52 protein-coding genes and 3 tRNA genes (2 of these 55 cut by a window edge) are annotated in these 55,520 nt (G+C 73.7%); 29 read left to right on the forward strand and 26 right to left on the reverse strand.

What is annotated here, in order from left to right:
- Positions 1 to 189, forward strand: partial view of an alpha/beta hydrolase gene (locus ABT048_RS26140; RefSeq protein ID WP_350523930.1) — the 3' end only. The gene continues 408 nt to the left of window position 1, outside the view; the window shows 189 of its 597 coding nt (coding positions 409–597); its start codon lies beyond the left edge, outside the window; the stop codon is at positions 187 to 189.
- A 70-nt stretch (positions 190 to 259) separates the two neighbouring features.
- Here ABT048_RS26140 and ABT048_RS26145 read toward each other — a convergent pair whose 3' ends face one another.
- Both ABT048_RS26145 and ABT048_RS26150 read right to left on the reverse strand, forming a co-directional pair.
- Positions 260 to 577 (reverse strand): PIN domain-containing protein, encoded by a 318-nt coding sequence (locus ABT048_RS26145; protein WP_350523931.1) that lies wholly within the window; start codon positions 575 to 577, stop codon positions 260 to 262.
- A 77-nt stretch (positions 578 to 654) separates the two neighbouring features.
- On the reverse strand, positions 655 to 2,145 hold the full coding sequence (locus ABT048_RS26150) for an MFS transporter (protein ID WP_502894081.1): 1,491 nt from the start codon (positions 2,143 to 2,145) through the stop codon (positions 655 to 657).
- A gap of 102 nt (positions 2,146 to 2,247) precedes the next feature.
- Here ABT048_RS26150 and ABT048_RS26155 point away from each other — a divergent pair, with 102 nt between their 5' ends.
- Positions 2,248 to 3,174, forward strand: coding sequence for a helix-turn-helix transcriptional regulator (locus ABT048_RS26155; RefSeq protein WP_350523932.1), 927 nt, complete (start codon positions 2,248 to 2,250; stop codon positions 3,172 to 3,174).
- A gap of 53 nt (positions 3,175 to 3,227) precedes the next feature.
- On the opposite strand, the gene ABT048_RS26160 is transcribed toward ABT048_RS26155, so the two are convergent.
- Positions 3,228 to 3,623, reverse strand: coding sequence for a hypothetical protein (locus ABT048_RS26160; protein WP_350523933.1), 396 nt, complete (start codon positions 3,621 to 3,623; stop codon positions 3,228 to 3,230).
- Positions 3,620 to 4,150 (reverse strand): hypothetical protein, encoded by a 531-nt coding sequence (locus tag ABT048_RS26165; protein ID WP_350523934.1) that lies wholly within the window; start codon positions 4,148 to 4,150, stop codon positions 3,620 to 3,622. Before ABT048_RS26165 ends, ABT048_RS26160 begins: the two co-directional genes overlap by 4 nt.
- 134 nt (positions 4,151 to 4,284) lie before the next feature.
- Here ABT048_RS26165 and ABT048_RS26170 point away from each other — a divergent pair, with 134 nt between their 5' ends.
- From ABT048_RS26170 to ABT048_RS26205, 8 genes are all read left to right on the forward strand, one after another.
- Positions 4,285 to 5,499: a sensor histidine kinase gene (locus tag ABT048_RS26170; RefSeq protein WP_350523935.1), complete on the forward strand. Its 1,215-nt coding sequence runs from the start codon at positions 4,285 to 4,287 to the stop codon at positions 5,497 to 5,499.
- A complete protein-coding gene (locus ABT048_RS26175) occupies positions 5,487 to 6,131 on the forward strand; it encodes a response regulator (protein WP_350523936.1) in 645 nt (214 codons plus the stop codon). Before ABT048_RS26170 ends, ABT048_RS26175 begins: the two co-directional genes overlap by 13 nt.
- A complete protein-coding gene (locus ABT048_RS26180; protein ID WP_350523937.1) occupies positions 6,128 to 6,904 on the forward strand; it encodes a DUF4097 family beta strand repeat-containing protein in 777 nt (258 codons plus the stop codon). The genes ABT048_RS26175 and ABT048_RS26180 overlap by 4 nt, the downstream gene beginning before the upstream one ends.
- A 103-nt stretch (positions 6,905 to 7,007) precedes the next feature.
- A complete protein-coding gene (gene dusB, locus ABT048_RS26185; protein ID WP_350523938.1) occupies positions 7,008 to 8,177 on the forward strand; it encodes a tRNA dihydrouridine synthase DusB in 1,170 nt (389 codons plus the stop codon).
- Between the two features lie 564 nt (positions 8,178 to 8,741).
- Positions 8,742 to 11,450, forward strand: coding sequence for a pyruvate, phosphate dikinase (gene ppdK / locus ABT048_RS26190; protein WP_350523939.1), 2,709 nt, complete (start codon positions 8,742 to 8,744; stop codon positions 11,448 to 11,450).
- Positions 11,451 to 11,672: 222 nt separating this feature from the next.
- Positions 11,673 to 12,185, forward strand: coding sequence for a ribonuclease (locus ABT048_RS26195; protein ID WP_350523940.1), 513 nt, complete (start codon positions 11,673 to 11,675; stop codon positions 12,183 to 12,185).
- A gap of 79 nt (positions 12,186 to 12,264) precedes the next feature.
- The gene (locus ABT048_RS26200) at positions 12,265 to 12,738 is read left to right on the forward strand and encodes a hypothetical protein (protein WP_350523941.1); all 474 of its coding nucleotides are present in this window, start codon (positions 12,265 to 12,267) and stop codon (positions 12,736 to 12,738) included.
- Positions 12,738 to 13,085: a transcriptional regulator gene (locus tag ABT048_RS26205; RefSeq protein ID WP_350523942.1), complete on the forward strand. Its 348-nt coding sequence runs from the start codon at positions 12,738 to 12,740 to the stop codon at positions 13,083 to 13,085. Before ABT048_RS26200 ends, ABT048_RS26205 begins: the two co-directional genes overlap by 1 nt.
- On the opposite strand, the gene ABT048_RS26210 is transcribed toward ABT048_RS26205, so the two are convergent.
- On the reverse strand, positions 13,063 to 14,058 hold the full coding sequence (locus tag ABT048_RS26210) for a putative endonuclease domain-containing protein (protein WP_350523943.1): 996 nt from the start codon (positions 14,056 to 14,058) through the stop codon (positions 13,063 to 13,065). The genes ABT048_RS26205 and ABT048_RS26210 overlap by 23 nt on opposite strands.
- A 109-nt stretch (positions 14,059 to 14,167) precedes the next feature.
- Between ABT048_RS26210 and ABT048_RS26215 the strand changes: the two genes are divergently transcribed.
- Positions 14,168 to 15,433 (forward strand): ADP-ribosylglycohydrolase family protein, encoded by a 1,266-nt coding sequence (locus ABT048_RS26215; RefSeq protein ID WP_350523944.1) that lies wholly within the window; start codon positions 14,168 to 14,170, stop codon positions 15,431 to 15,433.
- Here ABT048_RS26215 and ABT048_RS26220 read toward each other — a convergent pair.
- Positions 15,423 to 16,157: a GNAT family N-acetyltransferase gene (locus ABT048_RS26220; RefSeq protein WP_350523945.1), complete on the reverse strand. Its 735-nt coding sequence runs from the start codon at positions 16,155 to 16,157 to the stop codon at positions 15,423 to 15,425. The two genes, ABT048_RS26215 and ABT048_RS26220, sit on opposite strands and share 11 nt — an antisense overlap.
- A gap of 645 nt (positions 16,158 to 16,802) precedes the next feature.
- Here ABT048_RS26220 and ABT048_RS26225 point away from each other — a divergent pair.
- From ABT048_RS26225 to ABT048_RS26245, 5 genes are all read left to right on the forward strand, one after another.
- A complete protein-coding gene (locus tag ABT048_RS26225) occupies positions 16,803 to 17,747 on the forward strand; it encodes a PAC2 family protein (protein WP_350523946.1) in 945 nt (314 codons plus the stop codon).
- A gap of 225 nt (positions 17,748 to 17,972) precedes the next feature.
- Positions 17,973 to 18,971, forward strand: a complete 999-nt coding sequence (locus tag ABT048_RS26230) for an SGNH/GDSL hydrolase family protein (protein WP_350523947.1) — start codon at positions 17,973 to 17,975, stop codon at positions 18,969 to 18,971.
- Between the two features lie 125 nt (positions 18,972 to 19,096).
- Positions 19,097 to 20,404, forward strand: a complete 1,308-nt coding sequence (locus ABT048_RS26235; protein ID WP_350523948.1) for a deoxyguanosinetriphosphate triphosphohydrolase — start codon at positions 19,097 to 19,099, stop codon at positions 20,402 to 20,404.
- Positions 20,405 to 20,471: 67 nt separating this feature from the next.
- Positions 20,472 to 22,376, forward strand: coding sequence for a DNA primase (gene dnaG / locus ABT048_RS26240; protein WP_350523949.1), 1,905 nt, complete (start codon positions 20,472 to 20,474; stop codon positions 22,374 to 22,376).
- A 120-nt stretch (positions 22,377 to 22,496) separates the two neighbouring features.
- On the forward strand, positions 22,497 to 23,699 hold the full coding sequence (locus ABT048_RS26245; RefSeq protein WP_502894082.1) for an RNA polymerase sigma factor: 1,203 nt from the start codon (positions 22,497 to 22,499) through the stop codon (positions 23,697 to 23,699).
- Here the strand turns inward: ABT048_RS26245 and ABT048_RS26250 are convergent.
- From ABT048_RS26250 to ABT048_RS26260, 3 genes are all read right to left on the reverse strand, one after another.
- Positions 23,696 to 24,850: a helix-turn-helix domain-containing protein gene (locus tag ABT048_RS26250; protein ID WP_350523951.1), complete on the reverse strand. Its 1,155-nt coding sequence runs from the start codon at positions 24,848 to 24,850 to the stop codon at positions 23,696 to 23,698. The genes ABT048_RS26245 and ABT048_RS26250 overlap by 4 nt on opposite strands.
- Before the next feature lie 494 nt (positions 24,851 to 25,344).
- Positions 25,345 to 26,778 (reverse strand): FGGY family carbohydrate kinase, encoded by a 1,434-nt coding sequence (locus tag ABT048_RS26255; RefSeq protein WP_350523952.1) that lies wholly within the window; start codon positions 26,776 to 26,778, stop codon positions 25,345 to 25,347.
- A 107-nt stretch (positions 26,779 to 26,885) separates the two neighbouring features.
- Entirely contained in the window at positions 26,886 to 27,179 is a 294-nt protein-coding gene (locus tag ABT048_RS26260) for a hypothetical protein (protein ID WP_350523953.1), read from the reverse strand.
- Positions 27,180 to 27,422: 243 nt separating this feature from the next.
- On the opposite strand from ABT048_RS26260, the gene ABT048_RS26265 reads away from it, so the two are divergent.
- Together ABT048_RS26265 and ABT048_RS26270 are read left to right on the forward strand one after the other, a co-directional pair.
- A tRNA-Asn gene (locus ABT048_RS26265) sits at positions 27,423 to 27,495 on the forward strand.
- A 61-nt stretch (positions 27,496 to 27,556) separates the two neighbouring features.
- A tRNA-Asn gene (locus ABT048_RS26270) sits at positions 27,557 to 27,629 on the forward strand.
- Positions 27,630 to 27,754: 125 nt separating this feature from the next.
- Here ABT048_RS26270 and ABT048_RS26275 read toward each other — a convergent pair.
- Together ABT048_RS26275 and ABT048_RS26280 are read right to left on the reverse strand one after the other, a co-directional pair.
- Positions 27,755 to 28,501 carry a trypsin-like serine peptidase gene (locus tag ABT048_RS26275; protein ID WP_350523954.1) on the reverse strand — a complete coding sequence of 249 codons (747 nt, stop codon included), beginning with the start codon at positions 28,499 to 28,501 and terminating at the stop codon, positions 27,755 to 27,757.
- Positions 28,502 to 28,619: 118 nt separating this feature from the next.
- Entirely contained in the window at positions 28,620 to 29,474 is an 855-nt protein-coding gene (locus ABT048_RS26280; protein WP_350523955.1) for a trypsin-like serine peptidase, read from the reverse strand.
- 191 nt (positions 29,475 to 29,665) lie between these two features.
- Between ABT048_RS26280 and ABT048_RS26285 the strand changes: the two genes are divergently transcribed.
- From ABT048_RS26285 to ABT048_RS26305, 5 genes are all read left to right on the forward strand, one after another.
- Positions 29,666 to 29,739 (forward strand) — tRNA-Ile (locus ABT048_RS26285).
- A gap of 353 nt (positions 29,740 to 30,092) precedes the next feature.
- Positions 30,093 to 31,040: an SPFH domain-containing protein gene (locus ABT048_RS26290; protein ID WP_350523956.1), complete on the forward strand. Its 948-nt coding sequence runs from the start codon at positions 30,093 to 30,095 to the stop codon at positions 31,038 to 31,040.
- A gap of 9 nt (positions 31,041 to 31,049) precedes the next feature.
- Positions 31,050 to 31,292, forward strand: coding sequence for a type II toxin-antitoxin system antitoxin (locus tag ABT048_RS26295; protein ID WP_350523957.1), 243 nt, complete (start codon positions 31,050 to 31,052; stop codon positions 31,290 to 31,292).
- Positions 31,293 to 31,330: 38 nt separating this feature from the next.
- Positions 31,331 to 31,978 (forward strand): GOLPH3/VPS74 family protein, encoded by a 648-nt coding sequence (locus ABT048_RS26300; RefSeq protein ID WP_350523958.1) that lies wholly within the window; start codon positions 31,331 to 31,333, stop codon positions 31,976 to 31,978.
- Between the two features lie 86 nt (positions 31,979 to 32,064).
- Positions 32,065 to 32,979, forward strand: a complete 915-nt coding sequence (locus ABT048_RS26305; RefSeq protein ID WP_350523959.1) for a 1-aminocyclopropane-1-carboxylate deaminase/D-cysteine desulfhydrase — start codon at positions 32,065 to 32,067, stop codon at positions 32,977 to 32,979.
- Between the two features lie 46 nt (positions 32,980 to 33,025).
- Here ABT048_RS26305 and ABT048_RS26310 read toward each other — a convergent pair whose 3' ends face one another.
- Complete coding sequence (locus ABT048_RS26310; protein ID WP_350523960.1) at positions 33,026 to 34,546, reverse strand: LCP family protein; 1,521 nt, start codon at positions 34,544 to 34,546, stop codon at positions 33,026 to 33,028.
- A 120-nt stretch (positions 34,547 to 34,666) separates the two neighbouring features.
- A complete protein-coding gene (locus ABT048_RS26315; RefSeq protein ID WP_350523961.1) occupies positions 34,667 to 35,131 on the reverse strand; it encodes a MarR family winged helix-turn-helix transcriptional regulator in 465 nt (154 codons plus the stop codon).
- Positions 35,132 to 35,234: 103 nt separating this feature from the next.
- Here ABT048_RS26315 and ABT048_RS26320 point away from each other — a divergent pair, with 103 nt between their 5' ends.
- Together ABT048_RS26320 and ABT048_RS26325 are read left to right on the forward strand one after the other, a co-directional pair.
- A complete protein-coding gene (locus ABT048_RS26320; protein ID WP_350523962.1) occupies positions 35,235 to 36,260 on the forward strand; it encodes an NADP-dependent oxidoreductase in 1,026 nt (341 codons plus the stop codon).
- A gap of 365 nt (positions 36,261 to 36,625) precedes the next feature.
- Entirely contained in the window at positions 36,626 to 37,120 is a 495-nt protein-coding gene (locus tag ABT048_RS26325; protein ID WP_350523963.1) for a DUF3145 domain-containing protein, read from the forward strand.
- A gap of 63 nt (positions 37,121 to 37,183) precedes the next feature.
- Here the strand turns inward: ABT048_RS26325 and fabF are convergent, their stop codons facing one another.
- The 5 genes from fabF to ABT048_RS26350 form a co-directional block, all read right to left on the reverse strand.
- Positions 37,184 to 38,449, reverse strand: a complete 1,266-nt coding sequence (gene fabF / locus ABT048_RS26330; protein ID WP_350523964.1) for a beta-ketoacyl-ACP synthase II — start codon at positions 38,447 to 38,449, stop codon at positions 37,184 to 37,186.
- Positions 38,450 to 38,632: 183 nt separating this feature from the next.
- A complete protein-coding gene (locus ABT048_RS26335; RefSeq protein ID WP_189918130.1) occupies positions 38,633 to 38,875 on the reverse strand; it encodes an acyl carrier protein in 243 nt (80 codons plus the stop codon).
- 79 nt (positions 38,876 to 38,954) lie between these two features.
- Positions 38,955 to 39,986 carry a beta-ketoacyl-ACP synthase III gene (locus tag ABT048_RS26340; RefSeq protein ID WP_350523965.1) on the reverse strand — a complete coding sequence of 344 codons (1,032 nt, stop codon included), beginning with the start codon at positions 39,984 to 39,986 and terminating at the stop codon, positions 38,955 to 38,957.
- A complete protein-coding gene (locus ABT048_RS26345; protein ID WP_350523966.1) occupies positions 39,983 to 40,933 on the reverse strand; it encodes an ACP S-malonyltransferase in 951 nt (316 codons plus the stop codon). Before ABT048_RS26345 ends, ABT048_RS26340 begins: the two co-directional genes overlap by 4 nt.
- Before the next feature lie 91 nt (positions 40,934 to 41,024).
- Positions 41,025 to 42,221 (reverse strand): PucR family transcriptional regulator, encoded by a 1,197-nt coding sequence (locus ABT048_RS26350; RefSeq protein WP_350523991.1) that lies wholly within the window; start codon positions 42,219 to 42,221, stop codon positions 41,025 to 41,027.
- A gap of 207 nt (positions 42,222 to 42,428) precedes the next feature.
- Here ABT048_RS26350 and ABT048_RS26355 point away from each other — a divergent pair, with 207 nt between their 5' ends.
- Positions 42,429 to 43,205, forward strand: coding sequence for a pirin family protein (locus tag ABT048_RS26355; RefSeq protein WP_350523967.1), 777 nt, complete (start codon positions 42,429 to 42,431; stop codon positions 43,203 to 43,205).
- 88 nt (positions 43,206 to 43,293) lie between these two features.
- Here the strand turns inward: ABT048_RS26355 and ABT048_RS26360 are convergent, their stop codons facing one another.
- Complete coding sequence (locus tag ABT048_RS26360) at positions 43,294 to 44,124, reverse strand: serine hydrolase domain-containing protein (protein WP_350523968.1); 831 nt, start codon at positions 44,122 to 44,124, stop codon at positions 43,294 to 43,296.
- Positions 44,125 to 44,282: 158 nt separating this feature from the next.
- On the opposite strand from ABT048_RS26360, the gene ABT048_RS26365 reads away from it, so the two are divergent.
- Positions 44,283 to 44,789, forward strand: a complete 507-nt coding sequence (locus ABT048_RS26365) for a MerR family transcriptional regulator (RefSeq protein ID WP_350523969.1) — start codon at positions 44,283 to 44,285, stop codon at positions 44,787 to 44,789.
- Positions 44,786 to 45,799 carry an aldo/keto reductase gene (locus tag ABT048_RS26370; RefSeq protein ID WP_350523970.1) on the forward strand — a complete coding sequence of 338 codons (1,014 nt, stop codon included), beginning with the start codon at positions 44,786 to 44,788 and terminating at the stop codon, positions 45,797 to 45,799. Before ABT048_RS26365 ends, ABT048_RS26370 begins: the two co-directional genes overlap by 4 nt.
- Positions 45,800 to 45,913: 114 nt before the next feature.
- On the opposite strand, the gene ABT048_RS26375 is transcribed toward ABT048_RS26370, so the two are convergent.
- On the reverse strand, positions 45,914 to 46,492 hold the full coding sequence (locus ABT048_RS26375) for a TIGR03086 family metal-binding protein (RefSeq protein WP_350523971.1): 579 nt from the start codon (positions 46,490 to 46,492) through the stop codon (positions 45,914 to 45,916).
- Between the two features lie 101 nt (positions 46,493 to 46,593).
- Between ABT048_RS26375 and ABT048_RS26380 the strand changes: the two genes are divergently transcribed.
- Positions 46,594 to 47,583 carry a helix-turn-helix transcriptional regulator gene (locus ABT048_RS26380; protein WP_350523972.1) on the forward strand — a complete coding sequence of 330 codons (990 nt, stop codon included), beginning with the start codon at positions 46,594 to 46,596 and terminating at the stop codon, positions 47,581 to 47,583.
- A gap of 78 nt (positions 47,584 to 47,661) precedes the next feature.
- Here the strand turns inward: ABT048_RS26380 and ABT048_RS26385 are convergent, their stop codons facing one another.
- The 6 genes from ABT048_RS26385 to ABT048_RS26410 form a co-directional block, all read right to left on the reverse strand.
- Complete coding sequence (locus ABT048_RS26385; protein ID WP_350523973.1) at positions 47,662 to 48,876, reverse strand: alpha/beta hydrolase; 1,215 nt, start codon at positions 48,874 to 48,876, stop codon at positions 47,662 to 47,664.
- Positions 48,877 to 49,076: 200 nt separating this feature from the next.
- A complete protein-coding gene (locus ABT048_RS26390) occupies positions 49,077 to 49,412 on the reverse strand; it encodes an MmcQ/YjbR family DNA-binding protein (protein ID WP_350523974.1) in 336 nt (111 codons plus the stop codon).
- 82 nt (positions 49,413 to 49,494) lie between these two features.
- Positions 49,495 to 51,906 carry a Dyp-type peroxidase gene (locus ABT048_RS26395; protein ID WP_350523975.1) on the reverse strand — a complete coding sequence of 804 codons (2,412 nt, stop codon included), beginning with the start codon at positions 51,904 to 51,906 and terminating at the stop codon, positions 49,495 to 49,497.
- Between the two features lie 28 nt (positions 51,907 to 51,934).
- Complete coding sequence (locus ABT048_RS26400; RefSeq protein WP_350523976.1) at positions 51,935 to 53,875, reverse strand: galactose oxidase early set domain-containing protein; 1,941 nt, start codon at positions 53,873 to 53,875, stop codon at positions 51,935 to 51,937.
- 192 nt (positions 53,876 to 54,067) lie between these two features.
- Positions 54,068 to 55,297 (reverse strand): acyltransferase family protein, encoded by a 1,230-nt coding sequence (locus ABT048_RS26405; RefSeq protein ID WP_350523977.1) that lies wholly within the window; start codon positions 55,295 to 55,297, stop codon positions 54,068 to 54,070.
- A 26-nt stretch (positions 55,298 to 55,323) separates the two neighbouring features.
- Positions 55,324 to 55,520, reverse strand: the 3' portion of a protein-coding gene (locus ABT048_RS26410) for an alpha/beta hydrolase (RefSeq protein WP_350523978.1). The gene runs 925 nt beyond the window's last position; only the last 197 of its 1,122 coding nucleotides appear in the window; its start codon lies beyond the right edge, outside the window; its stop codon occupies positions 55,324 to 55,326.

Here is a 55,520-nt window from a genome sequence, read left to right on the forward strand (position 1 = left end):
GTCGGCGGCGGCGCCGACCGGGTGTGGGACCGCCGGATCGCCGAATCGAGCGGACACGAGGTCCTGGAGGTGCCCGGCGCGGGCCACGGCCTCGAACTGCCGGACGACGCCGTGGGCTCGATCGACATCCTGCGGCACGTCACCGCCCGCCTGGACCGCTTCGTCGCCGCCCTGGGAGCGGGCGGGTAGCCCCGACGTCGTTGCCCGTTCGGGGTGTCGTCGGGCACCGGTCTACCCCCCCCGGGGCCCGCCGGGCCGACTACCGGGACCCGCCGACGGTCCGACCGGGGGCGATCACCGGCAGGTCCCTCCCTTCGGCGGCCTCGGCCAAGCGCTTGTCGTACGTGACGAAGGCGGTGAGCGCGTGCTCCAGGTGCTCGGCGGTGGCGAGGTGAACGGCGTCGAGCGTGCGGAGGTGCGGGGCGGCGAACCGGGACGCGGCCCGAAGGACGGGATCGGGGAGCCGGATGCGGAGCAGCCGGTCGAGCAGATCCGCCGAAGCGTCCAGCAGCTCAGGAGGTGCGCCGATCCGGATCAGCGCGCGGCACCTCCACCTGGGCCAGTGCGCTGGTGGCATGGAACGCCGACGGCCCCGCGATCGATGTGCGATCGCGGGGCCGTCCGCCGCCGCCCGGGGCCCGGAGGCCCGGCGGGTCAGCCGATGGAGCGGGGGAGCCGGGTGGTCAGGTAGAGGATGGTGAAGGAGCCGAGGAGCTGGATGCCCAGGCACAGGGCGAGCGTGCGGCCCATGCCGAGGCTGGGGGAGAGCGACAGGTACAGGGTGCCGAGGGTGGCGACGCCGAGGGCGAGGCTGGACTGCTGGCTGGTGGCGAGGACGCCGCTGCCGACGCCGGCCCGGGCGGCGGGCACCTTCGAGAGGACGACCCGGAACAGCGGGGTGCCGATCAGGCCCTGACCGATGCCGGCGAGGGCGACGCCGGGTGCCATCCGCAGCGGGGAGAAGTGCGCCCAGTCGGCGAGGACGGTCACGGCGAGGGTGGCGAGGCCGAGGGCCTGGATGACGGCGCCGGCGCTGAGCACCCGGCTGCCCCAGCGGCCGATCAGGCGCGGGCCGGCGAGCGAGGCGCTGAAGTAGCCGACGGCCATCGGGACGAGCGCCCAGCCCGCTGCGACCGGGCCGAGCTTCAGGCCCTGCTGGAGGGCGACCGCGATGACGAACATGAAGCCGCCGAAGCCCGCGAAGTAGGGGAGCGCGATGCCGAGGCCGCGCCGCATCTCCGGGATGCGCAGCAGGGTCGGCGGCACCAGCGGGGTGTCGCCGCGCTGCTCGGCGCGGCGCTCGACCAGGGCGAAGGCGACGGCCAGGACGGGGAACAGCCCGAGCAGCACCAGGGACCAGAGCGGCCAGCCGGCGGCCCGGCCCTCCATCAGCGGGACGAGCAGGGAGAGCAGGGTGGCGGTGAGCAGGACGGTGCCGGGCACGTCGACCCGGGCGGCCCGGGTGGCCTTGCTCTCCGGGACGTAGCGGACCGCGAGGACCACGGCGAGCAGTGCGAACGGCACGTTGAGCAGGAACACCGAGCGCCAGCCGGTGCCGAAGAGGTCGGCGGCGACCAGCATTCCGCCGAGCACCTGCCCGATGACCACCGAGATCCCGCCGACCGCGCCGTACACGCTGAGGGCGCGGCCGCGCCGGGCGCCGTCGGTGGCGGCGGTGATGGTGCCGAGCACCTGGGGGATCAGCAGTGCGGCCGAGGCGCCCTGGGCGGCCCGGGCGGCGACCAGGGACCACGCGTCGGGGGCGAGGCCGCAGGCCAGGGAGGTGAGGGCGAAGGCGGCGGCGCCGGCGACGAAGAGTCGGCGGCGGCCGAAGATGTCGCCGAGTCGCCCGCCGAGGACGAGCAGGACGGCGAATGCGATGCCGTAGCCGGCGGCGACGAGTTCGAGGACGGCGGGCCCGGCGTTCAGGTCCTTGTCGATGGTGGGCAGGGCGACGTTGACGATGAAGAAGTCGAGCATCGGCAGGAAGGCCCCGAGCAGGACGGTGACCAGTCCGGCGGTGCCGAGGGTGGGCGTACCGAGGGTGGGAGTACCGGGGGCGGGAGCGGCGGTGCCGGGGGTCGCGGTGCCGGGGGTGGTGGCGGTGCGGTGCGGGGCGGGGGCGACGGCGAGTTGTTGGGTCACGGGTCATACGATCCGCCGCTCGATACCCTGGTACCAGAGTGTGGTTATCCGGGTATGAGAAGTACCTGGCAACAGGCTGACGGGTGGCGCATGCTGGGGAGCATGAGCCTGACGACCCGCACCGCGCAAGCCCCGGCCGCCGCGAACGCCCTTGCCACCCCGGTCGGTTCCGCCGCGCCCGCCGTGCCCGCTGCCTCGGCCGCGCCCGGCGACGCGCGCCGGCACGAACTGGCCGCCTTCCTGCGCAGCCGCCGCGAGCGGATCGCGCCCGAGCAGGTGGGCCTGCCGATGACCGGGCGCCGCCGTACGCCGGGGCTGCGGCGCGAGGAGGTCGCGCAGCTCGCCGCGGTCGGGGTGACCTGGTACACGTGGCTGGAGCAGGGGCGGGACATCCAGGTGTCCACCCAGGTGCTGGACGCGGTGGCCCGGGCGCTGCTGCTGGACCCGAGCGAGCGCGCGCACCTGTTCACCCTGGCCGGTGCGGACGACCCGGCGCCGGTGCAGGAGTGCCCCTCGGTGACGCCGAGCGTGCGGCTGGTGCTGGAGCGGATGGCGCCGTACCCGGCCCTGGTGGTCAACTCCCGTTATGACGTGCTGGCGTACAACGCGCAGTACACCGGGATCGTCGGCGACCTCTCCGCCCTGCCGCCCGAGGACCGGAACCTGCTGTGGATGGCGTTCACGCCCTCGCGGTTCCGCGACGTGCTGGTCGACTACCGCACCGAACGCCTCGGTATGGTGGCCCGGTTCCGTTCGGCGATGGCCGACCACAGTTCGGAGCCGGCGTGGAAGGCGCTGCTGGCGCGGGTGCTCAAGGCCTCGCCCGACTTCGCGGAGCTCTGGCAGCGGCACGACGTGATGCGGCCGAGCAACGGCGTCAAGCGCTTCCAGGTGCCCGGCGTCGGTCTGCTGAGCTGCGAGTACACCAACTTCTGGCTCGGTCCCCGGCACGGCAGCCGGATGATCACCTACACCCCGCTGGACGACGGGACCCGCGCGCTGATGGACCGACTGCCCACCGCGCTCTGACGACCCGGACGCCCGCCGGCCCGCCGGCCCGCCGGCCCGCAGGCCCGTCGGCCTCAGCCGCGGGCGGCCGCCTGGCGCCCGAGCAGCAGGCACACCACCGCGAGCGGCAGTTCGATGCCGCCCGCCATGGCCAGCGCCGCGAGCACCGCGTGCCCCGGCCCGGCGCAGGCGATGTCGGCCATCGCGTCCGCGGCGAGCAGCAGCGCCACCGTGGCGGCCGCCCACAGCGCGGCGGGGTTGTGCCGGCGCAGCAGCGCGTCCAGCGTGAGCAGGGCGGAGAACTCCACCAGGTCGAGCACGACCCACGGGGTCTCGTGGCAGACGGCGAGGATCGCCAGCCAGGGCAGCAGCGCGACCGCTGCCATGGCGGGTACCCGGGCGAAGCGCTCGGGCAGGACGAAGGCGGGGAGCGAGCAGGCGGCCCGGCCGGAGAGGACGGCAGTGCTCATGCCGCACCCCCGATCCGGCGCGCCGGGACCCGCTCCAGCGGCAGCCGCTCGGCCGGCCCGCCCGTCGGGTGCTCGACCAGCACGGCGTCGAACGGCCCCTCGGCCCAGGCGAGCCAGAACCGCCCGGCGACCGTGACCACCTGGGCCGCGACGGCGGAGCTGACCGACCGGAACGCCCGCCGCCCGGCGAAGACCACCGAGGGCGCCGTGCCGTCGGCGGCCAGCCGGCCCCAGGCGATCACGTGCCAGGCCCGCCCGCCGGACGGGCTGCGCCGCGCCCCGCGCAGCAGCTGCGGGGTGAGCCGGGCGGCGACCAGGACGTCGGCCAACTCGCCGTGCTGGTAGAACTCCAGGGCGGCCCGGCCGCGGCCGGGCCCGGTGCTGCGGACCGACCAGGGCCCGCTCCATGCCGACAGCGTCCCCTCCGGCTCCGACGCCGGGAGGAGCACGCCCCCGGGAACGCCGTGGAGCCCGGGGAGGCGCCGCCCGTGCGGCGGAGTGGCGGAGTGCGATGCGGTGCTCGTCATGTCCTCAAGTGTTCCGTCGGGGCGTCTTCCTGTCGGTGGTGCTCCACCCCGAATCGGGGGTGTAGCCAGCTACACCCCTGTCGGGTACCCCCCTTCATGGCGACCGGTGATCATCGGGCCCTACGCTGTCCGGCATGCCCTCCACCACGTTGCGCCGAGCGCTCGTCAGGAGCCTCCGGCGCGCACCGTGGTCGCCCGAGGTCCGACGGGACGTCCGCTTCACGGCCGCCGGAATACCGCAGGCCCTGCCGATCTGGTTGGCCGTCACCGATTCCAAGCTGCTCTTCCCGCTGCTCGCCGTCCTCCTGCTCCTCACCCGTCCGCTGACCGCCCTCCAGCGCGGCCGGCTGCGCGCGCTGTACGGGGTGGAGATCCCGCGGCCGCGGCCTCTCTCCGGGCGCCGGATGCTGCTGCTGGGGATGACCTGGCGTCAGACCCTCCACCACCTGCTGGTCGGTCCGCTGCTGGCGGCGGCCGCGCTGGCGGTGCTGTACGCCTGGGGCGCCGGCCTGGTGCTGGCCACCCTGTACGGCTGGATCTGGCTGATGCCTCCCGGCACCGCGCTGCGCTCCGACCTGGCGGGCCAGGACGTCTGGCTCACCCTGATCGGGGTGGTGCTGCTGCTCGGGGCGCACTGGCCGATGGCGTCGATCGCCCGGCTGGAGGCGTGGGCGGCGAAGTGGCTGCTCGGTCCCGACCGGGCGGAGGCGTTGGAGCGGCGGGTCGAGGAGATCGCCGAGAGCCGGGCCGGGCTGGTCGACGCGGTGGACGCCGAGCGCCGCCGGATCGAGCGGGACCTGCACGACGGCGCCCAGCAGCGCCTCACCTCCCTGGCGATGAACCTGGGCCTGGCCCGGCGCACCCTCAAGGACGTCCCGCCCGAGGTCATGCAGGTGATCGTCGACGCGCACGAGGAGGCGCAGGCGGCCATCGACGAGCTGCGCGACCTGGTCCGCGGCCTGCACCCGGCGGTCCTGGAGGACCGCGGTCTGGACGCGGCGCTGTCCGGCATCGCGGCCCGCGCCCCGCTGCCGGTGCGCCTGGACGTCGACCTGTCCGAGCCGATCGCGCCGACCGTCGAGGCGGTCGCGTACTTCACCGTGTCCGAGGCGCTGACCAACGTGGCCAAGCACGCCCGGGCCGGCCGGGTCGACCTCTCGGTGCGGGCGGCCGGGGGCCGGCTGCGCCTGGTCATCAGCGACGACGGCGTGGGCGGCGCGGACGCCGCGCGCGGCACCGGGCTCACCGGTCTGCGCAAGCGCGCCGCCTCGGTCGACGGGACGCTGTCCGTTCTCAGCCCCCTCGGGGGCCCCACCACCATCACCGTGGAGTTGCCGTGCGCGCTGTGATCGCCGAGGACTCGGTCCTGCTGAGGGTCGGCCTGGTCAAGGTCCTGGAGGCGGTGGGCTTCGAGGTGGCGGCCGCCGTCGGGGACGCCACCGAACTGCTGGCCGCCGTGGAGGAGCACCGCCCGAAGGTGGTGGTCGCCGACGTCCGGATGCCCCCGGGCTTCCACGACGAGGGCGTGAAGGCGGCGATGGTGATCCGCCGGCAGTGGCCGGACACCGCGGTCCTGCTGCTCTCCCAGTTCGTGGAGGAGCGCTACGCCGCCGATCTGCTGTCGACCAACACCAGTGGCGTCGGCTACCTGCTCAAGCAGCGGGTGGCCAACGTGGACGACTTCGTGGAGGCGCTGCAGCGGGTCGCCGAGGGCGGCACCGCGCTGGACCCGGAGGTGGTCGCCCAGCTGCTGGTGCGCCGCCACCGGGACCCGCTGGAGAAGCTCACCCCGCGGGAGCGGGACGTGCTCGCCCTGATGGCGGAGGGCCGTTCCAACGCCGCGATCGCCGCCTCGCTGGTGGTCAGCGACAGTGCGGTGGCCAAGCACATCAACTCGATCCTCACCAAGCTCGACCTGCCGCCGGCGGAGGACAGCCACCGCCGGGTGATGGCCGTGCTGCGATTCCTGGAGGTCGGGTGACGGCGGGCACGGCGAAGGCCTGGCGGGTCACCGGGACGCTCGCGACGGTCCTGGTCGTGATCGGTGCCGGCCTGCAGACCTGGTCGGTGGTGGCGCAGCAGCGGTCGACCGGCTCACGGTCGTACGACCGGCCGGTGCACCGCCTGAAGCTGGAGACCGGCAACGCCTCGGTGAAGGTGCGGGCGGGCCGGGTGGACCACGTGGTGGTGCACCAGCGGCTGGAGTGGATGCTGCGCAAGCCGGTGGTGTCGACCGTCTTCACGGACGACCTCGTCACCGTCGGGGTGCGCTGCCGGCAGGTGCTGCCGGTCGCGGACCTCGGCTGCAGCGCCGAGATCGAGGTGGACGTGCCGGCCTCGACCGAGGTGTCCGGGTCGGTGAGCTCCGGCTCGGTCCAGGTGGAGGGCCTGAGCGGGAACGTGGACGTGAGCCTCACCTCCGGCGAGCTGCTGCTGGTCGACACCTCCGGGGACGTGACCGCACGCGCCACCTCCGGGCTGATCCAGGGCAGGAACCTGCAGGCGCGGCGGGTGGACGTCCGGACCACCTCGGGCTCGACGGAGCTGAAGTTCGACCGGGCCCCGGAGCAGGTGACGACCACGGCCACCTCGGGCTCGCTGACGATGACCCTGCCGAGGGGCAGCCGCTACGCCTTCTCCAGCGACGTCGGCTCCGGCAACGGCCGGATCGCCCCGGAGCTGGCGGACTCCGACAGCCCGAACCGCATCCATGCGACGGTCACCTCCGGGTCGATCAGCATCAACCCGTCGTAGCGGGACGCCGCGGCGGGCCGGCCGTCGCGGTCGCGGCGCGGGGCCGCTCACCCGGGTGGGGGACAATGAAGAGTCCCGTCCCCCTACCCGAGGTCAGCCGCGCATGACAGCCACGCCCGCACCCACCGCGCCCGACGCCGAGTTCGCGCCGCTCGACATCGGCCCGATCCGGGTGTGGCCGCCCGTCGTGCTGGCGCCGATGGCCGGCATCACCAACGCGCCGTTCCGCACCCTGTGCCGCGAGCAGAGCGGCGGCAAGGGCCTGTACGTCTCGGAGATGATCACCACCCGGGCGCTGGTCGAGCGCAACGCCAAGACCATGCAGCTGATCAAGTTCGACGCGAGCGAGAAGCCGCGCTCGATCCAGCTGTACGGGGTGGACCCGGTGACGGTCGGCAAGGCCGCCCGGATGATCGCGGACGAGGGCCTGGCCGACCACATCGACCTCAACTTCGGCTGCCCCGTGCCCAAGGTGACCCGCAAGGGCGGCGGATCCGCGCTGCCGTACAAGCGCAACCTGCTGCGCGAGATCCTGCGCGAGGCCGTGGCCAACGCGGGCGACCTGCCGGTGACCATGAAGATGCGCAAGGGCATCGACGACGACCACCTCACCTATCTGGACGCCGGCCGGATCGGCGCCGAGGAGGGCGTGTCCGCGATCGCCCTGCACGGGCGCACCGCCGCCCAGCACTACGGCGGGACGGCCGACTGGTCGGCGATCGCCAGGCTGCGCGAGTCGGTCCCGGCGCACATTCCGGTGCTGGGAAACGGCGACATCTGGTCGGCGGACGACGCGCTGCGGATGATGCGCGAGACCGGCTGCGACGGCGTCGTGGTGGGCCGCGGCTGCCTGGGCCGTCCGTGGCTGTTCAAGGACCTGGTGTCGATCTTCGAGGGCGACGTCGACTACGCCCGTCCCGACTTCGGCTACGTGGCGCGGGCGATGGTGCGCCACGCGCAGCTGCTCGGCGAGTGGATCGGGGACGAGGCGCGCGGCGTGATCGACTTCCGCAAGCACGTCGCCTGGTACACCAAGGGCTTCTCGGTCGGCTCCGAGCTGCGGGTGCGGCTGGCCAACTCGTCCTCGTTGGCCGAACTGGCCGAAACGCTGTCCGAGGTGGAGCAGTCCCAGGGCTGGCCGACCGGTGCGGACGGCCCGCGCGGGCGCACCAGCGGCAACAACCGGGTGGTCCTGCCGGAGGGGTGGTTGGACGATCCGTACGACTGCGCCCGGCCGGGTGCGGACGCCGAATCGGACACGTCCGGCGGATGATCTGTACGGACTGGCGAATTCGGCCCCTCCGGCCTGATTGCCACTAGGTCCCAGCCCTCTTGTCCATTCTGGACAGGAGGGCTCCTTTTCGGCGTCCCGATGTCACGGAACGGGCACGTTTCTGGACGCTGTGCGACGATCGACGGAGGCGTTCTACGTTCGACCGGTGAGACACGCTGGTGACGCTTGCCACACGCCGCAGGGACTGATGCCGGGTCAGTGGACGAAATGGACAGGTCGGCCGTGAATCGCTTCCCGAAGCCGGTCGACCGGAGATCGGGCGATCCGGGTGCAGGAAATCAAGCCGGGGCAACGCGACGGACCCACGGTCGCTACCCAGCGTCCGGATCGTGCGATCTTCGGGTTTCGTTGAGTTCAAGAGTTGAACGCTGGCTAGCGTCAGGCGGACGATTTCACCAACAGAGGTGAACGCCTTTATGTGCATTCGATCTAGCGGGTTACCCCTCGGTACCGGCCTCGGGTGGCCTATTCAGGGCAGAGAAGTGCCTTCGAAATGGGTATGTTCTCCGGCGTCAGGGCAACCGCGTACGAGGAGACCGACCCGTGCCGTCCCAGCAGAAGTTTGTTTACTCCTTCACCGAAGGAAACAAGGACCTCAAGGATCTTCTTGGCGGCAAGGGCGCGAACCTGGCCGAGATGACCAACCTGGGCCTCCCCGTCCCCCCGGGATTCACCATCACCACCGAGGCCTGCAAGGTCTTCCTGGAGACCGGCAGCGAGCCCACCTCCCTGCACGAGGAGATCAGCGCCCACCTGGACGCCCTCGAAGCCGAGATGGGCAAGAAGCTCGGCCAGGCCGACAACCCCCTCCTGGTCTCGGTGCGCTCGGGCGCGAAGTTCTCCATGCCCGGCATGATGGACACCGTCCTGAACATCGGCCTCTCCGACGCCTCGGTGACCGGCCTCGTCGCCCAGTCCGGCAACGAGCGCTTCGCCTGGGACTCCTACCGCCGCCTGGTCCAGATGTTCGGCAAGACCGTGCTGGGCGTCGACGGCGAGCTGTTCGAGGAGGCCCTGGACGCGGCCAAGCACGCCAAGGGCACCGTCAACGACCTGGACCTGGACGCTTCCGACCTCCGGGAACTGGTCGAGGTGTTCAAGGGCATCGTCCAGCGCGAGACCGGCCGGGCCTTCCCGCAGGACCCGCGCGAGCAGATGGACCTCGCCATCCACGCGGTGTTCCACTCCTGGAACGGCGACCGCGCCCGGCTGTACCGCCGCCAGGAGCGCATCCCGAACGACCTCGGCACCGCGGTCAACGTCTGCACCATGGTCTTCGGCAACCTCGGCGAGGACTCCGGCACCGGCGTCGCCTTCACCCGCGACCCCTCCACCGGCACCCAGGGCGTCTACGGCGACTACCTGTCCAACGCCCAGGGCGAGGACGTCGTCGCCGGCATCCGCAACACCCTGCCGCTGGCCGAGCTGGAGAAGCTCGACAAGAAGTCGTACGACGAGCTGATGGCGATCATGCAGAAGCTCGAAAACCACTACCGCGACCTCTGCGACATCGAGTTCACCATCGAGCGCGGCAAGCTCTGGATGCTGCAGACCCGCGTCGGCAAGCGCACCGCCGCCGCCGCCTTCCGGATCGCCGTCCAGCTGGTCGACCAGGGCCTGATCGACCTGGACGAGGCCCTGATGCGGGTCACCGGCGGCCAGCTGGCCCAGCTGATGTTCCCGCGCTTCGCCCCGACCGGTGAGTCCAAGCAGATCGCCTGGGGCCTCGCCGCCTCGCCGGGCGCCGCGATCGGCAAGGTCGTCTTCGACTCCTACACCGCCGTCAAGTGGTCCCGCTCCGGCGAGAAGGTCATCCTGGTCCGCCGCGAGACCAACCCGGACGACCTGGACGGCATGATCGCCGCCGAGGGCATCCTCACCTCGCGCGGCGGCAAGACCTCGCACGCCGCCGTCGTCGCCCGCGGCATGGGCAAGACCTGTGTCTGCGGCGCCGAGGAGCTGGAGGTCGACACCAAGGCCCGCAAGTTCACCACCGCCGACGGCCTGGTGATCCACGAGGGCGACGTCGTCTCCATCGACGGCGCCTCCGGCAAGGTCTACCTCGGCGAGGTACCGGTCCTGCCGTCCCCCGTGGTCGAGTACTTCGAGGGCACCCTGCACGCCGGCGCCGACGTCCAGGGCGGGCTGGTCCAGGCCGTGCACCGCCTGATGTCGCACGCCGACGGCCGCCGCCGGCTCGCCGTGCGCGCCAACGCCGACAACGCCGAGGACGGCGGGCGCGCCCGTCGCTACGGCGCCCAGGGCATCGGCCTGTGCCGCACCGAGCACATGTTCCTCGGTGAGGAGCGCCGCAAGGAGGTCGAGCACCTGATCCTCGCGGACAACGACAAGGACCGCGAGCTCGCGCTCTCCACCCTGCTGCCGATGCAGAAGGGCGACTTCCTGGAGCTCTTCCAGGCGATGGACGGCCTGCCGGTCACCGTCCGCCTGCTCGACCCGCCGCTGCACGAGTTCCTGCCCGACATCACCGAGCTGTCGGTGCGCGTCGCCCTCGCCGAGGCCCGCAAGGACCCGAACGAGAACGACCTGCGCCTGCTCCAGGCGGTGCACAAGCTGCACGAGCAGAACCCGATGCTCGGCCTGCGCGGCGTCCGCCTCGGCCTGGTCATCCCCGGCCTGTTCGGCATGCAGGTCCGCGCCATCGCCGAGGCCGCCGCCGAGCGCAAGCTGGCCGGCGGGGACCCGCGCCCCGAGGTGATGATCCCGCTGGTCGGCACCGTCCAGGAGCTGGAGCTGGTCCGCGACGAGTGCGAGCGCGTGCTCGCCGAGGTCTCCCAGTCCACCGGTGTCCAGCTGGACATCAAGCTCGGCACCATGATCGAGTTGCCGCGCGCCGCGGTGACCGCCGGACAGATCGCCGAGGCCGCCGAGTTCTTCTCCTTCGGCACCAACGACCTGACCCAGACGGTCTGGGGCTTCTCCCGGGACGACGTGGAGGCCTCGTTCTTCACCGCCTACCTGGAGAAGGGCATCTTCGGGGTCTCCCCGTTCGAGACCATCGACCGCGACGGCGTCGGCTCGCTGGTCAAGCACGCCGTCGAGGCCGGCCGGGCCACCCGCCCCGACCTCAAGCTCGGCGTCTGCGGCGAGCACGGCGGCGACCCGGACTCGGTCCACTTCTTCCACGAGGTGGGGCTGGACTACGTCTCCTGCTCCCCCTTCCGGATCCCGGTGGCGCGCCTGGAGGCAGGCCGCGCCGCCATCGAGTCGGCGGGCAGCGACTCGCGCTGAGGGAGGGAAGGCATCCCCTCCTCACGCGCGGGCACGACTGACCGCTCCCCCTCCCACCGGGAGGGCGTACACCGGAGCTCGGCGCAGGAGAACCGGCGTACGTAACACGGCCGGGCGGGAACGGACAACGGCGTCCGTTCCCGCCCGGCCGTACGTCCGTGTGGCCTCGGCCACGTGCGTGACGCGGCTCCCGCGGCACCGGTGCCTGCCAAGCTGGGGCGCATGACCAGAAGCAAGAGCCCGCTCGTCGTCGTGGCCGTCCTGATCCTGGTGGTCCTCGCCGGAGCCGGCTACCTGCTCGCCGGCAAGGGCGGCGGCAGCCACCCCAAGGCCGCGGCGAGCGCCACGGCGGCCGCCACCGCGGGCACCTCGACGGGCAGGTCCGCGGCCCCCAAGCCCTCGGCCCCCAAGTCGTCCCCGCCGTCCGGCACCTGGGTCCCCGCCGACCCCGCACTGGCGGACGTCTGCCGCACCAAGCTCCCCAGCCAGGCCCAGGACACCCTCGGCCTGATCGCCAAGGGCGGCCCGTACCCCTACAACCGCGACGGCATCGTCTTCGAGAACCGCGAGAGCCGCCTCCCCCGGAAGTCCGACGGCTACTACCACGAGTACACCGTCGTCACCCCGGGCTCCGACGACCGCGGCACCCGCCGCGTCGTCACCGGCAACGCCGGCGAGCAGTACTGGTCCGCGGACCACTACGCCACCTTCCAGGAGATCGACCCCCGCTGCTGAACGGCCGTCAACGGAAGGTACTTTCCGACTTGGAAAGACTGTGCCAGAGTGGAATCACCATCGCTTCGAGGGGGATTCCATGAGCGACTCCATTCCTGCCGACCTGCCCGCCGTCGAGGCGCTGCGCCTGGCCCGCGACGCGGGGGCGGCTGCCCGGCGTCCGAGCCCCACGCCCGGCTGGTACGGACCGGCGATCGCTGCCGGCTTCACCGGGGTCGGGACGGCCGAGGGCGCGGCCGTCGCAGCCGACCGGGTCTGGCTGATCGGACTGATCAGTGGCGCCTGGGCCGTCGTGTCCGGCCTCGGCGGCTGGTGGGCGGTGCGCAGTGGTGGCGTCGTCCAGCGCCGGATGGCGCCCGGTCTCGGCGGCCCCGTGGTGCTGACCGTCCTCGGAGTGCTGGCTGCGGCGTCGGCCGGCCTGGCACTCGCCCGTTGGGCGGGTGGCGATCCCCTGTGGATCGGTCTGACGGCCGGGGCCGCAGCAGGGTCGGCCTTCTGGGCGGCGAGCCGCGGACTCAACCGCCGGGTCCGGCGGTTGCGGGAGGGGCACTGATGCCGCCTGTCCTCGACCCGCTGCTCCAGCACCCCACCCGGCTCACCGTGCTGGCTTTCCTCGGTGCCTGCCAGGAGGCCGAGTTCGCTGCCGTCCGCGATCACTGCGGGGTCTCCGACTCCGTTCTCAGCAAGGCCGCCACCGCCCTCGAAGAGGTCGACTACCTGGTGGTCAAGAAGGGCTACGTCGGCAAGCGCCCGCGTACCTGGCTCGCCGCCACTCGCGAGGGTCGTGCCGCCCTCGCCGCACATCTTGCCGAACTGCAGCGGATCGTCGCCGCCGCCGAGACGGCCGGAGCCAGGCACGCCTCGGCGGCCGAAGGGGTCACCTGGCCCGGCGCCAGGTGATGCGGCCGTGGGGGCCGTGGGGGCCGGTGGTGACCAGGGCGGTCAGTTCGTGGAGTACCGGGGCCGGGTCGCGGCGGAGCTGGACCGGGGTGGTGCGGACGACCGGGAGGCCGGCGGCGGTGAGCCGGTTGGCGCGGGCCAGGCCGCGCTCGTGGTCGGCCGGGCGCAGGTGCCACGCGCGGGAGTCGATCTCCAGCGCCACGCAGGCGTGCGGCCAGTAGGCGTCCGGGACGGCGAGGAAGCGCCCGTCCAGGAAGAGCACCGGATTCCACAGCGGTTCGGGCAGGCCCGCGTGCGCGAGCAGTTCGCGGGCCTCGCCCTCGATCACCGAGCGCACCCCGGCGGTCAGGTCCTCCACCACCCGGGCCACGTGCGGCAGCCCGAGCGCGCCCGGCCGGGTGAGCAACTGGTCCAGCAGCTCGCCGAGTTCACAGTGCCGCCGCTGGACGGCCTCGGCGCACAGCGCCCGGAACCGGCGCTGCCCGGTCTCGCCCGGCGCGAGGTCCGCCAGGGCCCGCGCGACGGTGGTGCTCCACAGCCCGTCGTTCCGCTCGAAGCCGCCCGGCATCACCCCGGAAGCGCGGTGGATCCGGACGAACTCCCGGTCGCAGACGCGACGTTGACGAGGAATCAGGACATCGACCGCGGTGAGGTCGGCCGGGTGGCCGGCGCTCGGCAGTCCGGCGTCGGCCAGCACCGCGAAGCCGGTCAGCAGCACCTCGCCGACCCGCGGATCGCGCCCCTTCGGAGTCGCGTAGGCCAGGGCGGCCCGGAGTTTCTGATGGACCGTCAACCTTCCGCTCTGCAGGCAGATCACCCGGGGCAGCACCTGCTGCCAGGGCCCGCCCGGCCGCAGTCGGTGGGCGATGGTGCCGGAGGGCACCCCGAGCCGGCGCAGCTGCGCCCGGGTGGCGATGTGCTGCTGGTCGGCGCCGAGCAGGGCGACCGGGTGGAGCGGGTTCGTGCGGGTCATGCCTGGGTGCTGCCCGCCCGAATCGGAGGTATGCGAAACATCCCTCGTCGGGGGCTGTCGGGCAAACGTGTTGACGAAGCGGCGCCCGACCGGCTGAGCTGGTGCCCATATGACGATCCCATCCGCCGGCCCCGCGCTCGACGCGCTCAACGGCCTCTCCGTCGGTGACGCCCTCGGAGCCCAGTTCTTCGTCCCCGGCACCGCCCGCGCCCACCTCGCCGCCCGCACCGCCCCGCCCGGCCCCTGGCCGTGGACCGACGACACCGAGATGGCCTGCTCGGTGCACGCCGCCCACGCCGAGCGCGGCGCGATCGACACCTTCGACCTCACCCACGCCTTCGCCCGCCGCCACGACTTCGACCGCGGCTACGGCCCGGCCGCCAACCGGATGCTCCGGCTGGTCCGGGAGGGCGGCGACGCCCGGCGGCTGGCCGCCGAACTCTTCGACGGCCAGGGCTCGTACGGCAACGGCGCCGCGATGCGGGTCGCCCCGCTCGGGGCGGCGTTCGCGGACGAGCCGGCCGCTGCGGTGCGGCCCGCCGCCGACACGGCCGTGATCACGCACACGCACCCGCAGGCCGTGGACGGCTCGATCGCGGTCGCGGTGGCGGCCGCCCACGCCGCCGCGGCGCGGACCGCGCCGACGACGCCCGAGGACTTCCTGCGGGCCGTGGTCGCGCTCACCCCGTACGGCGCCGTCCGGGACGGCCTGACCGAGGCGGTCGGGCTGCTCGCCGAACCGGACCTCCGGGTCGCCGCGAAGGTGCTCGGCAACGGCAGCCGGACCTCCGCCGCCGACACCGTCCCGTACGCCCTGTGGTGCGCCGCCCGGCGGTTGGCCGACTACCCGGCGGCGGTGTGGGAGGCGATCGCGGCCGGCGGCGACATGGACACCGTGGCCGCGATCACCGGGGGAGTGGTCGCCGCGCACACCGGCACGGCGGGAATCCCGCCGGGCTGGCTGGCCGCCCGGGAGCCGCTGCCCGCCTGGGCCTTCCCGGAGCCCGGATCCGTCACCGGCGGCCGGGGGCGTGCGGACATGCTGGTTCCGCGGCCGCACCCCGTCCCCGAGGTGGAGTGGACCGACGAACAGTGGCAGCACCTGCGCGCCGGGCGGCACACGGACGTGCTGGACCACCGTTGGGCGGTGCACACCCACGAGGGTTCGGTCAGGATCTGCCGGCCCGGGGACGGCCACCCGGTCTGGGAGGTGACAGTCACCCGGGTCCGCGGCGGCTGGCGTCCGGCCTCGGCGGTCGTCGAGTCGACCCACGACCGCTGGCCGGTGCCGCCCGGGGACCCGCACGGCCCGGCCGTCCTCACTTGGGCCCTGAGGAACGCCGTGACCGGCAGGTGGTCCCCGGTCAGGCCGTGATCATCAGGTGCCCGGCGCCGCTGCCGCCGTGTCTAAGGCACTCCTGGTTGATCGCCGGATCCGGGGCGCTCGGCGAGGTGGCGGCGGCGATCCGCAGCTCGATGATGTCCCGGACGGCCGGCCACTCGGCGTCGAGGATCGAGTAGAACGCGGTGGACCGCACCACCCCGTCCAGCCCGCGGGAGTGGGCCCGGCGCACGCCCTCCGAGGTCGCGCCGAGCCGCTCGATCGCGGCGCGCGAGCGCTGGTTGCGGGCGTCCGCGCGCAGCGAGATCCGCTGCACGCCCCACGTCTCGAAGGCGTGGCGCAGCATCAGCAGCTTGGCCTCGGTGTTGATGCCGGTGCCCTGGGCGCGCGGCGAGAGCCAGGTGTTGCCGATCTCGGCGGCGTCCGGCACGGCCGTGGCCGGATCGCCGAACGGCACGCCGGGCACCGGCGGCCACACCATCGGGCCCTGCCAGTAGTCCAGTTCCAGGAACCGGGTGGAGCCCACCACCCGGCCGTCGGCGACGTTCACCGTCGCGAACGGCAGCGACCGTCCTGCGGCCTGGTCGGCGAGGGCACGCGCGATGTAGTCGCGGGCCGCTTCCAGGCCGTGCGGGACGGGGGTGAAGGCGTAGGTCGTACGGTCCTCGGCGCCGGCCTCGGCGATGGCCTTGGCGTGGTGCGCGGCGAGAGGCTCCAGCCGCACGGTGCGGCCGGTGAGGATGACAGGTACGGGCACGGAACCTTCGGTCCTTCATCGGTCGGAGGGTGCCTCCCGGGCCGGGGTGCGGCACGGGGTGCGGTGGACGTTTCGCCCCGGCCCGTGACCGTCCGCCGGGTAGCCGTGCACGCCGGAGGATCCGGTCGGGCGGGGCGGGGGCGGCGGCCCGGAACGGGCGGCGCGGGGTGCCGGAACGGACACGGGTCCTCGGACCGGTCCGGCGGGAAGAGCGAGGGGACAGTGTGCGTCCGCGAAATGGCCGAGAAGGAAACGAGAGCGCGAAGGGAAGCAGGCGGCCAGGTGAAGGCAAGATGCGTCGTGGGTGGCTGGCCGAGCACCGGACCGGGACGTGGCCGACGGCGTTACGGACGACGTGACGACGACGCGACGATGCGAGGCAGCGAGAGGACGATACCCGCCAGAAGGCGGTGCGTCACTTCGCGGCGCGCGAATGGCCGCGCGGGCCGCTCCGGCGCGCCCCGGAACGGGCCCCCGCACGCCCGTGACCAGGGATTCTTCCTCCGAGTGCGATCATGGTCCGGAGCGGTCGGCCGCGGCCCCGGAGGAGTCGTCCGGCGTGGCGGGAATTCCGGCGGCGCCCGGCACGCTGGAGAGGACGAGAAGCCGGTCGGACGACGAGCAGAGAACGGGGTTGGGTGCGCGGTGCGTGACTTCCAGGCGCTGTACGAGCTGGATCAGCAGGGCGTGGCCGCGGTGGCCGCGGCCACCGCGCAGTTGCGCGACACCGGCGCCGGTCTGGTGCTGCTCCAGCACTTCGAGGGCTTCATGGACGCCGGCGAGGCCGGCGGCCAGGTGGTGGCCCATCTGCTGGAGACGGGATCGCCGCAGGTGGTGGCCCGTTTCGACCACGACCGGCTGGTCGACTACCGGGCCCGCCGCCCGGCGATGGTCTTCGACCGCGACCACTGGACGTCCTACGACCCGCCGGAGATCCTGCTCCAGCTCGTCCACGACGCGGCGGGCGCGCCGTTCCTGCTGCTCACCGGCCCCGAGCCGGACGTCGAGTGGGAGCGCTTCGCGGGCGCCGTCCGCGAGCTGGTGGAGCGCTTCGAGGTGCGCCTCTCGATCGACTTCCACGGCATCCCGATGGGCGTGCCGCACACCCGCCCGGTCGGCCTGACGCCGCACGGCAACCGGCTCGACCTCGCGCCCGGGTACCCGCAGTGGTTCGAGCAGGCCCAGGTGCCGGGCAGTGCGCAGGCGCTGCTGGAGTACCGCCTGGCGGAGGCCGGGCACGACGTCCTGGGCTTCGCCGTGCACGTCCCGCACTACGTGGCCCGCTCGGCCTACCCGGCGGCGGCCGTACTGGTCCTGGAGGCGGTGCAGTCCGCCACCGGGCTGGTGCTGCCCGGCACCCGGCTGCGCGAGCGGGTCGGCGAGGTCTACGCCGACATCGAGGAGCAGCTGACGCAGGGGGACGGCGAGTTGCGCTCGGCGATCCGCGGCATGGAGGGCCAGTACGACGCGGTGGCCGGCGCCGAGGGCCGGGAGAGCCTGCTGGCCGAGCCGACGGACCTGCCGTCGGCGGACGAACTGGGGCGGCGCTTCGAGCAGTTCCTGGCCGAGCACGAGCGCGGCGCGGAGTAGCCGCACGCCGACGCGCACCGCAGCAGACGCGCACCGCGGCAGCGGGGCAGGCGCCCCGCGCGGGCGGCCCCGATGGCGTTCCCGTCGGGGACGCGGGTTCCCCTTGGAAGGATTTCGCGGAGGCGGGAGTCATCCCCGGCGGCCGTACGTTGGAGCCTGAGGTGCCCGGGGGACGGGCTGCCATGAGGAGCCGACCGTGACTCGTCGTACCCCCGGGGGGATGCCATGCCCAGGACCACACGCCCGACCGTCGCCGTGACGGCCGGGCTGACCGCGCTGCTGCTGGCCGGGTGCACCGGCGGCAGCGGTGCGGACAGCGGGGGGAAGGGCTTCGCGGGCGCCGTGCCCGCTCGCGCGCAGGCCGGCGCGACCCCGTCCGCCACACCCACCCCGCCGCCCGGCGGCCCGTACGTCGCCCTCGGCGACTCGTACACCGCCGGCATGCAGATCCCGCCGCAGACCGGCGAGCCGAGCGGCTGTTTCCGCTCCGCGGTCGACTACCCGTCGCTGGTGGCCAAGGGCCTCGGTGTGGCGTCCGGGCAGTTCCGGGACGTCAGTTGCAGCGGCGCCACCACCGAGGACCTGACCGGACCGCAGACCACGGGCAACGGCCGCAACCCGGCCCAGCTGGACGCGCTGGACGCGGACACCCGGCTGGTCACCCTCGGGATCGGCGGCAACGACGCCGGTTTCATGGAGGTCGTGCTCGAATGCGCCAAGGACAACCTGGTGGACGCGGTGAAGGGCGTGATCAAGCAGACCCACGCCGCCTCGCCGTGCCGTGACCACTACTCCTCCGCCGACGGCACCGACGAGGTCCAGCGCAAGGTGGACACGGCGGGCGACCGGCTCGGCCGGGCCCTCCAGGACATCAAGCGGCGCTCCCCGCAGGCCCGGGTGTACGTGATCGGGTATCCGACGCTGCTGCCGGCCGACCCGTCGAGCTGCCTGCCGGTGCTCGGCAGGACGGTGGCCCTCCCCGACCTGGGCTTCCTGGTGGAGAAGGAGAAGCAGCTCAACGGGATGCTCAGGAAGCACGCGGAGGAGGCCGGCGCGGTGTTCGTGGACACGGCCGGGCCCTCGGTGGGGCACGACATGTGCGCGGGGGAGGGCGAGCGGTGGATCGAGCCGCCGTTCCCGGCCCGCGGTCTGGCGCCGATCCACCCCAACGCCAAGGGGCAGGAGGCGGTGGCCGGGGTCGTCCTGAAGGCCGTCCGCGGCTGAACCGCCACCGCAGCACCTCCTACTGGCGCGCAGGGGCGTGGGGGCAAGGGTTCACGCTCCCGTCCACGCCCCTTCGTGCGCGGCACATCCCGGGTGTCGGGGGTGCGGCGTACCGTGAGGGGCATATGGATGACACCGCGCACCGCCTCGCCGACCCGATCCCGTACGACCACAACGCCGAGGCCCGCTGGGTCCCCGAACCCGACAAGCGCCCGGGCCGGACGGCGTTCCAGCGCGACCGCGCCCGGGTGCTGCACTCCGCGGCGCTGCGCCGGCTGGCCGGCACCACCCAGGTGGTCGCCCCGATGCGCAGCGACTTCCCGCGGACCAGGCTCACCCACTCCCTCGAATGCGCCCAGGTGGGGCGGGAGTTGGGCGCGGCCCTGGGCTGCGACCCGGACCTGGTGGAGGCCGGCTGCCTGGCCCACGACATCGGCCACCCGCCCTTCGGTCACACCGGCGAGGAGGCCCTCGACCAGGCCGCCGAGCAGTGCGGGGGCTTCGAGGGCAACGCCCAGTCGCTGCGCATCCTGACCAGGCTGGAACCCAAGCGCTTCGCCCCCAAGGAGGAGCCGTCGACCCGGCTCGCCCCCTGGCCGGGACGGAGCGTCGGCCTCAACCTGACCCGCGCCGCGCTCGACGCCGCCACCAAGTACCCGTGGACCAAGGGCGCCCACCCCGTCGACCCGGCCTCGCCCAAGTACGGCGTCTACGCCGACGACCTGCCGGTCTTCCGCTGGCTGCGGGCCGGCTCCCCGGCCGGGCGCAAGTGCTTCGAGGCCACCGTGATGGACTGGTCCGACGACGTGGCCTACTCCACCCACGACGTCGAGGACGGCCTCCAGGCCGGCCACATCGACCCGGCCGCGCTGCGCGCCCCGAGCGAGCGCACCGAGGTCTTCGAGGTCGCCCGGCGCTACGCCTCCGACGCCGAGCCGGAGGAGCTGGCCGCCGCCCTGGACCGGCTGCTCGCCCAGGAGTGGTGGCCCCGCTCGTACGACGGCACGGCGCGCGACCGGGCCGGGCTGAAGGACCTCACCAGCCAGCTGATCGGCCGCTTCTGCCTGGCCGCCGAGCAGGCCACCCGCGCCCGCTACGGCCCCGGCCGGCTCACCCGCTACGCCGCCGAGCTGGTGGTGCCGCGGGACGTCCGGCTGGAGTGCGCGGTGCTCAAGGCGCTCGCCGTCCGCTTCGTCATGCAGCGCGACGAGCAGGCCCAGCTGCGGGCCCGCCAGCGGGTCGTGATCGCCGAGCTGGCGGACGTGCTCACCCGGCGCGCCCCCGAGGGCCTGGACCCGGTGTTCGCCGCGATGTACCGCGAGGCCGAGGACGACCGGGCCGCCCTGCGCACGGTCATCGACCAGATCGCGACCCTGACCGACGCCTCGGCGCTGGCCCTGCACGCCAAGCTCGTGGGCGCCGCCGGGGCGTGACGCGGCGGCCCGCGGGCCCGGCTCCGGCCCCTGCTCGAAACCCCGGCCACCCCAGTAGACTTCCGGGGTGGCCGGGCGGATCAGGGACGAAGACGTACAGGCGGTGCGCAGCGCACTGCCGATCGACGCGGTGGTCGGCGACTACGTACAGCTGACCAACGGTGGCGGCGGGGAGTACAAGGGCGTCTGCCCCTTCCACGACGAGAAGTCCGCCTCCTTCTACGTGAACCCCGCCAAGGGCGTCTTCCACTGCTTCGGCTGCCAGGAGAACGGCGACACCATCGCCTTCCTGATGAAGATCGAGCACTTCACCTTCGCCGAGGCCGTCGAGCGGATGGCCGCCCAGGCGGGCATCACGCTGCGCTACGAGGAGGGCGGCTACAGCCCGCGCCACCAGCAGGGCGAGCGCACCCGCCTGGTCGAGGCGCACAAGGTGGCCGCCGCCTACTACCGGGAGCAGCTGGCCTCGCCGGAGGCGGAGATCGGCCGCCGCTTCCTGGCCGAGCGCGGCTTCGACGAGGAGGCGGCCAAGGCCTTCGGCGTCGGCTACGCGCCGGCCGGCTGGGAGCACCTGGTCCGCTACCTGCGCGGCAAGGGCTTCACCGACAAGGAGATCCTGCTCGGCGGCCTGGCCTCGCAGGGCCAGCGCGGCGGCCTGATCGACCGCTTCCGCGGCCGGCTGGTGTGGCCGATCCGGGACATCGCCGGCGAGGTGGTCGGCTTCGGCGCCCGCCGACTGCGCGAGGACGACAACGGCCCGAAGTACCTGAACACCCCCGAGACGCCGATCTACAAGAAGTCCCACGTGCTGTACGGCATCGACCTGGCGAAGAAGGAGATCGCCAAGTCGGGCCGGGCGGTGGTGGTCGAGGGCTACACCGACGTGATGGCCTGCCACCTGGCGGGGGTGACCTCGGCGGTGGCCACCTGCGGCACCGCGTTCGCCGAGGACCACATCAAGATCATCCGTCGGCTGCTGATGGACACCTCCCAGTACCGGGGCGAGACGGTCTTCACCTTCGACGGCGACGCCGCGGGCCAGAAGGCCGCGCTGCGGGCCTTCGAGGACGACCAGAAGTTCGCCGCCAAGACCTCCATCGCGGTCAGCCCGGGGGGCATGGACCCGTGCGAGCTGCGCCTGGCCCAGGGCGACGAGGCGGTCAAGCAGCTGATCGACAACCCGGTCCCGCTGTTCGAGTTCGCGCTGACCTCGGTGGTGGCCCGGCACCGGGTGGACACCCCGGAGGGTCGCTCGGCGGCGCTGGAGGAGGCGGCCCCGATCGTCGCCAAGATCAAGGACCGCTCGATCCAGCACGAGTACGCCGTCCGGCTGGCCGGCATGCTCGGCATCCTGGACGAGCCCTTCGTGGTGCGCCGGGTCTCCCAGCTGGCCCGCTGGGACCGCGAGCGCCAGCAGAACCCGCGCGGTGCCGCGCAGCGCCGCCCCGAGCCGGTGCAGCCGGCGCGCCCCGCGCAGGCCGCCTTCCGGCTCAACCCGCGCGACCCGGCCCAGTTCGTCGAGCGCGAGCTGCTGAAGCTGGCTCTGCAGCACCCGGACCTGGTCAGCCCGGCCTTCGACCACTACGGCGAGGACGAGTTCCCGACCCCGCCGTACACCGCCGTCCGGCAGGCCATCGCCAAGGCGGGCGGCGCCGCGTACGGTGCGACCCTGCCGGACTTCACCAGCGCGGTGCGTGAGGCCTCCCCGGACGACCGGGTGCGCTCGCTGGTCACCGAGCTGACCGTCGAGCCGGTGCGCTCGCGCCGCAAGGCGGACGCGGTCTACGCGGGGGAGTTCCTGGTCAGGCTGCGCCGGCTGGCCGTCGACCGCCGGATCGACGAGGTCCGCGGCTACCTCCAGCGGCTCGGCCACCGGGCCGACGCCGAGCAGCTGCACGCGGTGCAGACCGAGCTGTGGCAGCTCCAGCAGTACGGCGACCAGCTCAAGAGCCGGGGTGCCGCGGCGCTGTAGGACGGTTGCGCAGAAAGTCGGCGCACGAGTCTCGGCCACGGAGTGTGGCGTACCGCACACTGGAGGGCGTCCCACCTCCGTACAGCGCGGGTCCGCCAGAGTCGCGCCCGCCCCGAGGGGATGCCCGTGGAGCAAGGCCTCGCCGCAGCGACCACCACCAGTACGAGAGCGAACCCCGCCGGACCGGCCGGGGAGCAGGAGACCGACCACGGCCGGGCCGGGGCGGCGCCCCCGGGCGGTGCGCGGGTCCCTGCCCAGGGCCTGCCGGAGGGCCACCCGGACAGTCCGGAGGCCGGGTCCGAGCACGAGCACGAGCCCGAGGCCGGGCCCGAAGCGGATCCCGGGGGAGATCCCGGGGGAGACCCCGGCGTCGACCCGGCGGACGCGCGCCGCGAGCCGGCCGAGAACGGCGGCCCGGCCGCCGACCTGCTGCGCCAGTACCTGCGCGAGATCGGCCGGATCCGCCTGCTCACCGCCGTCGAGGAGGTCGAGCTGGCCCGCCGGGTCGAGGCCGGACTGTTCGCCGAGGAGCGGCTGAACGGGCACCCGCCGCCGCCCGACCCGTTGGCCGGCGAGCTGGACACCCTGGTGGTGCGGGGCCGGATCGCCAAGCGCCGGCTGATCGAGGCCAATCTGCGCCTCGTGGTCTCCGTCGCCAAGCGCTACGTCGGCCGCGGGCTGACCCTGCTGGACCTGATCCAGGAGGGCAACCTGGGCCTGATCCGGGCGGTGGAGAAGTTCGACTACGCCCGCGGCTACAAGTTCTCCACGTACGCGACCTGGTGGATCCGCCAGTCGATGAGCCGGGCCCTGGCCGACCAGGCCCGGACGATCCGGGTGCCGGTCCACGTGGTCGAGCTGATCAACCGGGTGGTCCGGGTCCAGCGGGGACTGCTGCAGGAGCGCGGCCTGGAGCCGACCGCGGCCGAGATCGCCGCCGTCCTGGAGCTGACCGCGGAACGGGTGCGGGAGCTGCTCCGGCTGGCCCAGGAGCCGATCTCGCTGCACACCCCGGTCGGCGAGGAGGACGACGTCGCGCTCGGCGACCTGATCGAGGACGCCGACGCCGCCTCGCCCGCCGAGTCCGCGACCTTCCTGCTGCTGCGCCAGCACCTCGACGCGGTGCTGGCCACCCTGGGCGAGCGGGAGCGCCAGGTCGTCCAGCTCCGTTACGGGCTGGACGACGGGCGCCCCCGCACGCTGGAGGAGATCGGCGCGGTCTTCGGCGTGACGCGGGAGCGGATCCGCCAGATCGAGTCGAAGACGCTGGTCAAGCTGCGCGACCACGCCTTCGCCGAGCAGCTGCGCGGGTACCTCGACTAGGACGGCGTCGGCGAGTCGGTCGCGGCTGCCGGGGCCGTCGCCGGGGCTGGGGCCGGGGCCGCCGTCGGGTCCGCCGCGGGGGTGGTGGCCGCGCCCGCTCCGGTGCCCGGCGGCGGGGAGGCGGGGCCGATCGGGATCGGGGTCGAGGCCACCACGGAGGCCAGGTCGAAGACCTCCGAGGTGCAGAGGTCCCCGGCCGGCTGGTGCCCGCAGAGGTGGAACCCGATCGTCGGGTCCGACGCGTTCAGCATCTGCGAGTAGTTGTCGTACCCGTAGTGGATGAGCGCCTGCTCGCTGTCGCCGGTGCTGTCGATGATCGTCGCGAAGTCGTTCGGCTCGCCCTCGGTGATCGCGGCCCACGCGGCCTGGCAGGCCTGGCTGTAGCGGAGGTAGATCACCACCTTGCCGATCACGTCGGTGTGCAGGGTCCGCGCGTCCTTGCCGCAGCCGGTGTACTTGGGGTCCTTGTGGTCGCAGCCCATGGCCTGGCAGGTGGGAGCGGCCGGGATGGGCCGGGCGCCGGAGGTGGTCGCGGCCGGGGACGGGGTGGCTGCCGGGGCGGCGGTGGCGACCGCGGAGGGGGCGGGGTGCGGCCCGGCGGCGGTCTGCGCTCCGTCGTGCCGGGCGGCGCGCAGGCCGACCAGCACCAGCAGGGCCGCCAGCACCGCCGCGCCGGTGAGCAGCGCCGCCGGGCGCCGCCACCAGGCGACGGGGGCGGGCTCCGGCGCCTGGCCGGTCACCAGCGCCTCGTCCGGTTCCCCGGCGGACCCCGCACCGGGCGTGACGGGCTCGACGGGGGCGACGGCCTCGACGGCCTCGACGGCCTCGCCGGACCCGTCGTGGGGCGGCGTTCCCGCCGGGGCACCCGACGGCTCGGCCGGTTCCCCGGGCGCCGTCACCGCCCGCTCCCAGAGCGCGCGCAGCGCCGTCCCGTCGCAGTCCACCGCCCCGATCAGCGCGTCCAGCGCCTGCTCGGTGACGACCCGCTTGCCGTTCAGCCAGCGCTCCCACGAGGCCCGGCTGTAGTGCGTGCGCGAGGCCAGCTCGGACAGCGAGAGTCCGGCGGCGTCCTTGATGGCCCGGAGCTCTTCGGCCAGGCGTCTGGCGGGCTCTGACAACTCCTCGGGCAGGTTCTTCCAGGCGGAACCCATGCGGCCTTCCAAATGTGAGGGGCGGAACGGGGGACGTGAACGGGCGGAACGGGCTCCGGCCCGGGCCGTTCGGGTGTCTCCGCGTCTCCAACCTCATCGGCCTGGCGTCTCAATCCCCTGGTCATGGCGCTGAGACGGACGGAAGTGTCTCACAAGCCCAGGTGACGCTCGAACAACCATGTGGCCGTCGTGCAGAGTTCTCTGGTCGGAGCGGTCGGCCGTCCGACGGGTCCGTCCGGATTCCGGACGGACGCGCGTCGGCCGTCCGGAATCCGTCCCGGTTCCCCCACCGGGCCGGGGCAGCCTCGCGGGGGGAGGCTGCCCCGGCCCGCCCGGGACAACCGGCGGGAGGGCGCTTCGCTGCGCCCTCCCGCCGTGACGTTCCCGCGGCGGCCCGGTGGCGCAGACGCGCCGGGCCGGCACCCCGTGCTTCTCGGGCGGGGCCGGCGCCGCAGCACCGGCGGGTGAGGACAGCCGCCACCGCGGTCGGTCGGTCAGGCCGACGCCTCCGGGTGGATCTGGTCGCGGGCGGCGCGGTACTGCTGCCGCACCGCCGAGCCGATCGCCAGGTCCTGTTCCCCGTCGGGTTCGACGGTCTGCGCGTCCGGCAGCTCCCACTCCGGCGGCTCCACGGTGCCCGCCAGCGCCCAGGCGGCCTGCCGGGCGGCCCCGCGGGCGGCGTGCGCGCCCGGCGGCGGCACCACGACCGGGGCGCCGAACAGCATCGGGGCGATGTGCCGGACGGCGGGCAGCCGCCCGGCCGTGCCGAGCAGGAAGACCCGTTTCACCCCGACGCCCTGGGCGCGCAGCACGTCCAGCGCGTCCGCGATGTTGCACAGCATGCCCTCGACGGCGGCCCGGGCCAGGTGCTGGGGCGTCATCGCCTCGGCGCGCAGGCCGGTCAGGGTGCCGGCGGCGTGCGGCAGCGCGGGGGTGCGCTCGCCGTCCAGGTAGGGCAGCAGCACCAGGCCGTACGCGCCGGGGGAGGAGTGCAGGGCGAGGTCGCTCAGGCCCTCCAGGTCCCGGCCGAGCAGCGCGGCGGTGGAGAGCAGGACCTGGGCCGCGTTGAGGGTGGCGACCATCGGCAGGTGGCGGCCGCTTGCGTCGGCGAAGGAGGACACCAGGCCGGAGGCGTCCACCACGGCCTCCTCGTGCACCGCGAAGATCGTCCCGGCGCTGCCGAGCGAGACCACCGCGTCGCCCGGGCGCAGGCCCAGGCCCAGGGCGGCGGCCATGTTGTCCCCGGTGCCCGCCGAGATCAGCAGGCCTTCGGGGGTGTGCCCGGCGGGCTCGGCGGGGCCGAGGACGTCGGGCACCCTGAGCCCGTGGCCGAGCGCCAGCTCGATCAGGTCCTGCCGGTACTCGCCGGTGATCGGCGACCAGTAGCCGGTGCCGGAGGCGTCGCCGCGGTCGGTGGTGCGGCGCTTGGGGTGGCCGAGCAGCTGCCAGACCAGCCAGTCGTGCGGCAGCAGCACCTCGGCGACCCGGCGGGCGTTGGCGGGCTCGAACTCGGCCAGCCAGCGCAGCTTGGCGATGGTGTACGTCGGGGCGGGCACGGCGCCGATCGCGGCGGTCCAGCCGGCCGGGCCGCCGAGGGCGTCCAGCAGCTTGGCGGCGGCGCCGCTGGAGCGCGGGTCGTTCCAGAGGATCGCGGGCCGGACCTGCACCCCGCCCGCGTCCAGGCCGATCATGCCGTGCTGCTGCGCGCTGACGCCGATCGCCCGGACGCCCTCCAGCAGGCCGCCGGCGGCGGCGTCGCCGAGCGAGTGCAGCCAGACCTGCGGGTCGGCCTCGCCGGGGCGCAGGTCCTGGTCCTCGGGCACGGGGTGCGGCGCCTTGCCGGAGCGCAGGACGGCCCCGGTTTCCGTGTCGCACGCGACGATCCGGGTACGGCTGGTCGAGCTGTCTATCCCCGCGACGATGGCCATGTCGAGATCATGCCTCAGCCCGGCCCGGGACGCGTCCGGGCCGGGTGAGCCGTTGCCCGTTCGGGACCACCGGTTGGGTCCCGCTTCGCCTTCGGGTCACCGTCCCGTCACGGGCGGAAGGTACCCCAGCCGTCGTCCTCCGCCCGGGCCCGGTTGAAGTACGGCACCCGGTCGGTGACGGACGGCGGCAGCCGGTCGCCGACCCGGTCGGCGACCGCGCCCGCGGCCTTCCCGGCCACCGCGCCGGCCTGGTGCCGCGCCCGGTCGGCCGCGCTCTGCACCGTGGGGTTCCGGGCGATCTGCCGGGTGACCCTGGCGATCTGCTCGTAGCGCCGACGCCCGGCCCGCGAGCCCAGCACGTAGCCGGCCGCGAAGCCCGCGGCCAACGACAGCTTCCACATGGTCGGATCCACCCTCTCCTGGCGGCCTTCTGCCGCATTGCCCTACCCGTCCGTCGGGACGGCGAACCGTCCGCGCCCCCAGCATCCCCGGACGCGGCCGGGGGCGCGCGCCGGGCACGCCGGGCGGCAACCCCGGGGCAACCGGGGAAAGCGATTGGCGGACCACCCCCCCGAGTGCGCTAATGTATGTCCCGCAGCGAGCGCCGCGGAGCCCGGGAAACCGGGGGCCGGGGCGGAAGCCGATCCCCCATAGCTCAATTGGCAGAGCAGCCGACTGTTAATCGGCAGGTTATTGGTTCGAGTCCAATTGGGGGAGCTCGGGAGGAGGACTCTTCGAGGTCCTGGTCCCGTCCGTGGTACGCAGGTTGGTGCCGCGATCCCGCATAGCTCAATTGGCAGAGCAGCCGACTGTTAATCGGCAGGTTATTGGTTCGAGTCCAATTGCGGGAGCTGCACCGGGTGCGCCCGGTGACTGCTCAGAGCGAAGGCCCCTCGGTCGACCGGGGGGCCTTCGTGTTGCCGTCGCACGGTGTTGCGTACGTCACGTCGTGACGCCGCCCCGGGTGGCCCCGGAATCAGGTGGTCGCCTTCCGGTAGAGGTCGGTCACCCGCTGGTCGAAGGTCACGCTGTACGAGGTGCTCGGGGTCTCCCCGCCCTCCTGGTAGCCGCCGATCACGCCGACCACGGTGCCCTTCTCGGTCACCCACGGGCTGCCGCTGGTGCCGTCGGTGTAGCCGCCGCAGTCGAAGCGTTCCTGGGTGGCGCTCTGCGAGCGGGTCCGCACCGAGCAGGTGATCGGCTCGTCGCTCGCGTTCGGGTAGCCGGTCACCGAGACCGACAGGCCGAAGCCCTCCCCGGTGGCGATCGGGTTGCCGCCGACCGTGTCCTCGATCTGCCGGCCGTCGACCGTGCCCACCGTCACGAACGCCACGTCGTACTCCGGGTCGTCGTCGGAGGCCCAGTGCGGGTCGACGGTGACCGACTGCACCGGCCAAGTCCCGTACGGGGTGGACCCGTTGCGGTAGCCCGGGGTGAACACCAGGCCGTCCAGCAGGCCGATCCGGCGGCTCTGCACGCAGTGCGCCGCGGTCACCAGCAGGTTGTGCCGGGGGCTCTGCACGACGCTGGCGGTGCAGGCCCGGGGGCCCTGCGCGGTGTGGAGGGAGAGCGTGCCGATCCGGTCCCGGGCGGGGTTCTGGCCCGCCACCTCGGCGGTCGGCGTCCCGTCCTGTCCGCCGCACGCGGTGGAGGCGGCGAGCAGCAGGGCGGCCAGGGCGGCCGTGCGTACCGTGCGCGCGGGCCGTGCCGGGCGGGGGGCCATCGGGGCTCCGTCTCGTTCCTCGGGGCGGGCACCGGGGCCGTGCGTTCCGCCGTTCGTGAGGAAGATCTACCAGGCCGTGCGGGGCGGCGCCACCGTCGGGTGCCCGGCGTCGGCCCGGTCAGCCGGTGGCGCGGTCGTAGAGCGCCTGCACGCGGTCGCCGAAGTAGCTGCTGTACGAGGTGTCCGGAGTGTCGCCACCCTCCTGGTAGCCGCCGATCACGCCGACCACGGTGCCGGTCCTGGTGGCCGGGTCGAAGTCGGTGACCCAGGGGCTGCCGCTGGTGCCGCCGGTGTAGTCGGGGCAGTCGATCCGCAGCTGGGTGGGGCTCTGCTCGGAGGTGGTGTTCGAGCAGGTGATCGGGACGTCGCTGCTGCCCGGGTAGCCGGTGACCTTCACCGGGAGCCGGTAGCCGCGGTTGACGCCCAGTCGGTTGGCGCCGAGCACCTGCTGGACCTGCTGCCCGTTCTGGGCTTGGACGACCGCGAAGGCGACGTCGGCGTCCGGGTCGGCGTGGTCCTTCCAGTCGTCGTCGACGGTGACCGCCAGCAGCGGCCAGACGCCGCTGGGGGTGTCCCCGTCCCGGTAGCCGGGGACGAAGACCAGGTCGCTGCGCTGGCCGAGCTTCGGGTCCCAGACGCAGTGGGCGGCGGTGACGATGAGGTTGAGCCCGGCGCTGTCGACCACGCTGGCCGTGCAGAAGTGGTCGCCGTCGGCGTTGCGGGTGAACACCGCGCCGACCAGGCCGTTGAGCACGGTGGGCTTGGCGGTCCGGGTGACCCCGGTGCGCCGGGCGACCGCGCTCCTGAGCCGCTGCCTGCTCCAGCCGTGGCTGTCCCCCGAGGCGGTCGTGGCCGGCGCCGAGGTGACTGTGGGGACGCCCCCGCCGGGCCCGGCCGAGGTGGTGCAGCCCGCCACGGCCAGCACCGCCGCCGCGAACGCGCCGGCCGCCGCCCCCGCCCTACGTGTCGTCATCCGCCCAGGCTGCCCCGGAGGGGCGCCGCGCCGCCAGCCGGGCTGCGCCGCCCGGAGAGGCGCGCACCGTCCCGCACCCAGGTGCGCCCCCGGCGCGCACCACGGGTGATCGACCGGCTATGCTGCCCGGGACGGCCTCGCTGGGGCCGTCTGCTGCTGCCGTGGCCGACGACCGGCGCGCGCGGCGAACCGGGGCGGTAGCTCAGCCGGTTAGAGCAGGGGACTCATAATCCCTTGGTCGTGGGTTCGAGTCCCACCCGCCCCACCTTCTCGATGCGTGAGGAGGGTCCCGGGACCTTCCGAGGGCAGGCCTCCGAGCCGGAGCTCGGCCGCCTGCGACGACGCAGAGTCTAGGCCGCGGCCACCGCCTTTCCCCGTGTGGCGCGCCGGAATTCACCCGCCCGTGGACATCGCCCCCGGCGTCCCCCGCTGCCCTCGCGCAGCCTCCCGCGTCGGCTCCGTGCCGCCTCCCGTGCCGCTTCCGTGCCGCCTCCCGTGTCGCCACCCGTGCCGCCTCCCCTGCCCGCGCTTTCCCGGCTGCCGACCCCTGGCGCGGTGCGCGAAAAAAGTGATATCACTTTGCCATCGGATGCAGCACTCGTTGGAGGAGTCGGTCCCATGACCACGCCGCGTTTCGCCGTCGAGGACGGCCCTGCCCTGGACCTGCCGGTCCCCAAGATCACCGAACGCGTCGTCACCGGGGCCGCCGGACTGCCGGTGCTCTTCGGCGCGTTGCTCGGCCTGGTCGCGGGGGTCGCGTCGTTCATCACCGGCGTGGTCCAACTGACCAGCGGGAACGGCGGGTTGGGTGCCGCGCTGGTGGTCGCCGGGCCGCTGCTGGTGATCACCTCGGTGGTGCTGCTGTGCGGGCTGACGGTGGTCTCGCCCGGCCAGGCGCGGGTCGTGCAGCTGCTCGGGCGCTACCGGGGCACCATCCGGGCCGAGGGCCTGACCTGGATGAACCCGTTCACCAGCCGGCGCCACATCTCGCTGCGGATCCGCAACCACGAGACCGAGACCACCAAGGTCAACGACGCGGACGGCAACCCGATCGAGATCGCCGCCGTGGTGGTCTGGCAGGTCGAGGACACCGCGATGGCCGTGTTCGAGGTGGACGACTACACCGACTTCGTCGCCATCCAGACCGAGACGGCCGTACGGCACATCGCCACCAGCTACCCGTACGACGCCCACCACGAGGGCCAGTTGTCGCTGCGGGACGGCGCGGACGAGATCGCCCGCAAGCTCTCCGCGGAGATCGCGGCCCGGGTCGCCGCGGCCGGCGTGCGGGTGGTCGAGTCCCGGATCACCAGGCTCGCGTACGCGCCGGAGGTCGCCCAGGTGATGCTGCAGCGCCAGCAGGCCGGGGCCGTGGTGGCGGCGCGCAAGCTGATCGTCGAGGGCGCCGTCGGCATGGTCGAGGAGGCGCTGGACCGGCTCGCCGAGCGCGACGTGGTGGACTTGGACGAGGAGCGCAAGGCGGCCATGGTGAGCAACCTCCTGGTGGTGCTCTGCGGCGACCGCGGCACCCAGCCCGTCGTCAACACGGGCTCCCTCTACCAGTAAGGCGCGGCAGTGGCGACGGAACGGAAGAAGATCCTGCTGCGACTGGACCCTTCAGTTCACGACGCACTCGCCAGATGGGCTGCGGACGACCTGCGCAGCACCAACGCGCAGATCGAGTTCCTGCTCCGCCGCGCCCTCACGGACGCGGGCCGGATGCCCAGCGGCGCGAACCGGCTTCCCCGGCGCGGACGCCCGCCCAAGGAGAGCCCGGCCGAGGACGGTCCGGAGCCCGGTGGCTCCGACGAGGGCTGACCGGAGGCCGGGCGCGCGAACACCTTTCGGAGACCGACATGGACCTGTCCGCCACCCTTCCCGAGAAGCTGTACCTGCTGGCCTACCACCCCGAGCGCGAGCGGCTCACCGCCACCGACCGGCTCGACCTGGTGGTGCGGGCGGCGGCGCTCGTCGAACTCCTGCGGCGCGGACTGATCCGCGAGGACGGCCGGTACCCGGCCGCCGTCGCCGGCGGGCCGACCGACGGCCTGGACCCGCTCAGCGCCGCGCTGCTGGAGCAGATCCGGCAGGAGCGGCGGCGCAGCTGGCAGAGCTGGGTCGGCCGGAACCGCGGCCCGACCGCCCGCGCCGCGCGGGTGGTCCGGGACGGCCTGGCGGCGGCCGGCCGGATCCGGGTCGAGCCGCGCCGGCTGCTCGGACTGTTCCCGTCCACCAGGGTCGTCCTGACGGAGCCCCGGCTGCGCAAGTCGCTCGTGGCGTCGGTCGGCTCGGCGCTGAAGGGCCCGCTCAGCCGGGTCGACCCGGCGGACGCCGCCCTGGTCGCCCTGGTCGACGCGGCCCAGCTGGGCACGGTCCTGACCTGGAGCGGGCGGCGCGAGTTCCGCGCCCGGATCGACAAGCTGGCCCCCGCAGCCGGCCCCGTCCCGCGGGCGCTGCGCCGGGCCGTCAACGCCACCCGCGCCGACGGTGCGGCGGGGGGCTGACCGGCCTCTCCCGCGAGCCCGGTCGCCGGTCGGCGGCCGGGCTCCGTGCCGTCCGGACGGCCCGCCGGGGCCCGTAAGCTGGCCGGGTGCTCGAACCCGCCCTGCTGCCGACCCCGCTGGTGGACTGCACCGACGAGGCGTTCGCCCGGGCCGGGGTGGAACTGCGGCTCAAGCGGGACGACCTGCTGCACCCGAGCGTCCCCGGCAACAAGTGGCGCAAGCTCGCGCCCAACCTGGCCGCCGCCGTCGAGCGGGGCCACACCCGGCTGCTGACCTTCGGCGGCGCCTACTCGACCCACCTGCGGGCCGTCGCGGCCGCCGCCGGGGCGCTCGGGCTGGAGAGCGTGGGCCTGGTCCGCGGTGAGGAACTGGCGGACCGGCCGCGCAACTGGTCGCTGCGGGCCGCCGAGGCGGCCGGGATGCGGCTGGAGTTCCTGACCCGGTCCGCGTACCGGGAGGCCACCGGCCGGGCCGGTCTCGACCGGGGGACGGACGACGGGCTGCAGCGCCGCTGGGGCCCCTGCCTGGTGCTCCCGGAGGGCGGTTCCAACGCCCTGGCCGCCGTCGGCGCCGCCGCGATCCCGGCCGAACTGCCCGATCTGGGCGCCCGCGACGTGGTCTGCTGCCCGGTCGGCACCGGCGGCACCCTGGCGGGCATCGCGGCGGGCCTGCCGCCGGGCGCACGGGCGCTCGGCGTGGCCGTGCTGCGCGGCGGCGAGGGCTACCTGGAGGCGGAGGTCACCCGGCTCCACCGGGCGGCGTACGGCCGCGGGTTCGACAACTGGCGGATCGACCACGCGCACCACGGCGGCGGCTACGGCAGGGTCCCGGCGGAGCTGGCGGCCTTCGCCGAGCGGTTCGAGCGCCGCCACGGCGTCCCGCTGGAGCGGCGTTACGTCGCCAAGCTGCTCGCCGCGCTGGCCGACCTGGCCGGGGCGGGCGCCTTCCCGCCCGGCACCCGCCTCACCGCGGTGGTCACCGGGCTGCCCGATCCCGAATAGCCGGGCAGCCGGGCAGCCGGGCCCGGTCGGCCCGCTGCCGGGCCGGTCAGCCGAAGGTCAGGTTGGCGCACGGATCGGTGTCGGCGTTGCGGGTGTTCTCCGCTATGCCGGTGGGGATGCCGCCGTTCGGTGCGGTGCTCGGTGCGGCACCCGGCGTGCCGTCGGCCGCGGTGCCGGGCGTCGGGCTCGGGGAGGACAGCGCGTTGATCTGCGTGCCGGCCGACCGGTAGTCGGCGCCGAGCGTGACGGTGATCGCCTCCGAGCCGGGCTCCTCGACCGCCTGGGCGCCGGGGAACAGCGCCACCACCTGGTCGGCGGTGGCCTTCAGCGCGGGGTCGTACGCGATCCGGGTGGCCTGGTGCCCCGGGGCGTTGGAGCCGAGCGTGATGTTCAGGAAGCCCCGCCCCTTGAGCGTCTGCTCGGCGGAGCCCGCGAGGCCGGGGGTGCCGACGCCGTTGACCACGGTGATCGGCGCCGCGGCCTGCTCGGGGGTGAGCGGCGTCCCGGCGGCCGGGGTGGCGGCGGGGGAGGAGGTCACCTGTCCCGTCCCGGCGGTGCTCTGCCCGTCCAGGGTGCGGTCCTCGCGCAGCAGCTTCCAGAGGGTGTCGGCGTCCGGCTGGACCAGCCGGATCCGGTCGCCCGCGTAGCGCCAGGGCGCGGTGACGAAGGTGACGTCGGAGAGCTTGATGTCCTGCACCGAGCGGGCGAAGTCCACCAGCTTCATCGCGGTGCCCAGCCCCTCGTCCACGGTGAGCGACTTGGTGGCGGCGTCCGCCAGCGGCAGCAGGGTGGGCAGCGAGAAGCCCTGGCCCTGGACCTTCTTGATCATCGAGGAGAGGAAGGCCTGCTGACGCTTCATCCGGCCCACGTCGGAGTTGTCGCCGATGCCGTGGCGCGCCCGCAGGTAGTCCACGGCGGACTGTCCGGAGAGCTTCTGCAGGCCCTTCTTCAGGTGGATGCCGTACTCGTTGACGTCGTTGGGCACGCAGGCCTCCACGCCGCCCACGGCGTCGGCCATCGCGGCCGCGCCCTTGAAGTCGACCACCACGGTGTGGTCGATCCGCAGCCCGGTGAGCTTCTCCACGGTGTTCTGGGTGCAGGCGGGGTTGCCCTTGGGGGCGTCGCCCACGGAGAAGGCGGAGTTGAACATCTGGTCGTTCTTGGCCGTCGTCCAGGCGCCGCTCGGCAGCCGGCAGGACGGGACGGTGACCAGGGTGTCGCGGGGTATGGAGACGCCGACGGCGTGCTTGTGGTCGGCGTAGATGTGCAGCACGATCGCGGTGTCCGAGTGGCCGACGCCCTCGTCGCCGCCGCCCAGCGCGTTGTTGCCGTCGTCGCGGGTGTCCGAGCCGAGCAGCAGCACGTTGACCGGCACGGAGGCGCCGGGGCTGGCCGGGACGGGGGCCGGCGGGCGTTCGGTGGCGACACCGCCCGCGTCGAACGTGGTGATGTTGCTGTCCAGCCGGTGGTAGAACCAGGCTCCGGCACCCACGACCGACAGCACCAGAACGGCGGCCAGGCCGATGGCGGTGCGCAGGTACCGGCGCCGGCGCGTGCTGCTGCCCATCCTCCGTGCCCCCCGTCTTCAGGTTTCTCGCGTTCGATGATTCGAACGTTAGACGTTCCGGGGGGCGGTTCGGTTACCCCCGATGGGCGAACGGGTCGCCCGTCGGGCCTGTGATGCTGGTCACGCGCCGGGGCCGGAGGCGCCCGCGAGCATCCGCTGGAGCAGGTCGCGCAGCACCGTCCGCTCGTCCGGGCCGAGCGCGGCCAGCGGCTCGCGGGCGAAGTTCAGGGACTCTCGCAGCTCGGCGGAGGCGGCCGACCCGGTGTCGGTGGCCGCGACCAGCTTGACCCGGCGGTCCTGCCGGTCCGCCTCGCGGGTGACGAAGCCGCGGGACTCCAGCCGGTCGACGATGCCGGTGATGTTGGACGGTTCGCAGCTGAGCGTCTGGGCGATCTGGCGCATCGGCATCGGCCCGCGCCGCAGCAGTGCGAGCACCTTGGCTTGGGCGCCGGTGAGCGAACGGGCGGCGGCGGCGTCCTCGTACTCGCGGTGGAAGAGCGCGACCAGGTTGGCCATGAGGTCGACGACCTCGCGGGTGATCTCGTCGGGCTGCGGCGTGGCGTCCCGGACCGGCTGAGTGTCCATGCGCCAGAGTCTACCTGAAAAGTTGACAAGGTGAACCTTTTATGTCCATCGTTACTTCAGTTGCTCAACCTTTCATGTGCCTGAACCGCAAGGAGCGCCACCCATGGCAGAGCAGACCACCCCCGCCACCGCCCGTGAATGGCACCTCGCCGCCCGCCCCGAGGGCTGGCCGGTGCCGACCGACTTCGCCCTGGTCGAGGCCCCGGTCCGGACCCCGGGCCCGGGCGAGATCCTGGTCCGCAACGCCTACCTCTCGGTGGACCCGTACATGCGGGGCAGGATGTCGGCCCGCAAGTCCTACGCCGAGCCGTACGCGCTGAACGAGCCGATGCTGGGCGGGGCGGTCGGCCGGGTCGTCGCCTCGCAGGCCGAGGGCTTCGCCGAGGGCGACTACGTGCTGCACTTCTTCGGCTGGCGCGAGTACGCGACCTTCGACGCCCGGACGGCCGTCAAGGTGGACCCGGACGCCGCGCCGCTCTCCACCTACCTCGGCGTCCTCGGCATGCCGGGGCTCACCGCGTACGCGGGGCTGACCCGGATCGCGGAGATCAAGGCCGGCGACGTGGTGTTCGTGTCCGGCGCGGCCGGCGCGGTGGGCGGCATCGTGGGCCAGATCGCCAAGCTGAAGGGCGCGGCGCGGGTGATCGGTTCCGCCGGCTCGGACGACAAGGTCGAGCTCCTCGTGGCGGAGTACGGGTTCGACGCCGCGTTCAACTACAAGAACGGCCCGGTGGTCGACCAACTGCGGGCGGCGGCCCCCGACGGCATCGACGTCTACTTCGACAACGTCGGCGGCGAGCACCTTGAGGCGGCGATCGAGGTGATGAACCTGCACGGCCGGATCGCGGTGTGCGGCATGATCTCGCAGTACAACGCCACCGAGCCCACCCCGGCCCCGCGCAACCTGGCGCAGATCATCGCCAAGCGCTTCCGGATGGAGGGCCTGCTCGTCGGCGACCACTACGACCTCCAGCCGCAGTTCGTCGAGGAGGTCTCGGCGTGGGTGCGCTCCGGTGAGCTCAAGTACCGCGAGACGGTGACCGAGGGCATCGACAGCACGGTGGACGCCTTCCTCGGCCTGCTGCGCGGCGCCAACACCGGCAAGATGGTCGTCCGCCTGGACGGCTGACGCACCGTCACGACCGCCGACCGCCCCGCCGCCCCGACCGGGCGTGCGGGGCGGTTCGTCGTGGAAGGTTCGCAGTCGGGCGCAGGGCGACCGGCCGCACTACCGCATTCCGGCCGGATCCGAAAGTGCGTCAGCCACGGTGCGGGGCGGCGCGGTACGGTGGTCCCGCCTGGCGATGGGGCCGTTCGGGGGAGAGATCCGGCCGAGGGGTAGACCTCGTTGAGGATTCGACTAGCATTGAGCGAAAGCCTGTCCGTTTTGCTCAATTTAGTGGCTTAATGTCGGCAAACGTGGGTAACTGTGGATCAACTGCAGGCACGAGGCAGCTGGGGAAGGCGACCCTCGTCCACAGCCTGGAGGTCCCGGTGACGACACGTGGAGTTCTCTACATCCACTCCGCGCCCCGCGCGCTGTGCCCGCACGTCGAGTGGGCCGTCGCGGGGGTGCTCAATGTGCGGGTGAGCCTGGACTGGATCCGCCAGCCGGCCGCACCCGGGCATTGGCGTGCCGAACTCTCCTGGCAGGGGGAGCCCGGCACGGCCTCGAAGCTCGCCTCCGCGCTGCGCGGCTGGCAGCTGATGCGGTACGAGGTGACCAGCGAGCCCTGCGCCACGGCGGAGGGGGAGCGGTACAGCAGCACGCCCACGCTCGGCATCTTCCACGCCGTCACGGGCATCCACGGCGACATCCTCATCCCCGAGGACCGGCTGCGCGCCGTCCTGTTGCGTGCCCGCAGCGAGGGCACCGACCTGGAGGCCGAGATCGCCCGGCTGCTCGGCAAGCCCTGGGACGACGAGCTGGAGCCGTTCCGTTACGCGGGCGAGGGCGCGCCGGTGCGCTGGCTGCACCAGGTGGTCTGAGACCGGTGGGCACGACGAAGGGGCTGGCGCTCGCGGAGAGCGCCGGCCCCTTCGTCGCGGGCGTCAGCGGGTGCGGAAGGCCAGCACCACGTTGTGGCCGCCGAAGCCGAACGAGTTGTTCAGCGCCGCGATCCGGCCCTCGGGCAGCTTGCGGGCCTCGCCGCGCACGATGTCCGCGTCCACCTCGTCGTCCAGCTCGTCGACGTTGATGGTCGGCGGGGCGAGGCGGTTGTACAGGGCCAGCACGGTGGCGACGGTCTCGACACCGCCGGCGCCGCCCAGCAGGTGGCCGGTCATCGACTTGGTGGCCGAGACGGCGATGTGGTCGAGGTCGTCGCCGAGCTCCTTGCGGAGCGCCTTCAGCTCGGCGGTGTCGCCCTGCGGGGTCGAGGTGGCGTGCGCGTTGACGTGCGCGATCTCGGCCTTGTCCAGCTCGTTGCGCTCGAACAGGTCGGCCAGCGCGCGGGCCACGCCGGCGCCGGTCGGCTCGGGCTGGGCGATGTGGTGGGCGTCCGAGGACAGGCCCTGGCCCACGGCCTCGCAGTAGATCCGGGCGCCCCGGGCCTCGGCGTGCTCGACGGACTCCAGGACGACCACGCCGGCACCCTCGCCCAGCACGAAGCCGTCACGGGCCTTGTCGTACGGGCGGGAGGCGTGCTGCGGGTCGTCGTTGTTCTTGGACATCGCCATCATGCTGGCGAACGCGGCGATCGGCAGCGGGTGGATCGCCGCCTCGGTGCCGCCGGCCACCACGACGTCGGCGCGGCCGGTGCGGATCATCTCGATCGCGTAGCCGATCGCCTCGGCGCCGGAGGCGCAGGCGGAGACGGGGGTGTGCACACCCGCGCGGGCGCCGACCTCCAGACCGACGTTGGCCGCCGGGGAGTTGGGCATCAGCATCGGGACGGTGTGCGGGGAGACCTTGCGGGCACCCTTCTCCTTCAGCACGTCGTACTGGTCGAGGAGGGTGGTGACACCGCCGATGCCGGAGGCGATGACGGTGCCGAGGCGCTCGGGGGCGAGCTTGGAGGACTCGTCGGTGGCGGGGGTCTCGTAGCCGGCGTCGGCCCAGGCCTCGCGGGCGGCGATCACGGCGAACTGGGCCGAACGGTCCAGCTTGCGGGCCAGCGGGCGGGGCAGGATCTCGCCGGGCTCGACGGCGGTGCGCGCGGCGATCTTCACCGGCAGCTCCTCGGCCCACTCCTCGGTCAGGGCCGCCACACCGGACTTACCGGCGACCAGGTTCTCCCAGGTGCTGGCGGCGTCGGCGCCCAGCGGCGTGAAGGCGCCGATACCCGTGACGACCACGGTGCGGTTTTCAGCGGTCACTGGTTTCTTCTTCTCTCACGTTGTGCGGGGGGTCGGCGGGAGCCGAGGATGGGCCCGGCCGGGCGCCCCGGTGGGGCGTCCCGGCCGGCGGGTCGGCCGGGCTCGGTGAGCCGGGCCGACAGGTCAGCCGTCGCAGGCGTGCGGGACGCCGGACGGACTGACCGAGTCGAACGAGTCGATCGCTCAGGCGTTGGTGAGGATGTAGTCCACAGCGTCGCCCACGGTCTTCAGGTTCTTCACCTCGTCGTCCGGGATCTTGACGTCGAAGCGCTCCTCGGCGGCCACGACGACCTCGACCATGGACAGCGAGTCGACGTCCAGGTCATCGGTGAAGGACTTGTCGAGCGCGACATCCTCGGTCGGGATACCGGCGATCTCGTTGACGATCTCGGCGAGACCTTCCAGGACCTCGTCCTTGGTAGCCATACTGGCTGCTCCTCTTCAGTGTTGATCGTGTCCGACCGGCGGTCGGACACAGGCTTGTGGATCAGTGGGCGAAACGCGCCTAGGGGAGCGTAACGACTGCCGCGGCGTACACGAGACCCGCCCCGAAACCGATGATCAGCGCCAGGTCGCCGCTGTGGGCCTCGCCGGTCTCCAGCATGCGCTCCATCGCGAGCGGGATGGAGGCCGCGGAGGTGTTGCCGGTCTCCGCGATGTCACGGGCGACCGGCACCGACTCCGGCAGTTTCAGGGCCTTGATCATGGCGTCGGTGATCCGCATGTTGGCCTGGTGCGGGATGAACGCGCCGAGCTGGTCGGCGGTCACCCCGGCGGCGTCCAGCGCCTGCTGGGCGACCTTGGCCATCTCCCAGACCGCCCAGCGGAAGACCGGCTGGCCGTCCATCCGCAGGGCCGGCCACTTGGTCTCCTCGCCCGCGCCGTTGACGGCGTCGGGCTTGGCGAACGCGGTGTCCCAGGCCTCGGTCTGGGCGATCAGGTCGGCCTGCGAGCCGTCCGACCCCCAGATCAGCTTGCCGATGCCGGGCGTGTCGGACGGGCCGACGATCGCGGCGCCGGCGCCGTCGCCGAAGATGAAGGCGGTCGAGCGGTCCGACTGGTCGGTCAGGTCGCTGAGCCGCTCGACGCCGATGACCAGGACGTACTCGGCGTTGCCGCCGCGGATCATGCCGTCGGCCAGGCCCAGGCCGTAGCCGAAGCCGGCGCAGGCGGCCGAGATGTCGAAGGCCGGGGCGGTGCCGCAGCCGAGCCGCTCGGCGATCTCGGTGGCGATCGCGGGGGTCTGCTTGAGGTGCGAGACGGTCGCGACGATCACGCCGCCGATCCGGTCGGGGGAGATCCCGGCCTGGGCGATGGCCTTGCCGGCGGCCTGGATCGACATCTCGGCGACGGACTCGTCCGGGCCGGCCCAGCGGCGCTCGGCGATCCCGCTGCGGGTGCGGATCCACTCGTCCGAGGAGTCGATCCACTCCAGGACCTCGGCGTTGGGGATCACCCGGACCGGGCGGTAGCCGCCGACGCCGAGGATGCGCGAGTACTGCGCACCCGTGGCGGGACGGATCTGCGGCTTCGTCATGCCTGGATCTCCTGGTCCTGACCGCCGTGCTCCGCGACGAGCTCGCGGGCCTTGTCCAGATCGGCGGGGGTCTTGAGGGCGAGCGTGGCCACACCCTTGAGGTTGCGCTTGAGCAGGCCGGTGAGGGTGCCAGCGGGGGACAGCTCGATCACGGCCGTCGCGCCCAGCTGCCCGAGGGTCTCCATGCAGAGGTCCCAGCGGACCGGGTTGGAGACCTGCGACACCAGGCGGGCGAGCACCTCGGCGCCGGAGTCCACGACCGCGCCGTCCTTGTTGGAGACGTAGCGGACCAGCGGGTCGGCCGCGGTCAGGGTCGGGGCCAGCTCGGCCAGCCGCTCGACGCCCGGGGCCATGTGCTCGGTGTGGAACGCGCCGGCCACCTTCAGGGCGATCAGCTTGGCGCCGGCCGGCGGGTCCGCCTTCAGCGTCTCCAGCTGGGCCAGCGTGCCGGCGGCGACGATCTGGCCGCCGCCGTTGTTGTTGGCCGCGGTCAGGCCGTGCTCGGCGAGCTTCGCGGCGACGACCTCCGGATCGCCGCCGAGCACGGCGGTCATACCGGTCTCGGTGACGGCGGCGGCCGCGGCCATGGCCCGGCCGCGTTCGCGTACGAAGGTCAGCGCGTCACGGGCGCTGAGCACACCGGCGCCGGCGGCGGCGGTGATCTCGCCGACGCTGTGGCCGGCGACGGCGCCGACCAGCTTGCGGGCGGCGTCCTCGTCCGGGAACAGCTCACGGGCGGTCACCAGGCCGGCCGCGACGAGCAGCGGCTGGGCGACGGCGGTGTCCTTGATCTCCTCGGCGGACGCCTCGGTGCCGGCGTGCACCAGGTCGAGCCCGGCGACCTCCGACCAGCCGCGGAGGCGGTCGGCGACACCGTCGAGCTCCAGCCAGGGGCTGAGGAAACCGGGGGTCTGGGCACCCTGTCCAGGGGCGACGATTACGAGCACGGTTCAACCCTCTCTCGCCAGGCGCCCAGGGGCGGGTAGGCGACGGTAACGAAGAAAACCATCCGGGATTGTATGGTCCCTACACTCCGGCTCAGCCGGGCTCCCCGGCGGCGGTCAGCCGGCCGAGGGCCAGTGCGATCCGCAGAGTGAACGCCGAACGTACGTCGGAGGGGGCGTACCCCGTGACGTCGGTCACACGTCGTAGCCGGTAGCGCACCGTGTTGGGGTGGACGAAGAGCATCCGGGCCGCCCCCTCCAGGGAAGAGGCCTGTTCCAGGTAGACACTCAGCGTCTCCAGCAGTGCCGAGCCCGCCTCGTCCAGCGGTGTGTAGATCTCCTCCACCAACTGGCGGCGGGCGGCCTGGTCGCCGGCCAGCGCCCGCTCGGGCAGCAGGTCGTCCGCCAGCACCGGGCGGGGGGCGTCCGGCCAGGCCGCGCAGGCGCGCAGACCGGCCGCGGCGGCGTGCGCGGAACGGGTCGCGGAGAGCAGGTCGGGCACGGTCGGGCCGACCACCACCGGCCCCGGCGCGAACTGGCCGATCAGCGCCCGGGCGGCGTGCACCGGCTCCTTCTCGCCGCCGACCACGACCACCAGGCGCTTGCCCAGCACCCCGGTCAGCACGTTCAGCTTGGCGTACCGGGCGGCCCGGCGGATCGCCTCCACCACCAGCTCGCTGTCGCCGTCCGGCGCGCTGCCCATCACCACCCGGACCTGGCTGGGCTGCCCCCAGCCGAGCGCCGCGGCGCGGGAGAGCACGCCCTCGTCGGCGTCCCCGGACAGCAGGGAGTTGACCACCAGTGCCTCCAGCCGGGCGTCCCAGGCGCCGCGCGCCTCGGCCGCCTGGGCGTACACCTGGGCGGTGGCGAAGGCGATCTCCCGGGCGTAGACCAGCACCGACTCGCGCATGTCCGCCTCGTCGCCGGGCGCGGCCACCTCCTCGATGGCCTCCTCCATCACCTCGATCGTGGTGCGGATCAGCTCGACGGTCTGGCGCAGGGTGATCGCCCTGGTCAGCTCGCGCGGGGCTGTGCCGAAGACGTCGGTGGAGATCGCCCGGGCGGCCTCGGGGTGGCGGTACCACTCGGTGAAGGCGGCGATGCCGGCCTGGGCGACCAGGCCGATCCAGGACCGGTGCTCCGGCGGCATCCGCCGGTACCAGCCGAGCTCGTCGTCCATCCGCGCGATCGCGGCGGTGGCCAGCTTGCCCGAGGACTTCTCCAGCCGCTTGAGCGTCGCGGCCCGGCGCTCGGCCCGCTCGGCGGCGTTTCTGCGCTCCTGGGCCGTCAGGCGCGGCGCGGGGCGGCCGGGACGGTCGCGGGCGGTCCGGGGAGCCGGGCTCTTCCCGGTGGGTTCGACGGCGGGACTGGGTTCGCTCTTGGAGTTCGCGGATGCGGCTGGCACAAGGACAAGACTGCCTCACGTGAGTGACTGCTCGTGCACACCCCCCGGCGCAGCGGCGCGGTGGCAAGGGTCACACCCGTTACGGTGGGGGCCGTGACCGAAGCCGCTGACCGCCCCCGTGCCGACCTGCGCCGCACCGCCGAGCGCTACCGCTCCGCTCCGGCCGAGGGCGTCGAGACCCGCCACGCGTTCTCCTTCTCCGGCCACTACGACCCCAAGAACACGCACTTCGGCGCGCTGCTCGCGTGCAACGAGGAACTCCTCGCCCCCGGCGCCGGGTTCGAGGAGCACAAGCACCGGGACACCGAGATCCTCACCTGGGTGCTGGAGGGCGCGCTCGCCCATCGGGACTCCCACGGCCACGGCGGGGTGGTCCGGCCCGGGATGGTCCAGCACCTCAGCGCCGGCTCCGGCGTCACCCACACCGAGCGCAACGTCGGCGGCGCCACCGGTCCGGTCCGCTTCGTCCAGATGTGGCTCCAGCCGGACGAGTTCGACGCGGCGCCCGCGTACGGGCTGCGCCAGGTGGAACCGGCGGACGGCGGGTTGACACTGCTCGCCTCCGGCCTGGAGCGCGACGCCGGGACGCACGCCCTGCGGCTGCGCCGGAGCGACGCCGCGCTGTGGCTGGTGAGCGCCGGACCGTGGCAGCCGCTGCCGGAACTGCCCGCCGCCCCGTGGCGGTACGCCCACCTGACGGCCGGGGCGCTGGGCTACCGGACCGTCCCGGGGCCCAAGGGCGGCGGCCGCTCGATGGCCCCGGGCGACAGCGTGCGGATCACCGGCGACGCCTTCGCCGCCCCGACGGCGGGCGAGGCCGGCGCGGAACTCCTGCTGTGGGAGATGCACTCGCCGGTCTCGTACGGCTGAGCCCCGGAACCCGGGCCCCGGAGCCTGGGCCCCGGAGCCTGGGCCTCGGCGCGCCGGGCCGCGAGCGGTGGGGGCCTACGCCGCGGGCCTAGCGGAGCTCGGCCAGGACCGCGTCGGAGAAGGCCGGCCAGGCCTCGACCGCCCACGGGCCGAAGTCCCGGTCGGTGAGCGCGACGCAGGCCGCACCCGCCTGCGGGTCGACCCACAGGAAGGTGCCGGACTGGCCGAAGTGGCCGAAGGTGGCGGGCGAGTTGGCCGTGCCGGTCCAGTGCGGGCTCTTGCCGTCGCGGATCTCGAAGCCGAGGCCCCAGTCGTTCGGGCGGCGGTGGCCGTAGCCGGGCAGCACGCCGCCGGTGCCGGGGAAGGCGACCTCGCGGGTGGCCCGCAGGACGGTGGACGGGTCCAGCAGCTTGGGCGCCTGCAGCTCGGCGGCGAACCGGGCGAGGTCGGCGACGGTGGACAGGCCGCCGGCGCCGGCCGGGGACTTGTGCGCGGTGTTGATCAGCGTGTCGGTCATGCCCAGCGGCTCGAAGACCGCCTCGGCGACGTAGCGGGAGAACTCGATCCCGGCGGCCTCGGACAGCGTCCGCGCCAGCGCGTCGAAGCCCGCGTTGGAGTAGAGCCGGCGGTTGCCGGGCTCGGCGAACACCCGGTCCTCGTCGAAGCCCAGACCGGAGGTGTGCGCGAGCAGGTGGCGGACGGTCGCACCGGGCGGCCCGGCCGGGTCGTCCAGCTCGAACACGCCCTCCTCGACCGCGACCAGCGCCGCGTAGGAGGTGAGCAGCTTGGTCACCGAGGCCAGCGGGAAGAGGTGCTGCTGCGGCCCGTGCGCCCCCAGCACCGCGCCGTCCGCCCCCCGGACCACCGCTGCCGCGGCGTGGGGCACCGGCCAGTTCTCGATCACGCGCAAGCTCTCCATGGGTCCCGACTGTAGTCGGGGCCGGCGCGGGGCGGCGGGGCACCCCGGTCCCAGCCGGGTGGTGCGCGCACCAGGCTGCCGGGCCCGTTCGGCTTGCTTGGAGTGCACTCCAACTCGGTAGCGTCGTTCCCGTCGCACAGGACAGGGGGAAACGTTCGATGGCCACACCCGCACGCGTCGAGATCGACCTGCGCAGCTGCTCCGAAGTGTTCAACCGGGCCCCGGGCGGGGACCCGGACCGCACACCTCGGCACACCATCAGCGAGGTCGCCGCGGCGAGCGGCCTGACCGCCCACACCCTGCGCTGGTACGAGCGGATCGGCCTGCTGGACCCGGTCGACCGCGCGGTCGGCGGGCAGCGCCGCTACTGCGACGCCGACCTGTACCGGCTGGCCTTCCTGGGCCGGCTGCGCCTGACCGGCATGTCCATCGCGGACATGCTCAAGTACGTGGACATGGCCCGCGAGGGCGAGCGGACCTACGAGGGGCGGCGCCGGCTGCTGGAGGCCCAGCGCGAGGAGGTCCGGCAGAGGATCGCAGACCTCCAGGCCACCCTCGCCGTCCTCGACTACAAGATCGATCTCTATGCCGGGAAGACCGTCGACACCACCGGCGCCCCGGTCCGATGCCAGTACAACCGTGTAGAGGAAGAGCAGAGCGCATGACTCACCCCGTCCTTCCCACCGCCGAACTCGGCACCGACGGCCCGCTGGTGGGCGTCCAGGGCCTCGGCTGCATGGGCATGAGCGAGTTCTACGGCCCCACCGACTCCGACGAGGCGCTGGCCACCCTGGCCGCCGCGCTGGAGGCCGGGGTCACCCTGTTCGACACCGCCGACGCCTACGGCTACGGCCGCAACGAGGAGTTCATCGGCCCCTTCGTCCGGGCCAACCGGGACAAGGTGGTGCTCGCCACCAAGTTCGCCCTCCTGCGCAAGGAGGAGGACCCGGGCTACCGCGGCATCAGCAACGACCCCGCGTACATCCGGGCCGCCGTGGACGCCTCGCTGCGCCGCCTCGGCGTGGACGAGATCGACCTCTACTACATGCACCGCCGTGACCCGGCCGTGCCGCTGGCCGACTCGGTCGGCGCCATGGCCGAGCTGGTCGAGGCCGGCAAGGTGCGCCACCTGGGCCTGTCCGAGGTGACCGGCGCCGAGCTGCGCGAGGCGCACGCGGTCCACCCGATCGCGGCGGTGCAGTCCGAGTGGTCGGTGTTCGCCCGTGACGTCGAGCGCACGGTGGTGCCGGCCGCGGCCGAGCTTGGCGTCGCCTTCGTGCCGTACTCGCCGCTCGGACGCGGCTTCCTGACCGGCTCGTTCCAGGCCGCCGAGCAGCTCGCGGCGGACGACGTGCGCCGCACCCAGCCGCGGTTCACCGGCGACAACGCGGCGGCCAACGGCGAGCTGCTCGCGCCGCTGCGGGAGGTCGCGACGGCGCGCGGGGTGACCCTGGCCCAGGTCGCGCTGGCCTGGGTGCACCAGCGGGCGGAGGTGCACGGGCTGACCGTGGTGCCGATCCCGGGCACCCGCAAGCGCAGCCGCCTCGCCGAGAACGCCGCTGCGGCGACGCTGCTGCTGGACGCGGAGGAGCTGGCGCTGCTGGAGCCGGTGGCCGGCCGGGTGGCGGGGGACCGCTACGCGGACATGGGCTTCACCTCGGTCGGCCGGGAGTAGTCCGGCGCGGCCGGCGAAGTCCTCGCCGGTCCGAGCGGGCGGCGCGGCCCGGGACGGAACAGCCGGGCGGGCCCGGGGAGTCGGTGGCTCCCCGGGCCCGCTCCGTCACGCGGTTCAGGCCGTGCGACCCATCCAGGCCGCCAGCCGGGCGTGGATGTCGGCGTCCTCGGCGACCGGCAGCACCTCGGCGAACGGGACGCCCTCGACCCGGCTCTCGGGCGGCAGCACCATCTCGGCGACGGCCAGCGCGGTGTGCGCGAGCCCCTCGTCCAGCACGAAGCCGTTGTCCAGGGCCGTGGCGATGTCCCAGCTGTGGGTCACCGCCTCCATCACGTAGCCGCCGACCACCATCCCGCCGGGCACCTCGCCCCAGGGGGCGAAGGTCGGGCGGCCCAGCTTGGCGTCGTCCGCCCAGGCGGCGGTGGCGCGGCCGGCCGCCCGTGCGAGCGCGGCCGGCCAGCCCTCGTCCGACGGGTCCTCGATGGCGGGCACGATGTCCTCGGCGCGGCCGCCCTCACCCATGTACGCGAAGCGGTGGATGCCGCCGACGACGTGGTTCAGCAGTCGGCGCAGCGTGAACTCGCTGCAGGGGGTGGGCCGGTCGAGGTCCGCCGGGGTGACGGCGGCGAACAGCTTCTCCAGCTGGGCGAGGGCGAGCAGGTACTGCGGGCGGGCGTCCTGGACGGCGTTCACGTGCGGTCAACTCCCCGTTGTGGGTCGGTCTTTCGGGCTCGGAACGCAATCTCCCAGTAAAACCTGACAACCGCCGTCAGGATTACTGGGATTCTTGTCGTATGAAGGCCGACCGCCTGCTCTCCATCCTCCTCCTGCTCCAGACCCGCGGCCGGGTGTCCGCCACCGAACTCGCCGAGCGGCTGGAGGTGTCCGTCCGCACCGTCTACCGCGACGTGGAGTCGCTCTCCGCCGCCGGCGTGCCCGTGTTCACCGAGCGCGGGCGGCACGGCGGCATCGGCCTGCTGCCCGGCTACCGCACCGACGTCACCGGCCTGACCGCGGACGAGGCCAGGGCGCTGTTCGTGCTCTCCGCCCAGGGTGCGCACAGCGACCTCGGGCTGGACGGCGCGCTCGGCTCGGCGCTGCGCAAGGTGATGGCGGCGCTGCCGGCCCCGCACCGCCCGGCCGCCGAGCGGATCAGCGAGCGGATCCTGGTCGACCCGGCCCGCTGGATGCAGGGCGCCGCGTCCGCCGCCGCGTCCGGCCCGGACCTGGGCGAGCTGCAGTACGCGGTCTTCGCCGACCGCCGGCTGCGGCTGCGCTACCGGCACAGCGGCACGCCCGCGCCGGTGGAGTACACCGTCGACCCGTACGGGCTGGTGAGCAAGGCCTCGGTCTGGTACCTGGTGGCCGATCTGCACGGCGAGCCGCGGCTGTTCCGGGCCGACCGGGTACTGACCGCCGAGACCGCCGAGGAGGCGGTGCGGCGTCGGGCCGGGGTCGGGCTCGGCGAGGTGTGGGCGGTGCTCCGCGAGCAGGTCGAGCGGCTCCCCAAGGAGCTGCCGGTGCGGGTGCGGGTGCGTCGCGGGCGGCTGGACCTCTTCCTGCGCATCCACGGCGGCCGGGTCACCGTGCAGCCGCCGGAGGCGGGCGCCGGGGCGGCGGAGGAGTGGGTGGAGGTGGCGATGGCCTTCCCGGCCCCGGCGGCGGTCCGGTCGCTGCTGGCTTTCGGCGCGGACGTCGAGGTGCTGGCCCCGCCGGCCGCGCGGCGCGAGCTGGCGCGGGCGGCGGCGGACGCCCTGCGGCTGTACCAGGACCAGTCGTCGTAGCCGGGTCGGACGCCGTCGCCGGCCCCGTCGTCGTGACCGGGGCCGATGGTGACCGGGACCGGCCACGGCGGGCTGCGACTAGGAGTTGGGCTCGGTCCGGACCACGTCCCGGTAGTGGCCGAGCGAGATCGCCGCGAAGTTGTGCAGGCTGTCGGTGCCGTCGGTGAAGTAGCCGTTGTGGCCGACCGCGCGGGCCGAGGAGATCTGCTCGGCACCGAAGCCGCTGCCGGTCGGGTCGGCGCCGTGGCCGAGCTTGCCGACCTCCAGGAACGGGACGTTGCCGATCCAGTCGCTGGGGTTGCGGGCGGCCCAGACGTGCACGCCGGTGCCCAGGTCGGCGGCGCTCTGCACGCCCATGCCGGGGGAGCCGAACACCATCATGTCGGTGATGCCCGAGGTGTCGGACGGCGAGGCGGCCGCGCGGAGGACCTTCGGGGCGGCGGTGCCGCACACCACCGAGCCGTACGAGTGGCAGAGCAGCGACGGGGGCGCGTCCGGCCGGGTGGTCTCCTTGAGTCCGGCGAGCAGTCGCTCCAGCCGGGGCGCGGCGACGTCGGCGAGCCGGGAGGTGGCCGCGTCCGGGCCGAGGCCGGAGGGGGTGACGTAGCCGGTCCAGGAGATCACGGCGGTCCGGGTGCCCGGGGCCTGGCGCTGTTCCTCGGCGTGCAGGGCGCGAGCCATGCCGGCCGGGGAGCGCAGCGGCTCGGCGGTCTGGTCGAAGTGGCCGAGGTCGGCGTCCGATCCGGGGACGAGGACGGAGATCCGCTCGGCGTCGGCGAGGTCGCCCCACACTTCGGTGACCAGGCCGCGGCCGCGCGGGTCGAAGGCCAGGATCTGCCGGCCGGGGGCGAGCAGGTGCTCGACGTCGTTGGCGCGGGAGACGGCCAGCGCGCGGGTGTCGGAGTCGAGCTTGCGGTCCGCGGCGCGGGTCCGGGCGTTGTCGCGTTCGACGGCCAGGGCGATCCGGTTGGCGCGGTAGCGCAGGTCCAGCGGGGCGCCGTCGTAGTTGCCGACGACCAGCGGGTACTGCTGGATCAGCCGGTCCAGCTCGGTGGGCGCGAGCGAGGCGAAGAACTCCGCGGCGGCGGCCGGGCTGGTGGTGGCCGGGTCGGGCAGGGCGTGGCCGAAGGAGTGGTCCTGGATCCAGGCGGCGCTGCCGGCCGGGGGCGTGGAGATCGCCAGCTGCTCGGAGGAGACCGCGGCCGCGGCGGCCGAGGCGCCGGCGTCGGCGAGCACGGCGCAACCCGCGAACGCTCCGATCAGTACCCGCTTCCAGCGTCGACGGTTGCGCACCGCACCAACTCCCTTGGGGCCCGTCACCGTTTCTCGGGCGGTGCCCGGAGGGTGCGATAAGGACTGCTGACTTCCCTGCGCAAGCCTAGGGGGCTCGAAGGGGCGGCGGGCGCGCCTAAACTGTGGGATGGATCACATGAACCGGGGGTGTCCTCGCGGCGTCTCCCAGTGGTTCGGGCCGGGCCCGAACGGCCGTGCGCTCAGGCGTCGAACTCCCGTACCAGCCGCTTCGGGGCCGTCCGCCGCCAGGCCTCGGTGACCAGGTCGCGCAGCTCGTCCCGGTCCACCAGGTCCAGCCGGACGCTCACCCAGCCGTGCCGCCCGACGTAGGGGGCGGAGGAGAACACCTCGGGTTCGGCGGCGAGCAGTTCGGCCTGGTCCTCGGGCGAGGCCTTGACGGTGACGCGGTCCCCGTCGGGCGCGCCCATCGCGAAGATCCGGCTGCGGACCCGCAGCGTCTCGATGTCCCAGGTCGGCTCCTGGGCGGCCTCCGGCAGGGCCAGGGCCATCGCGCGGAACTCGTCGAACGTCACCATGGCGGCAGGTTAGAGCAGGGCAGTGACAACGCGCCCCCGGCGCGCGCGGTGGCGCGGCGGGGGCGCGTCGAGGGGACCGGTCTCAGGCGAGCGAGGCCCAGGCGTCGCAGGAGCGGTCGGCGGAGACCAGCCGGTCCGGGTGGCCGCTGCCGTCGGCGACCGAGATCCGCCGGTAGTTCTGGCCGCTGAACACCCAGTACTCGCTGCTGCCGCCGACCCGCTGGCAGTCCGGCACGGGCAGGAAGCAGTCCACCCGGTTCAGGCCGCTGAGCGAACTCCACTGGGAGAGCTCGCGGTCGGTGCGCTCCCGCACGTCGTTGTGCGAGGAACCGTCCGCGATCGAGATCAGCCGGTACTGCTGGCGGCCGGCCGTGGTGTGGAAGCACCAGTACCAGCTCTTGCCGCCGACCCGCTGCTGGTCCGGGACGGGCAGCCAGCAGTCCACCTGGCCGACGCCGCTGAGCGAGCCCCAGTAGGTGAGGTCGCGGTCGGAGCGTTCGAGCGCGGTGGTGTACCGGCCGCCGCCGCAGGTGACGGAGACCAGCCGGTACTGCTGGCGGCCGGCGGTGCTGTGGAAGACCCAGTACCAGCTCTTGCCGGCCGGGTCCTGCTGGTCGGGCACGGGCAGGAAGCAGTCGACCCGGCCGACGCCCTGCAGACAGGACCAGCCGGTCAGCCAGGTGTCGTCCTCGACCTTGCGGTCGGTGTGGGCGGAGCCGTCGGCCACCGAGATCAGCCGGCAGCGGTCGCCGTGGAACGCCCAGTACTGGCTCTGGCCGGCCCGGCGGAACTGGTCCGGGACGCCGACGAACTCGTCGCACGGGTACGCCTTCACCGGCTGCGGCTCGGGCTGCGGCCAACCGCCGCCACCCGGCTGCGTGGTGGTGCCCTGCCCGCCCGTGCCCTGGCCGCCCGAAGCCTGGCCGCCGACCGGGGCGAGCCGGCCCTCGCAGAGCCCCCGCAGGATGCTCATCGAGGGCATGAAGGCGTACACCGAGCCGGTGGTCTGGACGAACTGCGCGAAGTCCAGCGGGGTGTGCTGGATCAGGCCGCTGGTGTCCCGGCTCTCGTAGTCGAGGGGGGTGACCTGTCCGGTGTCCGGGTCGGTGCAGTTCTGGGTGACCGGGTCCCGGCCGGGTACGGGCCTGGGGTTGGCGTGCCCGGGCGGGGTGGTGTCCTGGGAGTCGCGGTTGGGCGGGAAGTTCGCCCGGTCCATCCAGCTGGCCTGGATGAACTCGAACTGCCGCTTGAGGTCCGCCTGGTAGCAGACGAACAGCAGCCCGCGCGGGTCGTCGGGGCCGCCCGGGCCCTCGGAGGCCGGGTCGAACGGTTCTCCGTACGGGGTGCCGCGGCGGATGATCCGCCGGCCGTTGAGGTCCTTGGCGGGGAACGGGGGCTTGTCCGGGCTCTCCTGCAGGCCGGCGCGCGGCTCGGTCTTGCGCAGGTGCGACCAGAGCGGGGTGACCAGGCCCTCCGGGTCGTCCGAGAAGTCGAAGGCGTTGTCGTTGGCGGCGGTCGGGTTGTTCGGGACGTCCCGGTCCTGGAAGTGGCAGACCGGGGCGCCGGAGCGCCAGCGGCCGACCATCCGGGCGGCCAGCCACTCGGTGGTGGCGTGGTCCGGGACGGCCTTGGCCTTCCGGAGCTCACCCAGCTTGACCGCGACCTGCGACCACCAGCCGGGGACGTCCTGGGCGAGCCGGCGGACCACCTGGAACGAGCCGTTGAGCGTCCAGGCCGGGTACTGGTCCCTGGGGAAGCTGAACTGGTCGTTGTCCAGGCCGCAGACGAACTCGCCGGCCGGGATGATCCGGGTGCCGGGGTGGCCGTCCACCTGCTCCGGATCGGTCGGGCTGGGCCGGTCGAAGCCCTTGACGCCGGGCTCGCTGATGCCGTCCTTGAACCCGAAGTGCTCCTTGCCGCGGCGGCTGCCCAGGAGGGTCTTCGCGTTCTGCTGGTAGACGACCAGGACGCGGGACTCGGCGGCGGCGATCCGCTGGGCCTCGACGGCCGTCTGCAGGTCCTTCTCGGTGTCCGCGGAGATCTTCAGGACGGCGTGGACCGACTGGGTCCTGCCGTTGCCGAAGAGCCAGTTCTCCGGGGAGTTGTCGCCGGTGTCGCCGAGCCCGCCGGCCCGTTTGGCCGCGCCCTCCTTGAACGCCTTCAGACCGGTGTCGCCCTGCGGGAGCGTCGGGAGCGGGTCGGTGGTGGAGAGCATCTGCAGGCCCTCGTAGGTGAAGCTGATGCCGAGCCAGGTGGCGGTCAGCGACTTGGGGTCGTCGCCGCCGGACGCGGCCCTGGCCTCGCTGAACGCCTCGTTGAACCTGGCGACCTCGCGGGTGGTGGAGATCTGCGGGGTCAGCTTGCGGAGCCAGTCGCGGGCCCGTGCCGCGTCCTCGAACTTGAGGAAGAGGACGCTGACGTTGTCCTTCTTGAAGCCGGCGAGGATGTCGCCCTGGATCTCGTCGCTCTCGCGCAGACTCAGGTCCGTTGCCATCGGGGGTTCCTTTCGGTGGGGGGTGGGGTCAGGCGGAGGGGCTGAGCTGGATCCACTTCGCCTCGCTGGGCACGCCCTTGCCGTCGAGGAGGAAGATCATGTACCAGCCGGGCGGCGCGGCCTTGGCGTCCGGCGGGGCCTGCAGCTGGATCCGGTTGCCGGCCTGGCTGGTGATCCGCAGGTCGAGGTAGCGCTGGCTGGTGTTGACCGAGTGGGTGGACGTGGTCGGCGCGAGCAGGACGGCCCTGACCACCTGGTCCGAGGTCGAGCTGGAGACGGTGAACTTCTTGTCGAAGCCGATCGGCACGGTCGGCGCGTCGTCCAGGTCGGGCCGGCCGCCGCCCTGGTGCAGGTAGGCGGGCTCGTAGATCTCGATGGTGCCGTTCATGGTGACCGGGCCGGCGGTGCCGGGGATGCCGCTCACCGTGCGGTTGATGTCCGTGTTGTTGGCCAGCTGCTGGAGCTCGTCGCCGGTGACCAGGACGCGCCCGTCCGGCAGGACGACCGCGTTGGAGTGGTAGCCGCGCGGCAGGCGCTGGACCGGGCCGAGCTGCCAGTTGCCCTGGTCGTCGCGCAGCTCGATCTGGCGGTACTTGAGGTCCGCGTTGGGGTTGTACGGGCCGTTGCCGTAGTCGCGGATGTCGTAGGCGCCGTTGACGGTCATCAGCCGGCCGGTGGGCAGCAGGACGGTGTCGTCCTGGGTGCGGCCGAAGGCGCGGGACTTCTCGGCCGTCCAAGTGCCGTTGGAGAAGCGCAGGGTGCTCGGGTTGTCCCGGTCGCCGCCGAGGACCAGCGCGGAGTCCGGGCCGTTGGCGCCGTTGGGGAGCAGCACGGCGGAGCCGTAGTTGCGCTTGCGGCCGTCCGGGCGGGCGGCCAGGTCGGTGCGGGACTCGGCGACCGGGTCGAACTTCCACTGCTCGGCGGCCTGGCGGCCGAAGCCGTAGACGTTGCCGTCGTTGAGCGAGAACAGGTGCGGGTAGTCGGTGGTGAACGGGGCGTCGACCTTGAACCGGTCCACCGGGGTGTTCGTGGGGAGGTCGGTCTTCTTCACCGGCACCGCGAAGGGCTTGGCGGGGAACCGCTCGACCACCGGGGTCGGGGTGCCGTAACCGAGTTCGGACTGGCCGGACATGATCAGCTGGCGGCCGTCGGCGCCGGTCACCACCGAGGGGTACCAGCGGCCCACCGACATGTCGGGGTTGCGGGTCCAGGTCTCCGTCCACGGGTCGAAGATCAGCGAGAGCTTGGCGCCCGTCCCGCCGTTGCCGCCGAGGTTGCCGCCGAAGACGCCGAGCATGCCGTTGGGCAGGAAGGAGTGGCCGGAGCAGAAGAAGGGCGCCGGGCGCTTCTCGCCGAGGCCGTCCGGCATGTCGACGACCGGCGGGTTGACCTGCTTGAACGCGTCCGGACCGTAGTTCTTCTTCGGGTCCCAGAGGAAGGCCCGGCCGGCGTTCTCCTTGCCGGTGGTCTGGGTGGGTGCGGGTTCCTTCTCCGGGTTGGTCTCGATCCGTTCGAAGGAGAACAGCAGCACCTTTCCGGTCGGCAGCAGCGCGACGTGGTCGCCGAAGTCGGGCGAGTCGAAGTACTGGTTGAAGGCGCCGAAGGTCGCCGGGTCGAAGGCCTTGTTGCGATCGGCCTGGGAGGCGGTCAGCGCGTTGTACCGGTTGGTGCGGGTGGTCTGCGGGTAGTCGCCGATGCCGCGGACGGCGGCGCGCATCCGGGCGTGCTCCTCGGCGTGCTCCTGGCCGAGCGCTGCGACCTCGTCCTCGCGCAGTTCGGCCATCACCCGGGGGGAGTCGACGTGCGGCATGAGGTCGTCGGCCCCGGGGGCGGCCGGTCCGCCGTGGGCGACGGCCGGGGCGACGGTGCTCAGCAGGGTGCCCGCGGTCACCGCGAGGACCACGGCGGTGCCCGCCAGTCGGCGGCGGGCCCCGCGCCGCGGCCGGGGGCGTGGTGGGGACAAGGACATGGGACTCCTCGGGAGTTGGGTGTGCCGGGGGGAGGGGGAGGGGTGGCGAATGCGGACGGACGGGCCGTGGGCGGGCGCGGTCCTGCGGTGGTCGCCGACGGTCACAGGAGATCACAGTGCGTGGTGGTTCGCATGCGGGTGCATCCCCCCGGTGACACCGTCCGGCGGGGGCCGTTGCCCGCCCGGCGCGGGTCACACCACGCCCAGCGCGTAGGCCGCGAAGAGGGCCGCGGCGGCGCCGGCCGCCGCCTTCCCGGCGCGGGAGAAGGACGTCCACGGCCCGTCGAACCGCCGGGTGAACCACCCGATCGCCAGCAGGACGCCCGCGAACAGCGGGAGGAGGGCCAGCCGGGCGGCCACCCAGCCGAGCGAGTCCGGCGCGGTGGTCAGTCCCGGGACGCTGCCCAGCACGGCCGCGCCGGGCACCGCCGCGGCGAGCATCGCGCTCTGGTGCCAGCAGAAGATCGTCATCGCCGACAGGTTGACGACGACCACCGGCAGCCACAGCAGCGGACGGCGGGTCAGCACCCGGCCCAGCCGCTCCCGCAGCAGCACCGCGGCGCCGCACTGGACCGCGGCCAGGGCGAGCACCAGCAGGGACGGCGGGTGCGAGTTGGTGCGCTCGGCCCCGGGCACGCCGACCATGCTGGCCGGGTAGTGGAACACCAGCAGCAGGGTGGCGAACAGCGCGCCGCCGCCGAACAGCAGCACCCGGGCGGTCGGCCGCCCGAGCCGGCCCTGCGCCCAGAGCACGCCGAGCTGGTAGCCGAACAGCCAGCCCGGCAGGATGTTCAGCAGCGCGACCCAGGACGGCACCGCCTGCGCCCAGGGCCCGTACCGCAGCAGGTCGACGGCGGCGACGGAGGCCACCAGCAGGCCCGCCGACCAGCCGCCCAGCCGGCGTCCGGCGGCCACGCAGAGCGGGGTGAGCGCGGTCAGTCCCAGGTAGACGGCGATGTACCAGAGCGGCTGCACCACCAGCGTCGCGCCGGTGCGCAGGGTGTCGGCGGGGACGCCGAGCGCGGGCAGCAGCGGGACCAGCAGCGCCCAGACCGCCGTGACCCCGAGCACCGGGCGCAGCAGCCGTACGGTCCGGGCGCGCAGCCAGCCGCCGTAGGACTCGCCGCGGGCGCGGGCCCGTTCCAGCGAGCGGACCGAGGAGTGGCCGCCGACCAGGAAGAACACCCCGAGCATCTGGAGCCCCCAGCTGATCGGGGCGAAGAAGCCGAGCGAGGAGAGCGGGCTGGCGTTGTGCAGGGCGCCGTCGGGGGAGCGGGTGAGGCCGCCGAGCATCCAGTGCCCGACCGGTACGGCGAGCAGGGCGAGGGCGCGCAGGCCGTCCAGGGCGCGGTCGCGGCCGGCGGGGGTCCGGGCGTCGACCTGTCGGGCGGCGCGGCGCAGGGCGGTGAGGGGGTGGGCCATGGTGGTGCTCCTTCCGGTGCGGGCGGTCAGGCGCGGCCGAGGGCGACGGCGGCGTAGGCGGCGAGCGAGGCGGTGCCGGGGGCGAAGTAGCCGGTGTGGCCGTGGGATCCGGTGGCGGGCAGCGGTCGGGCGCCGAAGCCGGGGGCGGTCGGGTCGGTGCCGTGGCCGAGGCCGAGCAGCCGGACGTTGGGCACGTCGCCGATCCAGTCGGAGCCGTTGCGGG

Origin of the sequence: Kitasatospora sp. NPDC096140 (assembly GCF_040303045.1) — a bacterium.
Lineage (GTDB): Bacteria > Actinomycetota > Actinomycetes > Streptomycetales > Streptomycetaceae > Kitasatospora.

Excerpts from the sequence above, each read along its gene's own strand:
- ABT048_RS26145 (WP_350523931.1), bottom strand. The coding sequence starts at position 577 with ATGCCACCAGCGCACTGGCCCAGGTGGAGGTGCCGCGCGCTGATCCGG.
- ABT048_RS26155 (WP_350523932.1), top strand. The coding sequence starts at position 2,248 with ATGAGCCTGACGACCCGCACCGCGCAAGCCCCGGCCGCCGCGAACGCC.
- ABT048_RS26160 (WP_350523933.1), bottom strand. The coding sequence starts at position 3,623 with ATGAGCACTGCCGTCCTCTCCGGCCGGGCCGCCTGCTCGCTCCCCGCC.
- ABT048_RS26165 (WP_350523934.1), bottom strand. The coding sequence starts at position 4,150 with ATGACGAGCACCGCATCGCACTCCGCCACTCCGCCGCACGGGCGGCGC.
- ABT048_RS26170 (WP_350523935.1), top strand. The coding sequence starts at position 4,285 with ATGCCCTCCACCACGTTGCGCCGAGCGCTCGTCAGGAGCCTCCGGCGC.
- dusB (WP_350523938.1), top strand. The coding sequence starts at position 7,008 with ATGACAGCCACGCCCGCACCCACCGCGCCCGACGCCGAGTTCGCGCCG.
- ABT048_RS26195 (WP_350523940.1), top strand. The coding sequence starts at position 11,673 with ATGACCAGAAGCAAGAGCCCGCTCGTCGTCGTGGCCGTCCTGATCCTG.
- ABT048_RS26200 (WP_350523941.1), top strand. The coding sequence starts at position 12,265 with ATGAGCGACTCCATTCCTGCCGACCTGCCCGCCGTCGAGGCGCTGCGC.
- ABT048_RS26205 (WP_350523942.1), top strand. The coding sequence starts at position 12,738 with ATGCCGCCTGTCCTCGACCCGCTGCTCCAGCACCCCACCCGGCTCACC.
- ABT048_RS26210 (WP_350523943.1), bottom strand. The coding sequence starts at position 14,058 with ATGACCCGCACGAACCCGCTCCACCCGGTCGCCCTGCTCGGCGCCGAC.
- ABT048_RS26215 (WP_350523944.1), top strand. The coding sequence starts at position 14,168 with ATGACGATCCCATCCGCCGGCCCCGCGCTCGACGCGCTCAACGGCCTC.
- ABT048_RS26230 (WP_350523947.1), top strand. The coding sequence starts at position 17,973 with ATGCCCAGGACCACACGCCCGACCGTCGCCGTGACGGCCGGGCTGACC.
- ABT048_RS26235 (WP_350523948.1), top strand. The coding sequence starts at position 19,097 with ATGGATGACACCGCGCACCGCCTCGCCGACCCGATCCCGTACGACCAC.
- ABT048_RS26245 (WP_502894082.1), top strand. The coding sequence starts at position 22,497 with ATGCCCGTGGAGCAAGGCCTCGCCGCAGCGACCACCACCAGTACGAGA.
- ABT048_RS26250 (WP_350523951.1), bottom strand. The coding sequence starts at position 24,850 with ATGGGTTCCGCCTGGAAGAACCTGCCCGAGGAGTTGTCAGAGCCCGCC.
- ABT048_RS26255 (WP_350523952.1), bottom strand. The coding sequence starts at position 26,778 with ATGGCCATCGTCGCGGGGATAGACAGCTCGACCAGCCGTACCCGGATC.
- ABT048_RS26260 (WP_350523953.1), bottom strand. The coding sequence starts at position 27,179 with ATGTGGAAGCTGTCGTTGGCCGCGGGCTTCGCGGCCGGCTACGTGCTG.
- ABT048_RS26275 (WP_350523954.1), bottom strand. The coding sequence starts at position 28,501 with ATGGCCCCCCGCCCGGCACGGCCCGCGCGCACGGTACGCACGGCCGCC.
- ABT048_RS26280 (WP_350523955.1), bottom strand. The coding sequence starts at position 29,474 with ATGACGACACGTAGGGCGGGGGCGGCGGCCGGCGCGTTCGCGGCGGCG.
- ABT048_RS26290 (WP_350523956.1), top strand. The coding sequence starts at position 30,093 with ATGACCACGCCGCGTTTCGCCGTCGAGGACGGCCCTGCCCTGGACCTG.
- ABT048_RS26300 (WP_350523958.1), top strand. The coding sequence starts at position 31,331 with ATGGACCTGTCCGCCACCCTTCCCGAGAAGCTGTACCTGCTGGCCTAC.
- ABT048_RS26310 (WP_350523960.1), bottom strand. The coding sequence starts at position 34,546 with ATGGGCAGCAGCACGCGCCGGCGCCGGTACCTGCGCACCGCCATCGGC.
- ABT048_RS26315 (WP_350523961.1), bottom strand. The coding sequence starts at position 35,131 with ATGGACACTCAGCCGGTCCGGGACGCCACGCCGCAGCCCGACGAGATC.
- ABT048_RS26320 (WP_350523962.1), top strand. The coding sequence starts at position 35,235 with ATGGCAGAGCAGACCACCCCCGCCACCGCCCGTGAATGGCACCTCGCC.
- ABT048_RS26335 (WP_189918130.1), bottom strand. The coding sequence starts at position 38,875 with ATGGCTACCAAGGACGAGGTCCTGGAAGGTCTCGCCGAGATCGTCAAC.
- ABT048_RS26340 (WP_350523965.1), bottom strand. The coding sequence starts at position 39,986 with ATGACGAAGCCGCAGATCCGTCCCGCCACGGGTGCGCAGTACTCGCGC.
- ABT048_RS26360 (WP_350523968.1), bottom strand. The coding sequence starts at position 44,124 with ATGGAGAGCTTGCGCGTGATCGAGAACTGGCCGGTGCCCCACGCCGCG.
- ABT048_RS26365 (WP_350523969.1), top strand. The coding sequence starts at position 44,283 with ATGGCCACACCCGCACGCGTCGAGATCGACCTGCGCAGCTGCTCCGAA.
- ABT048_RS26370 (WP_350523970.1), top strand. The coding sequence starts at position 44,786 with ATGACTCACCCCGTCCTTCCCACCGCCGAACTCGGCACCGACGGCCCG.
- ABT048_RS26380 (WP_350523972.1), top strand. The coding sequence starts at position 46,594 with ATGAAGGCCGACCGCCTGCTCTCCATCCTCCTCCTGCTCCAGACCCGC.
- ABT048_RS26390 (WP_350523974.1), bottom strand. The coding sequence starts at position 49,412 with ATGGTGACGTTCGACGAGTTCCGCGCGATGGCCCTGGCCCTGCCGGAG.
- ABT048_RS26395 (WP_350523975.1), bottom strand. The coding sequence starts at position 51,906 with ATGGCAACGGACCTGAGTCTGCGCGAGAGCGACGAGATCCAGGGCGAC.
- ABT048_RS26400 (WP_350523976.1), bottom strand. The coding sequence starts at position 53,875 with ATGTCCTTGTCCCCACCACGCCCCCGGCCGCGGCGCGGGGCCCGCCGC.
- ABT048_RS26405 (WP_350523977.1), bottom strand. The coding sequence starts at position 55,297 with ATGGCCCACCCCCTCACCGCCCTGCGCCGCGCCGCCCGACAGGTCGAC.